Origin of the sequence: Pseudomonas sp. GW531-T4, assembly GCF_017349615.1 — a bacterium.
Lineage (GTDB): Bacteria > Pseudomonadota > Gammaproteobacteria > Pseudomonadales > Pseudomonadaceae > Aquipseudomonas > Aquipseudomonas chlororaphis_I.
Genome location: NZ_JACMZT010000028.1, coordinates 1 through 57,671, shown reverse-complemented (window position 1 = coordinate 57,671; position 57,671 = coordinate 1). Strand labels below are relative to the sequence as shown.

47 protein-coding genes and 1 riboswitch (1 of these 48 running past the window's edge) are annotated in these 57,671 nt (G+C 63.4%); of the genes, 13 read left to right on the top strand and 34 right to left on the bottom strand.

Annotated elements, in window-relative coordinates; all coding sequences use genetic code 11:
• The 3 genes in view from J4D28_RS20990 to asd are tightly spaced (at most 43 nt apart) and all read left to right on the top strand, a layout consistent with a single transcriptional unit that may run on beyond the window.
• Positions 1-1,237, top strand: partial view of an HDOD domain-containing protein gene (locus J4D28_RS20990; RefSeq protein ID WP_009046683.1) — the 3' portion only. The gene continues 302 nt to the left of window position 1, outside the view; 1,237 of the gene's 1,539 nt are visible here — the last part of the coding sequence; its start codon lies beyond the left edge, outside the window; it ends in the stop codon at positions 1,235-1,237.
• A 43-nt stretch (positions 1,238-1,280) separates the two neighbouring features.
• Entirely contained in the window at positions 1,281-2,096 is an 816-nt protein-coding gene (rhdA, locus tag J4D28_RS20985; protein WP_103330886.1) for a thiosulfate sulfurtransferase, read from the top strand.
• Between the two features lie 16 nt (positions 2,097-2,112).
• Entirely contained in the window at positions 2,113-2,973 is an 861-nt protein-coding gene (gene asd / locus J4D28_RS20980; RefSeq protein ID WP_023970206.1) for an archaetidylserine decarboxylase, read from the top strand.
• Between the two features lie 70 nt (positions 2,974-3,043).
• Here asd and serB read toward each other — a convergent pair whose 3' ends face one another.
• Positions 3,044-4,258: a phosphoserine phosphatase SerB gene (gene serB / locus J4D28_RS20975; protein WP_009046680.1), complete on the bottom strand. Its 1,215-nt coding sequence runs from the start codon at positions 4,256-4,258 to the stop codon at positions 3,044-3,046.
• Positions 4,259-4,392: 134 nt separating this feature from the next.
• Between serB and J4D28_RS20970 the strand changes: the two genes are divergently transcribed.
• Positions 4,393-5,937 (top strand): AhpA/YtjB family protein, encoded by a 1,545-nt coding sequence (locus tag J4D28_RS20970; protein WP_041985578.1) that lies wholly within the window; start codon positions 4,393-4,395, stop codon positions 5,935-5,937.
• 224 nt (positions 5,938-6,161) lie between these two features.
• Here the strand turns inward: J4D28_RS20970 and J4D28_RS20965 are convergent, their stop codons facing one another.
• The 9 genes from J4D28_RS20965 to J4D28_RS20925 all read right to left on the bottom strand — a co-directional run bounded on the left by J4D28_RS20965 (position 6,162) and on the right by J4D28_RS20925 (position 15,475).
• Positions 6,162-6,875, bottom strand: coding sequence for a membrane integrity-associated transporter subunit PqiC (locus tag J4D28_RS20965; RefSeq protein ID WP_007921414.1), 714 nt, complete (start codon positions 6,873-6,875; stop codon positions 6,162-6,164).
• Positions 6,876-7,054: 179 nt separating this feature from the next.
• Positions 7,055-9,313 (bottom strand): DNA topoisomerase IV subunit A, encoded by a 2,259-nt coding sequence (parC, locus tag J4D28_RS20960; RefSeq protein WP_009041892.1) that lies wholly within the window; start codon positions 9,311-9,313, stop codon positions 7,055-7,057.
• Positions 9,314-9,323: 10 nt separating this feature from the next.
• Positions 9,324-9,845: a TIGR02281 family clan AA aspartic protease gene (locus tag J4D28_RS20955; RefSeq protein WP_103330888.1), complete on the bottom strand. Its 522-nt coding sequence runs from the start codon at positions 9,843-9,845 to the stop codon at positions 9,324-9,326.
• A complete protein-coding gene (locus J4D28_RS20950) occupies positions 9,842-10,825 on the bottom strand; it encodes an esterase-like activity of phytase family protein (protein ID WP_009046677.1) in 984 nt (327 codons plus the stop codon). The genes J4D28_RS20955 and J4D28_RS20950 overlap by 4 nt, the downstream gene beginning before the upstream one ends.
• Positions 10,825-12,732: a DNA topoisomerase IV subunit B gene (gene parE, locus J4D28_RS20945; RefSeq protein WP_009046676.1), complete on the bottom strand. Its 1,908-nt coding sequence runs from the start codon at positions 12,730-12,732 to the stop codon at positions 10,825-10,827. The genes J4D28_RS20950 and parE overlap by 1 nt, the downstream gene beginning before the upstream one ends.
• 42 nt (positions 12,733-12,774) lie before the next feature.
• Positions 12,775-13,383, bottom strand: a complete 609-nt coding sequence (locus J4D28_RS20940; protein ID WP_038630452.1) for a YqiA/YcfP family alpha/beta fold hydrolase — start codon at positions 13,381-13,383, stop codon at positions 12,775-12,777.
• 116 nt (positions 13,384-13,499) lie between these two features.
• On the bottom strand, positions 13,500-14,315 hold the full coding sequence (gene cpdA, locus J4D28_RS20935) for a 3',5'-cyclic-AMP phosphodiesterase (protein ID WP_103330889.1): 816 nt from the start codon (positions 14,313-14,315) through the stop codon (positions 13,500-13,502).
• Between the two features lie 99 nt (positions 14,316-14,414).
• Positions 14,415-14,867 carry a DUF1249 domain-containing protein gene (locus tag J4D28_RS20930; protein WP_007921426.1) on the bottom strand — a complete coding sequence of 151 codons (453 nt, stop codon included), beginning with the start codon at positions 14,865-14,867 and terminating at the stop codon, positions 14,415-14,417.
• A complete protein-coding gene (locus tag J4D28_RS20925) occupies positions 14,858-15,475 on the bottom strand; it encodes an NUDIX domain-containing protein (protein ID WP_009046673.1) in 618 nt (205 codons plus the stop codon). Before J4D28_RS20925 ends, J4D28_RS20930 begins: the two co-directional genes overlap by 10 nt.
• Before the next feature lie 223 nt (positions 15,476-15,698).
• Here J4D28_RS20925 and J4D28_RS20920 point away from each other — a divergent pair, with 223 nt between their 5' ends.
• Positions 15,699-16,445 (top strand): RsiV family protein, encoded by a 747-nt coding sequence (locus J4D28_RS20920; RefSeq protein ID WP_038630450.1) that lies wholly within the window; start codon positions 15,699-15,701, stop codon positions 16,443-16,445.
• Here J4D28_RS20920 and cytX read toward each other — a convergent pair.
• A complete protein-coding gene (gene cytX / locus J4D28_RS20915; RefSeq protein WP_103330913.1) occupies positions 16,414-17,703 on the bottom strand; it encodes a putative hydroxymethylpyrimidine transporter CytX in 1,290 nt (429 codons plus the stop codon). The two genes, J4D28_RS20920 and cytX, sit on opposite strands and share 32 nt — an antisense overlap.
• A gap of 102 nt (positions 17,704-17,805) precedes the next feature.
• Positions 17,806-19,695, bottom strand: a complete 1,890-nt coding sequence (gene thiC / locus J4D28_RS20910; protein ID WP_009046670.1) for a phosphomethylpyrimidine synthase ThiC — start codon at positions 19,693-19,695, stop codon at positions 17,806-17,808.
• A 175-nt stretch (positions 19,696-19,870) separates the two neighbouring features.
• Positions 19,871-19,975, bottom strand: a riboswitch (TPP riboswitch).
• A gap of 196 nt (positions 19,976-20,171) precedes the next feature.
• Here thiC and J4D28_RS20905 point away from each other — a divergent pair.
• Positions 20,172-21,611 (top strand): TolC family outer membrane protein, encoded by a 1,440-nt coding sequence (locus J4D28_RS20905; protein WP_028683744.1) that lies wholly within the window; start codon positions 20,172-20,174, stop codon positions 21,609-21,611.
• Between the two features lie 107 nt (positions 21,612-21,718).
• On the opposite strand, the gene waaA is transcribed toward J4D28_RS20905, so the two are convergent.
• On the bottom strand, positions 21,719-22,990 hold the full coding sequence (gene waaA / locus J4D28_RS20900) for a lipid IV(A) 3-deoxy-D-manno-octulosonic acid transferase (RefSeq protein ID WP_009046668.1): 1,272 nt from the start codon (positions 22,988-22,990) through the stop codon (positions 21,719-21,721).
• A gap of 23 nt (positions 22,991-23,013) precedes the next feature.
• Positions 23,014-23,898 (bottom strand): LysR family transcriptional regulator, encoded by an 885-nt coding sequence (locus J4D28_RS20895; protein WP_162096366.1) that lies wholly within the window; start codon positions 23,896-23,898, stop codon positions 23,014-23,016.
• A gap of 109 nt (positions 23,899-24,007) precedes the next feature.
• On the opposite strand from J4D28_RS20895, the gene J4D28_RS20890 reads away from it, so the two are divergent.
• The 4 genes from J4D28_RS20890 (at position 24,008) to J4D28_RS20875 (ending at position 27,448) form a co-directional block, all read left to right on the top strand.
• On the top strand, positions 24,008-24,340 hold the full coding sequence (locus J4D28_RS20890) for a multidrug efflux SMR transporter (RefSeq protein ID WP_007921448.1): 333 nt from the start codon (positions 24,008-24,010) through the stop codon (positions 24,338-24,340).
• A gap of 110 nt (positions 24,341-24,450) precedes the next feature.
• A complete protein-coding gene (locus tag J4D28_RS20885; RefSeq protein ID WP_028683745.1) occupies positions 24,451-25,626 on the top strand; it encodes an FAD-binding oxidoreductase in 1,176 nt (391 codons plus the stop codon).
• Entirely contained in the window at positions 25,623-26,435 is an 813-nt protein-coding gene (locus J4D28_RS20880) for an aldo/keto reductase (RefSeq protein WP_103330890.1), read from the top strand. Before J4D28_RS20885 ends, J4D28_RS20880 begins: the two co-directional genes overlap by 4 nt.
• A gap of 41 nt (positions 26,436-26,476) precedes the next feature.
• On the top strand, positions 26,477-27,448 hold the full coding sequence (locus J4D28_RS20875) for a hypothetical protein (RefSeq protein WP_009046664.1): 972 nt from the start codon (positions 26,477-26,479) through the stop codon (positions 27,446-27,448).
• Positions 27,449-27,502: 54 nt separating this feature from the next.
• On the opposite strand, the gene hldE is transcribed toward J4D28_RS20875, so the two are convergent.
• The 5 genes from hldE to J4D28_RS20850 form a co-directional block, all read right to left on the bottom strand.
• Positions 27,503-28,927, bottom strand: a complete 1,425-nt coding sequence (hldE, locus tag J4D28_RS20870; protein ID WP_009046663.1) for a bifunctional D-glycero-beta-D-manno-heptose-7-phosphate kinase/D-glycero-beta-D-manno-heptose 1-phosphate adenylyltransferase HldE — start codon at positions 28,925-28,927, stop codon at positions 27,503-27,505.
• A 102-nt stretch (positions 28,928-29,029) separates the two neighbouring features.
• Positions 29,030-29,641: an adenylyl-sulfate kinase gene (gene cysC, locus J4D28_RS20865; RefSeq protein WP_101281710.1), complete on the bottom strand. Its 612-nt coding sequence runs from the start codon at positions 29,639-29,641 to the stop codon at positions 29,030-29,032.
• Positions 29,634-30,338, bottom strand: a complete 705-nt coding sequence (locus J4D28_RS20860; RefSeq protein ID WP_103330892.1) for a sulfotransferase family 2 domain-containing protein — start codon at positions 30,336-30,338, stop codon at positions 29,634-29,636. Before J4D28_RS20860 ends, cysC begins: the two co-directional genes overlap by 8 nt.
• A 187-nt stretch (positions 30,339-30,525) precedes the next feature.
• Positions 30,526-32,334 carry a lipid A export permease/ATP-binding protein MsbA gene (gene msbA, locus J4D28_RS20855; protein WP_016704490.1) on the bottom strand — a complete coding sequence of 603 codons (1,809 nt, stop codon included), beginning with the start codon at positions 32,332-32,334 and terminating at the stop codon, positions 30,526-30,528.
• Positions 32,335-32,349: 15 nt separating this feature from the next.
• Positions 32,350-33,522 carry an O-antigen ligase gene (locus J4D28_RS20850; protein WP_009046659.1) on the bottom strand — a complete coding sequence of 391 codons (1,173 nt, stop codon included), beginning with the start codon at positions 33,520-33,522 and terminating at the stop codon, positions 32,350-32,352.
• A gap of 107 nt (positions 33,523-33,629) precedes the next feature.
• On the opposite strand from J4D28_RS20850, the gene J4D28_RS20845 reads away from it, so the two are divergent.
• Positions 33,630-34,235 (top strand): hypothetical protein, encoded by a 606-nt coding sequence (locus tag J4D28_RS20845; RefSeq protein WP_009046658.1) that lies wholly within the window; start codon positions 33,630-33,632, stop codon positions 34,233-34,235.
• On the opposite strand, the gene J4D28_RS20840 is transcribed toward J4D28_RS20845, so the two are convergent.
• The 15 genes from J4D28_RS20840 to glnE form a co-directional block, all read right to left on the bottom strand.
• Positions 34,221-35,324 (bottom strand): glycosyltransferase, encoded by a 1,104-nt coding sequence (locus J4D28_RS20840; protein ID WP_103330893.1) that lies wholly within the window; start codon positions 35,322-35,324, stop codon positions 34,221-34,223. The genes J4D28_RS20845 and J4D28_RS20840 overlap by 15 nt on opposite strands.
• Positions 35,325-35,372: 48 nt before the next feature.
• Complete coding sequence (locus tag J4D28_RS20835) at positions 35,373-36,134, bottom strand: hypothetical protein (RefSeq protein WP_009046656.1); 762 nt, start codon at positions 36,132-36,134, stop codon at positions 35,373-35,375.
• 54 nt (positions 36,135-36,188) lie between these two features.
• Positions 36,189-37,145, bottom strand: coding sequence for a glycosyltransferase (locus tag J4D28_RS20830; protein ID WP_038630439.1), 957 nt, complete (start codon positions 37,143-37,145; stop codon positions 36,189-36,191).
• An 84-nt stretch (positions 37,146-37,229) separates the two neighbouring features.
• The gene (locus tag J4D28_RS20825; protein ID WP_053268082.1) at positions 37,230-38,636 is read right to left on the bottom strand and encodes a PIG-L deacetylase family protein; all 1,407 of its coding nucleotides are present in this window, start codon (positions 38,634-38,636) and stop codon (positions 37,230-37,232) included.
• The gene (locus J4D28_RS20820; RefSeq protein ID WP_103330894.1) at positions 38,633-39,529 is read right to left on the bottom strand and encodes an antimicrobial resistance protein Mig-14; all 897 of its coding nucleotides are present in this window, start codon (positions 39,527-39,529) and stop codon (positions 38,633-38,635) included. The genes J4D28_RS20825 and J4D28_RS20820 overlap by 4 nt, the downstream gene beginning before the upstream one ends.
• Positions 39,529-40,659, bottom strand: coding sequence for a glycosyltransferase (locus tag J4D28_RS20815; RefSeq protein ID WP_009046652.1), 1,131 nt, complete (start codon positions 40,657-40,659; stop codon positions 39,529-39,531). Before J4D28_RS20815 ends, J4D28_RS20820 begins: the two co-directional genes overlap by 1 nt.
• Positions 40,643-42,400, bottom strand: a complete 1,758-nt coding sequence (locus J4D28_RS20810; protein ID WP_009041869.1) for a carbamoyltransferase — start codon at positions 42,398-42,400, stop codon at positions 40,643-40,645. The genes J4D28_RS20815 and J4D28_RS20810 overlap by 17 nt, the downstream gene beginning before the upstream one ends.
• Before the next feature lie 278 nt (positions 42,401-42,678).
• Positions 42,679-44,133 (bottom strand): lipopolysaccharide kinase InaA family protein, encoded by a 1,455-nt coding sequence (locus J4D28_RS20805; protein WP_009046651.1) that lies wholly within the window; start codon positions 44,131-44,133, stop codon positions 42,679-42,681.
• Positions 44,133-44,885: a lipopolysaccharide kinase InaA family protein gene (locus J4D28_RS20800; RefSeq protein ID WP_009046650.1), complete on the bottom strand. Its 753-nt coding sequence runs from the start codon at positions 44,883-44,885 to the stop codon at positions 44,133-44,135. Before J4D28_RS20800 ends, J4D28_RS20805 begins: the two co-directional genes overlap by 1 nt.
• Positions 44,882-45,616, bottom strand: coding sequence for a lipopolysaccharide kinase InaA family protein (locus J4D28_RS20795; RefSeq protein WP_009046649.1), 735 nt, complete (start codon positions 45,614-45,616; stop codon positions 44,882-44,884). The genes J4D28_RS20800 and J4D28_RS20795 overlap by 4 nt, the downstream gene beginning before the upstream one ends.
• On the bottom strand, positions 45,616-46,422 hold the full coding sequence (rfaP, locus tag J4D28_RS20790; protein WP_009046648.1) for a lipopolysaccharide core heptose(I) kinase RfaP: 807 nt from the start codon (positions 46,420-46,422) through the stop codon (positions 45,616-45,618). The genes J4D28_RS20795 and rfaP overlap by 1 nt, the downstream gene beginning before the upstream one ends.
• On the bottom strand, positions 46,422-47,543 hold the full coding sequence (locus J4D28_RS20785) for a glycosyltransferase family 4 protein (RefSeq protein ID WP_009041865.1): 1,122 nt from the start codon (positions 47,541-47,543) through the stop codon (positions 46,422-46,424). The genes rfaP and J4D28_RS20785 overlap by 1 nt, the downstream gene beginning before the upstream one ends.
• Positions 47,543-48,604, bottom strand: a complete 1,062-nt coding sequence (waaC, locus tag J4D28_RS20780; protein ID WP_028683756.1) for a lipopolysaccharide heptosyltransferase I — start codon at positions 48,602-48,604, stop codon at positions 47,543-47,545. The genes J4D28_RS20785 and waaC overlap by 1 nt, the downstream gene beginning before the upstream one ends.
• A complete protein-coding gene (gene waaF, locus J4D28_RS20775) occupies positions 48,605-49,639 on the bottom strand; it encodes a lipopolysaccharide heptosyltransferase II (protein ID WP_103330895.1) in 1,035 nt (344 codons plus the stop codon). It abuts the gene before it with no gap.
• Positions 49,640-49,779: 140 nt separating this feature from the next.
• The gene (gene glnE / locus J4D28_RS20770; RefSeq protein WP_103330896.1) at positions 49,780-52,719 is read right to left on the bottom strand and encodes a bifunctional [glutamate--ammonia ligase]-adenylyl-L-tyrosine phosphorylase/[glutamate--ammonia-ligase] adenylyltransferase; all 2,940 of its coding nucleotides are present in this window, start codon (positions 52,717-52,719) and stop codon (positions 49,780-49,782) included.
• A gap of 381 nt (positions 52,720-53,100) precedes the next feature.
• Here glnE and aceE point away from each other — a divergent pair, with 381 nt between their 5' ends.
• A complete protein-coding gene (gene aceE / locus J4D28_RS20765; RefSeq protein WP_009046644.1) occupies positions 53,101-55,746 on the top strand; it encodes a pyruvate dehydrogenase (acetyl-transferring), homodimeric type in 2,646 nt (881 codons plus the stop codon).
• Positions 55,747-55,757: 11 nt separating this feature from the next.
• Positions 55,758-57,671, top strand: a 1,914-nt coding sequence (gene aceF / locus J4D28_RS20760) for a dihydrolipoyllysine-residue acetyltransferase (protein ID WP_207246443.1), incomplete at its 3' end; no start/stop codon positions are given.

The following is a 57,671-nucleotide window of genomic DNA, read 5'->3' as shown; positions in this document are numbered from 1 at the left end:
CCGCCTGCCTGCCCAGCCCGAACAGGAGATCCCGGTCGGACTGCGCCAGTTGCAACTGATCAGCCAGCACGCGACCCAACAGGCCAACGGCTTTTTTGCCAGTCGCCTGGCCAGGCTCTGGCAGGACATTCACTGGGGCAGCCTGCTGTTTCTCTCGCCACTGTGGCCCTTGGCGCTGACCTATCCAAAACTGCTCGAAGAGTGGGAGCTGCGGGTCGTCCACAAGGCCGAACCGGCCCAGGAGGTCGAGCAGCAACTGTTCGGTGTCGGCCTGCTTCAGCTGGGCCAGGCCCTGGTGGAGATCTGGCACTTGCCGATCTGGGTACAGCAAGGCTACCGCCTGTTGATCGACGAGCAGGAGCAATTGGTCAAGGCCCTGCATATCGCCCGGGACAACGCCCACCCGCTGCACCAGCAACAATGCCTGGATGCCGATCCGGCCCTGCAGCGCTGGCTGAACCAACCGGCCAACAGTGTGTTGCTGGCCAACGCCCTGGCCCTCTCGGCGCAAGAGTCCTGGACCGGCCCGCACTGCATGCGCTGGCAATACCTGACCAGCCTGTATCTGCAGATGCCGATGGACGAGCTGCAACAACAGCTGCACCAGCAAGCCGCGCAGAGTGCCCGGCATCACCGCATGCCCGACCTGTGGCATCCGGCCGAGGCGCTGCTCTGGCCTTGGGAGGCCCGGCGCGTGCATCGCGGCGAGCTTCCAGTGCCCGCACCAACCGCCGAAGACCTGGCCAAGTGGCGCAAGCAGTGCAGCGAATTGCTGGTGGAACCCAGCCGTTTCAGCAATGCCATGCACCTGACCACCTTTGCCCGCGACGCCCTGGTGGCATGTGGCATGCGCCGGGTGATGCTGCTGATGGTCGACCGCACGCGGACCCAGTTGCGGGTGCATCAGATCGCCGGGCTGCCTGCGCCAGCCTCGAGCCTGATGCTGACGATCAGCCAGAGCAGCGTACTGCAGCGGCTGCTGGACGCCCCGGCGCAAGTACGCCTGACGCCGACCAACAACGCCCAGTTCTCCGCCCGCCTGCCCGCCAGCCTGCGCACGCTGTTTCGTGGCGAGCATCTGCTGATGCGCTCGGTGCCCAGCAATGGCCGGGTGATCATGCTGATCGTCGCCGACCAGGGCGGCCAGCCCTTCTCGGAAATCTCCGTACAGGCGTTCGGCAAGACCGCCCAATGCATCGAAAAGGCCCTGCACAGCTTTACCAACCGCAGCCGCTGACGCTTGCGCTACAATCCTCCCCTTTGTGCCCTGGAGACCTCACATGCCTGACTTCTCTGGCTTGCCGCTGGTGATCGAGCCGAGCGACCTGCTCCCTCGCCTGGACGCCCGCGAACTGATCCTGGTGGACCTGACCAGCGCCGCCCGCTATGCCGCGGGCCACATCCCCGGCGCGCGCTTCGTCGACCCTAAACGTACCCAGCTCGGTCAGGCACCGGCGCCCGGGCTGATGCCACCACAGGCGGCCCTGGAAGCCCTGTTCGGCGAACTGGGGCATAACCCGGATGCTGTCTACGTGGTCTACGACGACGAAGGCGGCGGCTGGGCCGGGCGCTTCATCTGGTTGCTGGATGTCATCGGCCACTCCCGTTACCACTACCTGGACGGCGGGCTATTGGCCTGGCTGGCGGACGGCCTGCCGGTCTCGAACGAAGTCCCGGCAGCCGTTGGCGGCCCTGTCGCCCTGACCCTGCACGACGAGCCGACCGCCACCCGTGAATACCTGCAAAGCCGGCTTGGCGCGGCCGACCTGGCGATCTGGGATGCTCGCGGCCCGCTGGAGTACTCGGGGGAGAAAGTTCTCGCCGCCAAGGGTGGGCACATTCCCGGCGCGATCAACTTCGAGTGGACGGCGGGCATGGACCAGGCGCGCAACCTGCGGATCCGCAGCGACATGCCGCAGATCCTCGAACAGCTCGGCATCAGCAAAGACAAAGAAGTGATTACCCACTGCCAGACTCACCACCGCTCTGGCTTCACCTACCTGGTGGCCAAGGCGCTCGGTTATCCGCGGGTCAAAGGCTATGCCGGTTCCTGGGGCGAATGGGGCAACCACCCTGACACGCCCGTAGAGATTTAAGGTTTAAGGACAGTTAATGAAAAAGCGTTTGTTTATCCTCAGCCAGTACCTGCTGCCTCACCACCTGCTGTCGCGCCTGGCCGGCTGCATCGCCGAGTGCCGCGTGCGCTGGTTCAAGAATGCCTTCACCGCCTGGTTCGCCAAGCGTTATCAGGTGGACATGTCGCAAGCACTGGTGGAAGACCTGACCGCCTACGAGCACTTCAACGCCTTCTTCACCCGCGCCCTGAAAGACGGCGCCCGCCCGCTGGACCAGACGCCGGGCGCGATCCTCAGCCCGGCTGACGGCGCGGTCAGCCAGCTCGGCCCGATCGAACACGGCCGGGTATTCCAGGCCAAGGGCCACAGCTTCAGCGTGCTGGAACTGCTGGGTGGCGATTCGGCCCTGGCGGCTCCGTTCATGGGCGGCGACTTCGCCACCATCTACCTGTCGCCGAAGGACTACCATCGCGTGCACATGCCGCTGGCCGGCACCCTGCGGGAAATGGTCTACGTGCCAGGGCGGATCTTCTCGGTCAACCAGACCACCGCGGAAAACGTGCCAGAGCTGTTCGCCCGCAACGAGCGCGTGGTGTGCGTTTTCGATACCGAGCGCGGCCCGATGGCCGTGGTATTGGTGGGCGCGATGATCGTGGCCTCGATCGAAACCGTCTGGGCCGGCCTGGTGACTCCGCCGAAGCGCGAACTGAAGACCGTGCGCTACGACGAAGCCGCCCGCGCACCGATCCACCTGGAAAAAGGCGCCGAATTGGGCCGCTTCAAGCTGGGCTCCACCGCGATCGTGCTGTTCGGGCCGGAGCAAGTGCAGTGGGCCGAAGAACTGGCGGCTGGCTCGCCGGTGCAGATGGGCCAGGGCATGGGTTTACCCAAGGCCTGAGCTTTGGGCATAAAAAGCCGGACATAAAAAACGCCGCAGATCGCGGCGTTTTTTTTGCTCTGGATTCGGCTCAGAGCTGGCCGTCGCGATCGCGGAAACCCAGCAGATAAAGCACGCCATCCAGGCCCAGGGTAGAAATCGCCTGCTTGGCCGACTGCTTGACCAGCGGCTTGGCGCGAAAAGCCACGCCCAGGCCGGCAATCGCCAGCATCGGCAGGTCGTTGGCGCCGTCGCCGACCGCAATGGTCTGCTCCAGGCGCAACCCTTCCTTGGCAGCCAGTTCGCGCAGCAGATCGGCTTTGCGCTGGGCATCGACAATCGGCTCGACCGCGACGCCGGTCACCTTGCCGTCGATCACTTCCAGTTCGTTGGCGAATACGTAGTCGATCCCCAGCTTGGCCTGCAATTGCTTGGCGAAGTAAGTGAAGCCACCCGAGAGAATCGCGGTCTTGTAGCCCAGGCGCTTGAGTTCGGCGAACAGGGTCTCGGCGCCTTCGGTCAGGCGCAGCGACGCGCCGATGGAGTCCAGCACCTTGATGTCCAGGCCCTGGAGCAAGGCCAGGCGTTCCTTGAAGCTGGCCCGGAAATCCAGCTCGCCGGCCATGGCCCGCTCAGTGATTTCCGCCACCCGGTCACCCACGCCGGCCGCCTTGGCCAGCTCGTCGATGACTTCCGCCTCGATCAGCGTCGAGTCCATGTCGAACACCGCCAGGCGGCGGTTACGACGGAACAGCGAGTCTTCCTGGAAGGCGATATCGACGTTCAGTTCCTGTGCGACGCTCAGGAACTCGGCACGCAACGCTTGCGGATCGGCTGCTTCGCCACGCACGGAGAACTCGATGCAACCCTTGCCCTTGTCGGCCGGGGTGTCCAGCGGCATGCGCCCGGAGAGGCGATCGATATGGTCGATATTCAAGCCGTACTTGGCGGTGATCGAACTGACGCGCTGCAACTGCTCGGCGGTGACCTTGCGGGTCAGCAAGGTAACGATATGGCGCTTCTTGCCCTGGCCGCCGACCCACTGCTGGTAATCCTCTTCGGAAACCGGCGTGAAACGGACCTGCTGGTCCAGCTCATAGGCGGTGAACAGAATGTCCTTGAGCACCGACGAGCTCTGCTCGTTGTCCGGAATTTCAACCAGGATGCCGAACGACAGAGTGTCGTGAATCACCGCCTGACCGATGTCGAGAATGTTCACACCACCCTGGGCCAGAACGCCGGTAATGGCTGCAGTGAGACCCGGACGGTCTTCACCGGTGATGTTTATCAGGACGATTTCGCGCAAGGCGCACCCCCGCAGGTGGAAAAAAACCGCATTCTACCCACTTTCAGTGACCATCGGGCACAGCCAGCGCTTTGCCGGTCTAGGGCCTGTCGCTATACTGCGCCTCAACTTCACGGACAAAAGAGCCGAGCTCAGTGAACCGGCCCACGCCAGTTAAAACCGATAACTTCTTCCTGCTGATCTTCCGTGCACTGCGTCATCGCCGTGTACCGATTGCATTGCGCATTGCCAGCCATAACGTGATCCTGGTCGCCCTGGCCCTGGTGATCTATGCCTGCGTGATGGGGCTGCAATTCAAGCAGGCCATGCACGAACAAGCCGACGCCCTGGGTCAGAGCCTGACCACCCAGACCGCGACCTCGGCCACCGAACTGTTGGTGTCCAACGACATCCTCAGCCTCAACGTGCTGCTGAACAACCTGACCAAGAACCCGCTCGTGGCCCACGCGGCGATCTACAGCGTGGACAACCGCATCCTCGCCGAAGCCGGTCAGCGCCCGAAAAGCAGCCTGCTGGGTGAAACCGAAGGCGTCTACCAGACCAAGATCACCTTCCAGGACGTGACCGCGGGCAACCTGCGCATCAGCCTGGACATGGAACAATTCCAGCAGCCGATGACCATCAGCCTGCAGAGCATGGGCATTCTCAGCGCCATCCTGCTGGCTTTGGCCCTGGCCTTGAGCTTGCGCCTGGGGCGGCACATCTCCACGCCGCTGATGCAACTGCGGGTCTGGCTGCGGGATATCGACGCGCATACCCCGGCCACCCAGCGCCAGGACGAGATCGGCGACCTGGCGCGCCAGCTGCATGCCAGCTTCGCGCCGGAGAAGGTCGAGCCGGAGCCCGAACCGGAAGCCGAGATCGACGATACCGACTACGACGACAGCGAAGACGCGGAACCGACCTTCGAGGTGCGCAACCTGCGTGACCCGAGCTTCGACAAAAGCGCTCCGGTGGCCGGCCTCAAGCCCGCACCGCGGCACGTGGTCAATGCCGAAGAGGATCTGGCCGACGATGAAGACCCGTTCGCCGATCTTCGCGATAGCTCGTCCACCGCGACCGCTGCCAAGCCGATCGTAAAACCCGCGGTACCGGCACAACCGCAGCACAGCGCGGTACTGGCCGTGCAACTGGGCGCCCAGGAGCAACTGCGCCGCCTGCCCCGCGCCCGCCTGACGGAATTGCTGGAACGTTATCGCGACTGCCTCGACCAGGCTGCCTCGCTGTACCAGAGCGAACTGCACACCCTGAACGACGGCAGCACGCTGATGCTGTTCCACAGCGAAGACAGCGGCGACGACTACCTGACCAACGCCATCTGCTGCGGCGAACTGCTGCGCGCCCTGGGCCACGCCCTGCAAATCGAAGTGGCCGACAGCGGTATCACCCTGCAACTGCAACTGGGCCTGACCCTGGGCGACGAGCTGTTCGGCCTGAGCCAGATCGACCTGCTGCTGACCGAGACCGCCCAGGATGCCCTGGCGCTGTCCCAGCACAGCCGCAACCTGCTGCTGGTCGAGCGCAAGATCAACGATGACGCCCTGATTCGTCAGCGTGCACGCATTCGTCCGATCGCCAGCCCGGAAGGCGCCTGCTGCGTCGAGCGCCTGATGGAGCCCTACCCATCGATGCTGGAGCGGCAACTGGCGCGGATGCACGAGAGCCGGGCCAAGCTGTAAGCCAGCCGCTCAACAAAAAAGCCCGCAGCGATGCGGGCTTTTTGTTGGGTGTTGATCGGGCTGACGCCATCGCGGGCAAGCCTCGCACCTATCTGCTTCGGTAGGAGCGAGGCTTGGCCGCGATAGCAATCTGCAGAACACCGCAGAGCGCCCGAGCCACCGGACAACTCTCCAGAAACGACAAAGCCCGCTGATCAGCGGGCTTTGTCCTGTAACCGCAACACTCAGAAGCGGAACACTTCCATATCCGTACGGATTGGTGTGGCCATCGGAATCTTCGGCTGCTTCTCCTGCTCGGCCGGTTTTGCCGCCGGCGCAGGCGCCGCCTTGCGTGGCACCTCGGCTACCGTCGGCTGGTTGGCCAGCGGCTTGAGGGCACCCGACAGTTGCTCGGCCAAGCGTTGCAGCAGTACACCCTGGGCCTGGACCTGGGACGCGGTGGTACCGGCATGCTGTTCCTGCAGATGAACGATACGGTTGTCGCGCACCTGCCCACGACGATCGATCAGGCGCCATTGCGCATCGAGAACCGCCGGTTGCGACGCGCCCGAATCCAGGCGAGTGATCGACAACAATACCTGCACATCCGGAGTGAAACCGGTACTCGCCGGCGCCAGTACGACGCGCTGGCTGTCCAGCTGGCCGGCGACCTGACGCAACAGCAACTGATCGATATCGGAAGACAGGCTGCCCGCCCAGCGACCGTCGGTCGAAGCCTGCAGGCTGCCGTCGTTCTGGCGTTGCAGCAAGGTTTCACGTTGCAGGTAGTCGGCAACCAGTACCGGCCCCAGCAATACAGCCATGCCAGCACTTTGTGCCGGCTGAGCCGGACTTCCGCTGTCCAGCTGATACAGCGACACCGGCTGGTGTACGCTGCAACCCGCCAGGCCAAGAACGCCAGCGAGCAAGAAAACAAGAGGAAGGCGCAGAGCAGTCATCATCCCATCCAGGTGGCGGCCACAAGGCTAGCCACAGTGTAAATACTCAAAATAACCCTGAATAACGCTCAGCCACGCCGGCGCTTGAAAGCGCATATCATCCGTGAATATGCGCCATGACTCCAGTGTTGTAGCGCCGTTCTACCGGTTAAATCGCAGATCGGACGCTCTAAGCCGCATCAATTGAGAGTTTCTACCAACAACGCATCCACTCGCTGGAAGCCTCGTGGCAGCTTGTTACCCCGGCGACCGCGTTCGCCCTTGTAGTGCTCAAGGTCATCGGCCTTGAGCGACAGGGTACGTTTTCCGGCCTGCAGCACCAGTGTCGCGCCTTCCGGCAGCACCGCGATATCGGTCACGTACTCCTCGCGGCTGGCCACCCGCTCACCCGGAATCCCGATGATCTTGTTGCCCTTGCCTTTGCCCAGCTGCGGCAAGTCGCTGATCTTGAACACCAGCAAACGCCCTTCGGTGGTCACCGAAGCCAGCCAGTTCTGTTCACGATCGCTCACCGGCCGAGGCAACAGCACCTTGGCGTTGTTCGGCAGGCTCAACAGCGCCTTGCCGGCCTTGTTCTTGGCTTGCAGATCCTCGCCCTTGACCACGAAGCCGTAACCCGCGTCGGATGCGATCACGTACAGCGCCTCGTCGTCCGGCAGCAGCACGCATTCGAAACTGGCACCAGGCGGCGGCGTCAGGCGTCCGGTCAGCGGCTCACCCTGGCCACGGGCCGATGGCAGCGTATGTGCCGCCACCGAATAACTGCGCCCGGTGGAGTCGATAAACACCGCAAACTGGTTGGAGCGCCCGATGGCCGAGGTCTTGAAGCCGTCACCGGCCTTGTAGGACAGGCCCGTGGCGTCGATATCATGCCCTTTGGCGCAACGTACCCAACCTTTTTCCGACAGAACGATGGTGACCGGCTCGGTCGGCATCAGCTCGTTTTCCGACAAGGCCTTGGCCTCGGCACGCTCAACGATCGGCGAACGACGATCGTCGCCGTAGGTTTCAGCGTCCTGCAGCAATTCGGTGCGCACCAGCTTCTTCAGCTTGGCTTCGCTGTTGAGCAGGGCTTGCAGCTTGGCCTGCTCCTTGAGCAGTTCGTCCTGCTCGGCGCGCAACTTCATCTCTTCCAGCCGCGCCAACTGACGCAGGCGGGTATCGAGGATGTAGTCAGCCTGCACTTCGCTCAGGGCGAAACGCTCGATCAGCTTGGCCCGCGGCTGATCCTCGGTACGAATGATGTGGATCACTTCATCCAGGTTGAGGTAGGCGATCAGCAAGCCGTCCAACAGGTGCAGGCGGCGCTCGACCTTGTCCAGGCGGAACTGCAGGCGGCGGCGCACCGTCAGTACGCGGAACTCCAGCCATTCCACCAGCAGGGCGCGCAGGTTCTTCAGCTGCGGCTTGCCGTCCAGGCCGATGATGTTGACGTTGACCCGGTAGCTGGATTCCAGCTCGGTGGTCGCAAACAGGTGTTGCATCAGTTCGTCGGGATCGACCCGGTTGGAGCGCGGAATGATCACGATCCGGCACGGGTGCTCATGGTCCGACTCGTCACGCAGGTCGGCGACCATCGGCAGCTTCTTGGCCTGCATCTGCGCGGCGATCTGTTCCAGCACCTTGGCGCCGGACACCTGGTGCGGCAGCGCGGTGACGATGATGTCGCCATCCTCGATGCGATAGACGGCACGCATGCGCACCGAACCGCGACCGGTTTCGTAGATTTTCAGCAGGTCCGCGCGTGGCGTGATGATTTCCGCTTCGGTCGGGTAGTCCGGGCCCTGAATATGCTCGCAGAGCTGTTCGACCGTGGCCTTGGGCTCGTCCAGCAGGCGCACGCAGGCCGTGGCGACTTCGCGCAAGTTGTGCGGCGGCACGTCAGTGGCCATGCCCACGGCGATGCCAGTGGTGCCATTGAGCAGGATATTCGGCAAACGTGCCGGCAATACCAGGGGTTCCTGCAGGGTGCCGTCGAAGTTCGGCCCCCAGTCCGCGGTGCCCTGGCCCAGCTCGCTGAGCAGGACTTCGGAGTAACGCGACAGACGCGCTTCGGTGTAACGCATGGCGGCGAAGGACTTGGGATCGTCCGGCGCACCCCAGTTACCCTGGCCGTCCACCAGCGTGTAGCGGTAGCTGAAAGGCTGCGCCATCAGCACCATGGCTTCGTAGCAGGCCGAGTCGCCGTGGGGGTGGAACTTACCCAGCACGTCACCGACCGTACGGGCGGACTTCTTGTGCTTGGAATCGGCATCCAGCCCCAGCTCACTCATGGCGTAGACAATACGCCGCTGTACCGGTTTCAGGCCGTCGCCGATATGCGGCAAAGCACGGTCCATGATCACGTACATGGAGTAGTTGAGGTAGGCATTTTCGGTGAAGTCAGCCAGCGATCGGCGTTCTACGCCATCCAGGCTGAGATCCAGGGAGTCGCTCATGCGGGCCTCATCAGTTCGTTGTCTGGCGCAGCAGCAAGGTGCCGCCGCGCTGGGTAAATTCAAGTTTTTTCAAAGCGCTCATGCCCAGCAACACCTGATCGCCGCCCAGGCCCGGCGCGACCAGCGCACGGACATCCCGCAGGACGATATCGCCCAGTTGCAGGCGGTCGAGGCGGGTTCGATAACCCTCGCTACGACCGTTGGCGGTACTCAGGGTCACCGGTGCGCCCTTCTCCAGGCCAAGACGCTCGGCCAGCCCGGACGGGATCGACACATCGGTCGCTCCGGTATCGAGCATGAAATTCACCGGCTGGCCGTTGATCTGGCCGCTGGCGACGAAATGCCCCTGGCCGTTGCCGACCAGTTTCACTTCGATGTAACCCTCATGTTGTTGCGAAGTGACGACAGCATTGGGGTTCTCCTGACGCTGTTCCCACTCGCCGAAAAACCGTGTCGCCAGGAACAGCCCGGCGCCCCAGGCCAGCACCAGCAGCAGGCGCCCGGCACGTTTACCCGGTGGCCGCTGGCTCACGGCTTGGCACTCCAACCGCCCTCGGGCGCGGCGAAGCGCCAGATGATCGGGCGTTTTTCACCGTCGGCACGGGCACCGGTGTTGTTATCCACACCGATCCAGGCGCCATCGGCATCCACCACCAGCGCCTCGGTCAGGCCATAGTCCTGTGGATAACGCCGGTTTTCCTGCAACGCCTCGGCGGCAAACGACCAACAACGCTCGACCTTGGCCGTCGACGCATCACGACGACAGACCTGAAACGCATTGCGCTCGAGGGTGAACAACTTGCCCTCGAACAGCGACAGGTCGGCGAAATCCCGGGACACCGCCTTGGCCTTGGGCATCTGCGGCGGCTGCATTTCCAGCCCGGCCTCGCTGAGCAGCACACAGCCGCCATCGCAGTCCCAGACACTCTGCTGGCGCTTGATCAACAGCAGCCCGCGGCGCTCGCGCTCGGCAGCCAGCCAGATCTTGTCGCCGGCCGGGTTGACCGCCAGGCCCTCGAACAGGGCATTGAAGTGCAGCAACATACCGCTGGCCCGCGCCTCGCGCACCATGATCGGTGAAATCTTCAGCCAGGCGGCCGACCCCGTCGGCGCCAGCTGCAATACCGCCGCGTGGGATTCGCTGACCACATACTTGTTGCCGGCGCTGTCGCAGGTGATGCCCTCGAAATCCAGGTCGCCGCCGCGCACGAACGAAGCGACCCAGGTGCGCGAACTCAAGCCCCAGGGCAAACCGCTGTCCGGCACCGGCGGTACGTCGATGCGCACGGTCTCGGCCTGCCAGACTCGATCGCTGGTATCGAGCCGATAGATCTGGTCATCGTCGCGGTCGGAGACCGTCCACAGCTCCTTGCCGCACAACGCCAGCCCCGACAGGTTGCCGCCACGCATACCGTCCACCGGATGCTCGGCCAGCAGCCTCAACTCGGGCAAGGGGTCGGCCATCGCCGAGGTTGCCAATAGCAGTAACGCCAGGGCAAAGCCTCTGCGCATCAGGCCAGAACCTCGGCCAGGTTGCCCTTGGACTCCAGCCAGCTCTTGCGATCGCCGGCGCGTTTCTTCGCCAGCAGCATGTCCATCATTTCCGAAGTCGCGGCGAAGTCATCACCGAGGGTCAATTGCACCAGGCGCCGGGTGTTCGGGTCCATGGTGGTTTCGCGCAGTTGCGGTGGGTTCATTTCACCCAGGCCCTTGAATCGGGTGACTTGCGGCTTGCCACGCTTCTTCTCGGCCACCAGGCGATCGAGGATGCCATCGCGCTCGGCTTCGTCGAGGGCGTAGTAGATTTCCTTGCCCAGGTCGATGCGGTACAGCGGCGGCATCGCCACGTAGACGTGGCCGGCATCCACCAGCGGACGGAAATGCTGGACGAACAGCGCGCAGAGCAGTGTCGCGATGTGCAAGCCGTCGGAGTCGGCGTCGGCGAGGATGCAGATCTTGCCGTAGCGCAGCTGGCTCATGTCCTCGGCGCCCGGGTCGACCCCGATGGCCACGGCGATGTTGTGCACTTCCTGGCTGGCCAGGACTTCGCTGCCATCGACTTCCCAGGTGTTGAGAATCTTGCCGCGCAGCGGCAGGATCGCCTGGAACTCCTTGTCCCGCGCCTGCTTGGCCGAACCACCGGCGGAATCACCTTCCACCAGGAACAGCTCGGAACGCATCGGGTCCTGGCCGGCGCAGTCCGCCAGCTTGCCAGGCAGCGCCGGGCCCTGGGTGATGCGCTTGCGCTCGACCTTCTTGCTGGCCTTGAGGCGACGGCCGGCGTTGCTGATGGCCAGCTCCGCCAGTTGCATGCCCAGCTCAGGGTTGGCATTGAGCCACAGGCTGAATGCGTCCTTGACCACACCCGAAACGAAGGCGGCCGCCTCGCGGGATGACAGGCGCTCCTTGGTCTGGCCGGAGAACTGCGCGTCCTGCATCTTCATCGACAGCACGAAGGCGATGCGTTCCCAGACATCTTCCGGCGCCAGCTTCAGGCCGCGCGGCAGCAGGTTGCGGAATTCGCAGAACTCGCGCATGGCGTCCAGCAGGCCCTGGCGCAAACCGTTGACGTGGGTACCGCCCTGGGCGGTCGGGATCAGGTTGACATAGCTTTCCTGCACACTGTCGCCGCCTTCCGGCAACCACAGCAGGGCCCAGTCCACCGCTTCCTTGTTACCCGCCAGGCTGCCGCAGAAGGGCTCGGTCGGCAGGCGCTCGAATTCGCTGACTGCATCCACGAGGTAGGAGCGCAGGCCGTCTTCGTAATGCCACTCGACCTTCTCGCCGGTGCCTTTGTCTTCGAAGCTGACCAGCAGCCCCGGGCACAACACGGCCTTAGCCTTGAGCACATGCTTGAGGCGGCTGACGGAGAACTTCGGCGAATCGAAGTATTTCGGATCCGGAGCGAAGTACACGCTGGTCCCGGTATTGCGCTTGCCGACGCTGCCGACCACTTCCAGCTCGGTGGCCTTGAAGCCGTCGGCGAAGGTCATCTGGTATTCGTTACCGTCACGCTTGACCCGCACCCGCACCTGGGTCGACAGGGCGTTGACCACGGAAATACCCACCCCGTGCAGACCGCCGGAGAACTGGTAGTTCTTGTTGGAAAACTTGCCGCCCGCATGGAGCTTGGTGAGGATCAGCTCGACGCCAGACACACCCTCTTCCGGGTGGATGTCCACCGGCATGCCGCGTCCGTCATCGGACACTTCCAGGGAGTGGTCGGCATGCAGGATGACCTGGATCGACTTCGCGTGCCCCGCCAGGGCTTCGTCGACGCTGTTGTCGATGACTTCCTGGGCGAGGTGGTTCGGCCGGGTGGTATCGGTGTACATGCCCGGGCGTTTGCGCACCGGGTCGAGGCCCGAGAGGACTTCGATGGCGTCTGCGTTATAAGAGCTAGCGCTGGGAGTGGCCATGGGGTCTCGTCGTTAGTCGTTCAATGAAATAGAAGCGAGGTTTCACAGCGAGGTGAAATCGATCGCCTGGTACTGATCCGGGCCGATGCCGGCAAAATTCAACAACGCCGGCAATTGTCCGGCAAAACCCTGGAAACTATGGTCGCCGCCGGCCTGGATGCGCAAGGCACAGGCTCGGTAATACAGCTGGGCGCTGCGATAGTCCAGCGTCTCGTCACCTGTCTGCAGCCAGACCTGGAACCGCTGCGGGTCCTGGGGCGCCGGCACTTCCAGCTCGGCCAGGGCCGTCACGTGGTCGTGGGTCAGTTCCCAGGTTTCCCCGGTATAGAGGTTGGTCTGCGTGCCCAGAAAGCCGTCGAACATCCGGTGCGGACTGACCGCGGGGTTGATCAGCAGGGCTTTCAGGCCGTGGCGCTCGGCAAGGTGAGTCGCATAGTAGCCGCCGAGAGAGCTGCCGACCAGCAGCGGCCGTCCGAGTTCGGCAATCGCCTGCTCCAACTGGCCAATGGCCTCGCGCGGATGATGATGCAAGGCTGGCACGCGCAGCTGTTCGCCGCGGCCGATCGCCTCCATGACAGCGGTCAGCTGGCTGGCTTTCTTCGACGCCGGCGCGCTGTTGAAGCCGTGGATATACAGGATCGAACCGGACATGCGCACTCCCTTTGCATCGTGCAAAAAGGCGCAGTTTACAGGGTGTATCGCCGCTTGACTTGTGTTCAGGTGTATCCCTTTGTCCTGCCGCCTCGGACGGCGGCTCCGGGGCGGAATCAGTAGCCGTCGCTACCGTAATCGACCTGGAAATCGAAGCCGGTGACCCGCTCGACACCGGTTTCCAGGCGCCCATCGGGCAGCAGGCGCAGCCAGCGATAGCCCGGCGCGGTTTCGCCGACCTTGAAATCCTCGCTGCCCGGCTCGAACTGAATGCAGGTCGAGGGCGATGCCAGCAGGCGTAGCGATCCCTGCTGACGGTCGATTTCCTGATGCACATGGCCCCAGAGCACCGCGCGCGCCTGCGGAAAACGCTCCAGCACGGCGAACAGCGCGTGCGGATTGCGCAGCCCGATGGGCTCCATCCAGGCACAACCGATGGAGACCGGGTGATGGTGCAGGCACACCAGGTGATGACGCTCGGGGGCTTCGCTCAGGGCGCTGGCGAGCAACTGCAACTGTTCGTCCTGCAGGTAACCCGGTACCGAACCCGGTACGGCCGAGTCGAGCAGGGTGATCCGCCAGTTGCCGATGTCCACCACCGGCGCCAGCAACGAACTCTCGGTCGCCGCCTGCGCCATGAGTTGCGGCTCGTCGTGGTTGCCGGGAATCCAGCGCGCCGGCGCCGGAATCTGCCGGGTCATGTCACGAAACAGCTGATAGGACTCCAGCGTACCGTCCTGGGACAGGTCGCCCGTGGCCAGCATCAGGTCGATCCGCGGTTGCTGCGCCAGCACCAGTTCGATCACCCGCTGCAGGCTGTCGCGGGTATTCATGCCCAGCAGCGTGCCGTCCGCTTCGGCGAACAGATGGCTGTCGGACAACTGCACCAGCAACACGGGATCGTCGGTGGTCAGAGTGGATACGCTCGGCAAGGCGGCCTCCCAGGGCGTGTCACGGGAAGTGAGGAATGGGGGCAATTATGCTGGGGGAAATTCAAAAGAGGAAACCGGCGAACCGGACGCAGTTCACATCTACCGCACGGCCTCGAACTCATGACCGCAAGCCAGGCAGTGGCTCAGCCATTCGCCGAGAAACACATTGAGCTGGGCCTTCTCGTCCGGCTGGTGCATGAAGGCGTTCGGATACGGATAGATGCCACGAAAGCGCCGGGCGTGCTCGGCACTGATGACCTCGGCCATGCGCGCGTCGTGGTAGACCTGCACTTCCAGCTGCGGCACCGGCAGCCAGGGCAGGCTGTGTTCCTGGCGCACCTGCAAGGTGGTGGTGTAAGGACAGGCCAGCAGCACCTCCAGCGCCAGCACGCCGAGCATCTGGTCGCCCTGGGTCACCGCGATCCGCCGCGCCACCGGCTGGTTGCGCATGTCGGGCAACAGGCGCATCAGCCGGGCATAGTTGGCCTCGCAGGACGCTTGCAGCCCCACGAGATCGACCCGGTAGCGATCGCGCACTTTGTTTACGACCATAACCCCCTCACTTCAACGCGGTTCAAAGCCAGCCATTGCAAGGCAATAATGCTCGCCGCGTTGGAAATCCGCCCATCCCTTACCGCCTGCAGTGCGTCTTCGAAAGCCCAGACCGACACGCGGATATCCTCCGCCTCTTCCACCAGCCCGTGCAGGCCACCGGCACCGCTGCTGTCGCAACGCCCCAGGTACAGATGCACGAACTCGGTACTGCCCCCCGGCGACGGGAAATACTGGGTCATCGGCCACAGCGCGGAGAATGTCAGTCCAGCTTCCTCCTGCGCTTCGCGGTGAGCAACTTCTTCCGGCTGCTCGTCCTTGTCGATCAGACCGGCGACCAGTTCGATCAACCAGGGGGTCGCGGTTTTCCCCATGGCGCCGACGCGAAACTGCTCGACCAAGACCACTTCATCGCGTTGCGGATCGTACGGCAGGACGCAGACAGCATCGTGACGCACAAAGATTTCACGACTGATCTCGCGCCCCATGCCACCGGCAAACAGCTCGTGGCGCAGGTGCACACGATCGAGCTGATAAAAACCCTGGAAGCATTTCTCGCGCCGAACGATATCGACAGTGGTCGGCGTGGTGTTGGCAAAGTCCGTCATAGCAATCCTCGTTTCCTGCGGCCAGATCCGAGGCTCCCCCTCGACATCGCGCCATCCTAACGCGCCGGTGACCGATGATGCAGCCCCTTTGCCATCAGCGGGATAGACGGCAAGGGGGCAAACCTAATCTAATTGCCTCTATTGAGCTTAGTGGCGAACTGATTGCCCCGCAGGCAGTCGAAGCCGGTAACTTTTGCCTACCTCTGGTTTATCAAGGACGCACATGTCGCTTCTTAAAATCGCCTCCGTGGCTTGCCTGGCCCTGACCCTGGGCGCCTGCCAAAGCCTGTTCCAACCCAGCTATCAAAAGCCCCTGCAAAGCACCAGCGACAAGTCGGAACAGATCAAGCCCGGCTGCAGCAATCAGGATTGCCCGCTGGTGAACATCGACACCGTGCACTTCGCCGACGAGCCGCAGCTGGATGCGCTGATTGAAAAGCGCCTGCTGCAGATGACCCGCACCACTGCGGACCAGGCCGTGCCAGCGACACTGAGCGCCTATCAGGAGAAGTTCCTGCGCGAGGCCGACAGCCGCAACAGCATGTACCTGCAAGCCAAGGTACGCGAACAGCATGACGGCCTGGTGATCATCGAACTGGCCAGCTACCTGGACACCGGCGGCGCCCACGGCACGCCCGGCCGCGGCTTCATCAACTACTCGCGCGAGCTGCACAAGGAACTGACCCTGTCCGACATGCTGCGCCCGGGCCAGGAAGCCGCGTTCTGGAAGGCCGCCCAGGTGGCCCACAACAGCTGGCTGATCAGCACCAAGCTGGATCAGGAGCCAGAGTTCATCAAGAGCTGGCCGTTCCAGAAAACCCCGAACGTGGCGCTGACCTACGGCGGCGTGATCCTCAAGTACAACGTGTCGGTGATCGCGCCTTACGCGCTGGGCCACATCGAACTGAAGATCCCTTACAACCGCCTGAACGGCATTCTCAAGCCCGAGCTGTTTCCTGGCCGTAGCTGAAGGCCCGCCCCAGCAGCCCTTGCAGCAGCCCTGCCAGCATCAGTGACGGCAGGGTTGCGCCAACGTCCGGATAGAGGTTGGCCAGCAGGTGGTAGGTGCTGACCCCACCCAGCCAGGCCAGCAACGCCGGCCAGCGCAAACCTACCGACGACACCTGGGCACTGCGCTTGCGCAGGATGAAGTGATCCACCAGCACCACGCCGAACAGCGGCGCGAACACCGAGCCAATCAGCAGCAGGAAGTTCTGATACTGGGCCAACGGCGCCAGGCAGGCGATCAGGGTGCAGAGCACACCAATGGCCAGGGCCAGGTGCTCGACTTTCAGGCGCAGCAGAATGCCGCTGGAGACCGCGGCCGAATGGATATCGGCAAAGGCGTTTTCCGACTCGTCCAGCAGGATCAGCAACAGAGGAATCCCCAGGCCCGCGCCGGCCAAAGCCAGCAGCAGCGCATTGACTTCGCCGCTCGGCGCAAAGGCCAGGGTGTAGGCCACGCCCAGGCTCATCAGCCACAGGTTGCCGATAAAGAACCCCAGCGCCGTACCGCCAAACACATTGCGCGCACGCTTGCCGAACCTTGAGTAGTCGGCGATCAGCGGCAGCCACGACAACGGCATGGCGATCGCGATATCGAAACCCACGCCGAGCGGCATGGAGCCGTCGCCGGCCTGGGCCCAGAGCGCGGCCAGATCGGCCTTGGCGAACAGGTTCCAGGTCAGCCACAGGCAGGCCGCCAACAGCAGCCAGATGCCCCATTTGCGCAGGACCTTGCGCACGAAAGTCAGCGGCCCGCTGACCGCGAGCACGGTCGCCAGCGCGCCGAAAAACAGAGTCCAGAGCAAAGGGCTGGCCAGCAGGCTGCCTTCGCTGAACGCACGAGTACCCAACAAGCTGGCGGCATCGCGCATGACGATGATCTCGAACGAGCACCAGCCCACCAGTTGCAACAGGTTGAGCAACGCCGGCAGGCTCGCGCCGCGGGTACCGAGGCTGAGCTTGAGCGCCGCCATGGACGACAGGCCGGTATCGCTGCCGATCACCCCGACCGCCGCGAGCAGCAAGACGCCGACCGTCGTGCCGAGAAAGATCGCCAGCAAGGCACCGGACAGGCCCAGGCCAGGCGCGAGCAGCGCGCCGGTCTGCAACACCATCAGGCCGATGCCGAGGGAAAACCACAGGGAAAACAGATCGCGCGCGCCGAATACACGCCTGTCGGCGGGGACCGCAGTGTCTGGTGAATAAGTGTTCAAGACGGTTATCTCGGGGGGAGGGAAAGGGGCGCTAGCTGCAAGCCTCAAGCTGCAAGAAAAAGCAGGACCGCTGTGCCTTTAACTTACAGCTTGAAGCTTGCAACTTGTCGCTTAAACCTTCTTGTACAACTGGCTACCTTCCTGCTTGAAGCGCTCGGCCTGCTCCGCCAGGCCCTTGGCGACCTCCACGTCCACCGCCTCGATGCGCTGGTTGGCCGCGTACTCGCGGACCTCCTGGGTGATCTTCATCGAGCAGAACTTCGGCCCGCACATGGAGCAGAAGTGCGCGACCTTGGCCGAATCCTTGGGCAGGGTCTCGTCGTGGTAGGCGCGTGCGGTGTCCGGGTCGAGGCCGAGGTTGAACTGGTCTTCCCAGCGGAACTCGAAGCGCGCCTTGGACAGTGCGTTGTCACGGATCTGCGCGCCCGGGTGACCCTTGGCAAGGTCGGCGGCATGCGCGGCGATCTTGTAGGTGATGATCCCGGTCTTCACGTCATCCTTGTTCGGCAGGCCCAGGTGCTCCTTCGGCGTCACGTAGCAGAGCATGGCGCAGCCGAACCAGCCGATCATCGCCGCGCCGATACCGGAGGTGATGTGGTCGTAGCCCGGCGCGATGTCGGTGGTCAGCGGGCCGAGGGTGTAGAACGGCGCCTCGTCGCAGCATTCCAGCTGCTTGTCCATGTTCTCTTTGATCAGTTGCATCGGCACGTGGCCCGGACCTTCGATCATGCACTGCACGTCATGCTTCCAGGCGATCTTGGTCAGCTCGCCGAGGGTCTCCAGTTCGCCGAACTGCGCTTCGTCGTTGGCGTCGGCGATCGAGCCCGGACGCAGGCCGTCGCCCAGCGAGAAGCTGACGTCGTAGGCCTTCATGATTTCGCAGATTTCGTCGAAGTGGGTGTAGAGGAAGTTTTCCTTGTGGTGCGCCAGGCACCATTTGGCCATGATCGAACCGCCGCGGGAGACGATGCCGGTCACGCGCTTGGCGGTCAGCGGCACATAACGCAGCAGCACACCGGCGTGGATGGTGAAGTAGTCGACGCCCTGCTCCGCCTGCTCGATCAGGGTGTCGCGGAACAGCTCCCAGGTCAGGTCTTCGGCCACGCCGTTGACCTTCTCCAGCGCCTGGTAGATCGGCACGGTACCGATCGGCACCGGCGAGTTGCGGATGATCCACTCGCGGGTTTCGTGGATGTGCTTGCCGGTGGACAGGTCCATGACGGTGTCCGAACCCCAGCGGATGCCCCAGGTCAGCTTCGCCACTTCTTCTTCGATGGACGAACCCAGGGCGCTGTTGCCGATGTTGCCGTTGATCTTCACCAGGAAGTTGCGGCCGATGATCATCGGTTCCAGTTCGACGTGGTTGATGTTGGCCGGAATGATCGCGCGACCGCGGGCGATTTCCTCACGGACGAACTCGGGGGTGATTTCTTTCGGGATGCTGGCGCCGAAGCTGTGGCCGGCGTGCTGCTGATCGAGCAGACCCGCGGCGCGAGCCTCTTGCAGCTTCATGTTTTCGCGGATGGCGACGTATTCCATCTCGGCGGTGATGATGCCCTTGCGCGCATAGTGCATCTGGCTGACGTTGGCCCCGGCCTTGGCCCGGCGCGGGTTGTTGACGTGGGCGAAGCGCAGCTTGGTCAGCTCGGGGTCGGCGAGGCGCTGCTGGCCGAAGTTGGAGCTCAGGCCGGACAGGCGCTCGGTGTCGCCACGGTCGTCGATCCAGGCCGAGCGTACATCGCCCAGGCCTTTGCGCACGTCGATCACCACGTTGGGGTCGGTGTACGGGCCGGAGGTGTCATAGACGGTGACCGGCGCGTTGATCTCACCGCCGAAGTCGGTCGGGGTCACGTCGAGGCTGATCTCACGCATCGGCACGCGGATGTCCGGGCGCGAACCCTGGACATAGATTTTTTGCGAGCGGGTAAAGGGCTGAACCGACTGCTCATCGACCTTGGCCGATTCACTCAGGTGCGTAGCGTTTTTTAATTTTGTCGTCATCACAGGCTCTCCAGACAGCATCCAGGCAGTGGATTTTTGTCGGAGCGAACCTGTAACGAACGGACGCAGCCATAGCTGGAGCCAGGGGCGAAAACCAGCTGGTGCAGTGCTTGGTGCTCGAGGGGTGTTCGATTGTCGAACAACATCCCGGACGAAGCACAAGAGGACTCGCCGGGTGACGAGAAATCTTGTTCCCTACGCAGGCGCTAACCTGATCAGGTTCAACGGGATCCGGATTATCCGATCTCAGCCTCATAGCAAGGCACCCCGACAAGAACCCGGCCAGTCTAGACAAAGCCGGCACAGAACGCCAACACCACGGCAAGCAGCGTGATGAATGGCGTAAATGCAGGATTGTTGCCCTGCGCAGGCGCATCTACACTCGGTGGGTTGCGTCGAACCTTGACGCTGCACAGGCCGAGACTTAGCCTTGGCGCCAGAATTATCCTCGTAATATCAACTCTAGGGATCGCCGAATGCTGCGCAAACTCTCACTGGCCATCGCCGTGTCTTGTGCGTCCAATGGAATGGCCTGGGCAGCAGAAGCGCCCTTGACCACTAAAACCGACCTGGTCAGCGTCTACCAGGAAGCCGTGGACAACAACGCCGACCTCGCCGCCGCCCGCGCCGATTACGACGCACGCAAAGAAGTGGTGCCACAGGCTCGCGCCGGTTTGCTGCCCAACCTCTCGGCCGGTGCCGACCTGAACAACACCCGGACCAAGTTCGACGAACCCTCGATGACCGCCACCCGCAGCGGCACCGTGTACCAGGCGACCCTGGCCCAGCCGATTTTCCGCGCCGACCGCTGGTTCCAGCTGCAAGCGGCCAAGGACGTCAACGAGCAAGCCGCGCTGGAGCTCTCGGCCACCGAACAGAACCTGATCCTGCAAAGCGCTGAGAGTTATTTCTCGGTGCTGCGCGCCCAGGACAACCTGGCCTCGACCAAGGCCGAGGAAGCCGCCTTCAAGCGTCAGTTGGACCAGTCCAACGAGCGTTTCGACGTCGGCCTGTCGGACAAGACCGACGTCCTGCAATCCCAGGCCAGCTACGACACCGCGCGGGCCAACCGGATCCTCGCCCAGCGCCAGGTGGATGACGCGTTCGAAGCCCTGATCACCCTGACCAACCGTCAGTACAACTCGATCCAGGGCATCGTCCACAGCCTACCGGTGCTGGCGCCGACCCCGAATGACGCCAAGGCCTGGGTCGATACCGCGGCCAAGCAGAACCTCAACCTGCTGGCCAGCAACTACGCGGTCAGCGCCGCCGAGGAAACCCTCAAGCAGCGCAAGGCCGGCCACGCCCCGACCCTCGACGCGGTGGCGCAGTACAAGAAAGGCGACAACGACGCCCTCGGCTTCAGCAACCCGGCCCCACTGGGCCAGCGTTACGGCAGTGACGTCGAACAACGCAGCATCGGCCTGCAACTGAGCATTCCGATCTACAGCGGCGGCCTGACCAGCTCCCAGGTCCGCGAGTCCTACTCGCGCCTGAACCAGAGCGAACAGCGCCGTGAGGCCCTGCGCCGCCAGGTGGTGGAGAACACCCGCAACCTGCACCGCGCGGTGAACACCGATGTCGAGCAGGTCCAGGCCCGGCGCCAGTCGATCATCTCCAACCAGAGCGCCGTGGAAGCCACGGAAATCGGTTATCAGGTCGGTACGCGCAATATCGTCGACGTGCTCGATGCCCAGCGCCAGCTGTACACCTCGGTGCGCAACTACAACAACAGCCGCTACGACTACATCCTCGACAACCTGCGCCTCAAGCAAGCCGCCGGCACCCTCAACCCGGGCGACCTGCAGGACCTGTCGCGCTACCTGAAAGCCGACTACAACCCGGACCGCGACTTCCTGCCGCCGGACCTGGCCAAGGCCGCGGCGGAACAGCTCAAGGCCCGGCCGGGTCAATAAGCCTGTAGCCTCATAGCTGTAGGGCAAACAAAAAAGCCACCGCCATTCAATTGAATGGCGGTGGCTTTTTTACGACCGTTCCGGTCGATCGCAGCCTGCGGCAGCGGCTACAGCAAACGGCCCAGGCCGTCGAGCAGGCGCTGCAGGGCGCCCTGATTGCTGCGCATCACCCGCAGCCCGGCATCGGCCATCTTCTGCGCATCCCGGGGCAACTCGAACAGGCGCTGCACCGCCACCGCCAGGCCATGGGCATCGTCCACTTCCTGCAGGGCGCCCGCCTCGCGCAGCATTGTCGCGATCTCCAGGAAGTTGAACAGGTGCGGCCCGCTCAGCACCGGCTTGGCCAGGGCCGCCGGCTCCAGCAGGTTGTGGCCGCCATTGGGCACCAGGCTGCCGCCGACAAAAGCGCTGTCCGCCAGGGCATAGAGAAACAGCAGCTCACCCATGGTGTCGCCCAGCAGTACCGAGGTGCTGGCGCTGACCGGCTCGGCGCTGGAGCGGCGAATAGTCGCGAAGCCCTGCTGCCGGCATAGCTCGAACACCGAATTGAACCGCTCCGGATGACGCGGCACCAGGATCAGCAAGGCATCCGGGTGGCTGGCCAGCAGTTGGCGATGGGCATCCAGCACCACGGCGTCTTCGCCTTCATGGGTACTGGCGGCGATCCACACCGGGCGTTCGCTGGCTTGCCATTGCTGGCGCAGCTCGCTGGCGCGCTCCAGCAGTTGCGGGTCGATGCTCAGGTCGAATTTGATCGAACCCGTCACCTCGACTGTTTCCGGCCGCGCCCCCAGCTGGCGAAAACGCTCGGCCTCGGCTTCGGTCTGCACCGCGAACAGGCTCATTTGCGCGAGCATCGGCGCGGTCAGTTTGTTGAATCGGCCATAACCTCGGGCCGAACGCTCCGACAACCGCCCGTTGGCCAGCGCCACGGGAATCCCGCGCTTGGCGCACTGGTGAATGTGATTGGGCCACAACTCGGTTTCCATGATCACCGCCAGCTTCGGCCGGACCCGATCGAGAAAACGCGCGGCGGCGCAAGGCAGGTCGTAAGGCAGGTAGCAGTGCTGGATGCGTGGCTCGTTGGCGAACAGCGCCTGGATACGCTCCGAACCGGTGGGGGTCATGCAGGTGACCGTGATCGGCAGCTGTGGATAACGCGCCAGCAAGGCACGGATCATCGGCGCGGCGGCAATGCTTTCGCCCACCGACACCGCGTGCACCCAGATCCCGCCCGGCTGCATCGCCGGCAGCCCCCAGGAAAAACGTTCGCCAACCCGCCTGGCATAAGCCGGCGCCTTGCGCGCCCGCAGCCACAGACGAATCGCCACCAATGGCAGCCCCAGGTAAAACAGCGCGGTGTAGAGAGTTCTATTCATGGCGGCGGAGTTTATCGGCTTTTTCAGCCAATCGCCCGCAAGTGCACGGCAAAACGCTCCGCCAGCCAATGCGCCGCCGGCCCCAAGGGTTCATCGCGACGCCAGACCAGTTCCACCACCAGCGCCGGCGGGGTCCACTCGCTGGCCAACTCGACCATCTGGTTCTGGTAGGCCGGGTACTGCACCACATGCCTTGGCAGCCAGGCCCAGCCCAGGCCGCGCATCAGCAATTCGGCCATCGCATAGAAGCTGTCGGCGCGCCAGACTTGCGGGCTGAGCTGCTCGCCACTGGGGTAAGTGCTCAACTGCGGGGAAATCAGCAACTGCCGATGACGCCCCAGTTGCTGACGATCCACCTGTTTCTCGCCGGCCAGCGGATGCCCGACCGCGCACACCGTGACCATCTCGACGCTGCCCAGGGCCCGCCGTTCGAGGGCCTCGGACATCTGTTCATGGTGGAACAGCAAACCGAGGTCGGCCCGACGCTCCAGCAGTTTGCGCGCCACGTCACCCTGGGCGCTGCTGGCCAGCTGGACCTCAAGACTGGGGAAGCGCTCGGACAACGCCTCAAGGCTATCGAGCACCGGCTGGAAAGGCATCGCCTCGTCCAACGCCAGCCGCAAGCGCGCCTCCTCCCCCCGCATCAACGCCAGCGCCCGTCCGTTCAAGCGTTCGCACTGGCGCAGCACTTCCCGCGCCTCCGCGAGCAAGGCACGCCCCGCCTCGGTGAGTTTGGGCTGGCGACCGCTGCTGCGCTCGAACAAGAGCACGCCGAGATCGGCCTCGAGCAGCGCAATCGCGCTGCTGACCGCCGATTGCGCCTTGTGTTGGTCACGGGCCACCGCGGAAAACGAACGCTGCTCGGCGACGCTGACGAACAGCCGCATCTGCTCCAGATTCCACTGCACATTCATGAGCCAACCCATCTTCAAAACAGATAGGTAATGACTTTACCCCATCTGCACAATCTCTAGAATGCCGACCTCATCAAGCAAGCCCAAACACGAGGACTCTCCCATGAACGCTTACACCTACCTGGCCATCGCCATCTGCGCCGAAGTGATCGCCACTGTTTCGATGAAAGCGGTCAAAGGCCTGAGCACTCCCCTGCCGCTGCTGCTGATCATCGTCGGTTACGGCGTGGCCTTCTGGATGCTGACCCTGGTGGTGCGCACCGTGCCGGTGGGCGTGGCTTACGCAGTCTGGGCCGGCATGGGCATTGTCATGGTCAGCGTGGCTGCGCTGTTTCTCTACGGGCAGAAGCTGGATATCCCGGCGATGCTCGGCATGGCCCTGATCGTCCTGGGCGTGGTGGTGATCCAGCTGTTTTCGAAGACTGCCGGGCATTAAAAAAAGCAGCGGCAAGCGGCAAGCTTCAAGCGGCAAGAGAGCGTCATGCTTGCAGCTTGAAGCTTGAGGCTTGAAACTTGCGCCTTCGATTTGTTCTCCGAGGTCGCTGCATGCCATCCGTTATTTCCACCGACGTGCTGATTGTCGGCGCCGGAGTCGCCGGCCTCTGGCTGAACGCCCGCCTGCGTCGCCAGGGCTTTTCCACTGTGCTGGTGGAGAGCGCCAGCCTCGGCGGCGGACAAAGCGTCAAGTCTCAGGGAATCATTCACGGCGGCGCCAAATACGCCCTGCACGGTGCCCTGACCGGCGCCTCGGAAGCCATCGCCGACATGCCGCGCCGCTGGCGCGAGGCCCTGGCCGGCAACGGCGAGCTGGACCTGTCCGGCGTGCGCCTGCTGTCCGAAGCCCACTATCTGTGGTCCCCCGGCACCCTGGCCGGCAACCTCACCAGCTTTTTCGCCAGCAAGGCGGTGCGTGGCCGCGTCGATCAGGTCAAGGGCGACCAGTTGCCGCCGGCCCTGCAGGACCGTCGTTTCAAGGGCAAGGTCTATCGCCTGGCCGAGCTGGTGGTGGACGTGCCGAGCCTGATCGGGCGCCTGGCCGAACTGGGCGGCGATAGCCTGCTGGCCGGGCAGAAGATCGAACCGGTGTTGGAGAACGGGCAATTGCTGGGCCTGCGGGTCGACGAGCGGGAAATCCGCGCGCAACGCATCGTCCTCAGCGCCGGCGCCGGCAATGCCGAGCTGCTGAGCAGCCTCGGCCTGAGCCAGCCGGCCATGCAACGCCGGCCGCTGCACATGGTGATCGTCAAGGGCCCGAGCCTGAAACCGCTGTACGCCCACTGCCTGGGCGGCGGGCCAAAACCGCGCATCACCGTGACCACCCACCCGGCGGCCGACGGCCAATGGGTCTGGTACCTCGGCGGCGATATCGCCGAAGCCGAAGGCGTTGCGCGCGAGCCCGCGGCGCAGATTGCCGCTGCCCAGAAAGAACTTGGCAACCTGTTGCCATGGGTCGACCTCAGCCAGGCGCAATGGGCCACCCTGCGAGTGGATCGGGCCGAACCCGCACAATCGGGCCTGACTCGCCCGGACAACGCCTTCCTCGCCGAGCAGGACCGCCTGCTGGTCGGCTGGCCGACCAAGCTGGCCCTGGCCCCGGATTTCGCCGACCGGGTGTTCGCCGCCCTCGAGCGCGACGGCATCAAGCCAGGCCCCGCAACCCCGTTGCCGGAGCTGCCGAAACCCGCCATCGCCCAACCGGCCTGGGAGCAACTGCTGCCATGAGCCAAGCGACCCTGCACGACCTGCATCGCCCCTTCGGCAACACCGGGCTGCTGGTCTCCCCACTGGGCCTGGGCACCGTGAAACTCGGGCGCGACCAAGGGGTGAAATACCCCAGCGGCTTCCAGATTCCGGATGACAGCGAAGCCCGCATGCTGCTCAATCTGACCCGCGACCTGGGCATCAACCTGATCGATACCGCGCCAGCCTATGGCCGTAGCGAAGAACGCCTGGGCCCGCTGTTGCGCGGGCAACGCCAGGACTGGGTGATTGTCAGCAAGGTCGGCGAAGAGTTCGAAAACGGCCTGTCGCGCCACGACTTCAGTGCCGCGCATACCCGCCTGTCGGTGGAGCGCAGCCTGCAGCGTCTGGAAACCGACTTCATCGACCTGGTGCTGGTGCATTCCGACGGCAATGATCTGCACATCCTCGAGCAGTGCGAGGTGTATCAGACGCTGGCCGAGCTCAAGCAGGAAGGCAAGATCCGTGGCTTCGGCTTCTCCGGGAAAACCGTCGAAGGGGGCCTCAAGGCCCTGGAACAAGGCGACTGCGCCATGGTCACCTACAATCTGAACGAACAGAACGAGAGAGCCGTCATCGATTACGCCGCCGCCCACGGCAAGGGCATTCTGGTGAAAAAAGCCCTAGCCAGTGGCCATGTGTGCCTGAGCCCGGGGGTCGACCCGGTTCGCGCCAGCTTCGAACTGCTGTTCGATCAACCGGGCGTCGCCAGTGCTATTGTCGGGACCATCAATCCGCTGCACCTGGCCCATAATGTCGCCACTGTCGCGCAGGTGTTGCGCAAAAACTGATGCCGCCCACGCGGCCGACCCCGACGCAAGAAGGAGCCGACATGCCGCGTACGCTCATAAGAAAGAACCCCAGCAACTTCAAGACCCTGCCGCTGTTCGTCGAAGCGACGCCCGAAGGCCTCAGCTACCAGAGCGTCGGCATGCCGCTAAACTTTGCGCAGACCCTGCAGCGGCGGCGTCCGGTCACGGTGGCCGACGCCGAACGCTTCGCCCTGGAGCTGGCCAACCTCGGCGTCTCGGTCCGCCTGACCCTGCATTGGCAGAACCGCGACTATTGGGTGCTGGTCCGCCAGCGCCGACAGGACCGCGGCGATGTGGTGCTCAAGCTGATTTCCGGCTACGTCCCGGCCCATGAACTGAATCTGCCGCTGCATACCGCCATCCAGGAAATCGCCGAGGAATGCCTGCTGGAAACCCCGGAAGGCTGGCTCAGCGGACGCTTCAACGATACCTGGCTGCCAGCGCCCTACTCGGCGGCCCTGCATTATCGCGAAGCCCTGCCCTTTCGCCTGACGCCGCTGTCGGGCGCGGCACGCCCGGTACGTTGCGCCAACCTGCATCTGCTGGAACGGCCGCGAGCTTATGTGCATCTGCCCACCGCGTCGCTGCAGCTGATTTATGACCTGCGCCTGGACGTGCCGAAAGAAGCCAAGTCCCTGAGCCTGTTCCATGTCGACGAACGCCTGGAGGGCGATCAACTGGTGGCGCGCCTGGATCGCAAGCGCCCGGACCTGTACCTGATGCCGCTCAAGGACGGGCAGCCGTGCGCCGAGCTCTATACGTTGAAGAAGGATCAGTTGCACCCGGCGAGTACCCGCGGCCTGTACCTGGCCGAAAGCTTCGCCCAGCAGCAGGGCTGGCTGGTGCGTGACGAGCGGATTCGCTGGAAAGACTGGCTGAAGCAGCAGGGATTGAGCGCGCCGGAGAAGGACTCCAAGCTCCAGCGCCTTACCGGCAAGGCACGGCAGATATTGCGCAAGATCGTCCCGGCCAAGGCCAGCCGGCAACGTTGATTGCCAATCCGCCCACTCCAACTTTCGCAGGAGTCGGCGGGTTGGTAGCAAGCCTTATTCGGTCTTGCGGATCTTCTCGACTATGGCCGTGGTGGAACTGTTCTCCACCAGCCCCAGCACCTTCACCGTGCCGCCATAAGCCTTGACGATATCGGCGCCGACCACCTGGTCGACCGAGTAATCCCCGCCTTTGACCAGCACATCCGGCTTGACCTGGGCCAGCAGGTTTTCCGGCGTGCCCTCGGGAAAGCTGATGACCCAATCCACCGCGCCCAGGCCGGCCAGTACCGCCATGCGCCGGTCGACGCTGTTGATCGGACGGCCAGGGCCTTTCAGGCGGCTGACCGAGGCATCGTCGTTGATCGCCACGATCAGGCGATCGCCTTGGGCCCGCGCCTGTTCGAGGTAGGTCACATGCCCGGCATGGAGGATATCGAAGCAGCCGTTGGTGAAGACGATCTTCTCTTTGTGCGCACGCGCATCGTCGATCGCCAGCAGCAGCTGGTCGAGGCTCAGCACACCACGCTCGGAACCTTCTTCACGCTGGATCGCGCGACGCAGTTCCGGTGCGCTGATGGCCGCGGTACCCAGCTTGCCGACCACGATGCCGGCAGCCAGGTTGGCCAGGGCCACCGCGTGCGGCAGCTCTTCGCCCGCCGCGATTGCCGCCGCCAGGGTGGAAATCACCGTATCGCCGGCACCGGTCACATCGAACACTTCACGGGCCCGGGCTGGCAGGTGCAGCGCCGGGTGATCGGGACGCAGCAGGGTCATGCCGTGCTCGCCTCGGGTCACCAGCAAGGCACCCAGCTCCAGGTCGTGCATCAGCTTCGCGCCTTTGCTGACCAGGTCGTGCTCGTCGACGCAACCGCCGACTATGGTTTCGAACTCGCTGAGGTTCGGGGTGATCAGGCTGGCGCCGCGGTAAATCGAAAAGTCCTTGCCTTTCGGGTCCGCCAATACCGGGATGCCACGGGCACGCGCGGCCTGGATCAACGCCTGATGGTTCTTCAGGGCACCCTTGCCGTAGTCGGACAACACCAGCACCTTGATGCCGTCCAGCAACTGGTCGACTTCAGCGCCCAATGCCAGGGCGTCGGTGGCGAAAGGTTCTTCGAAATCGATACGCAGCAATTGCTGGTGCCGACTCATGACCCGCAGCTTGACGATGGTCGGCTGATGGGCAATGCGCTGGAACAAGGCGCGGACGCCCGCCCCTTCAAGACTGTTGGAGAGACTGTCGGCAGCCTCGTCGTCACCGGTGACGCCGACCAGCGAGGCCGGTGCGCCGAGCGCGGCAATGTTCAAGGCAACGTTCGCGGCACCGCCCGGGCGGTCCTCGATTTGCTCGACCTTGACCACCGGTACCGGCGCCTCAGGGGAAATCCGTGAGGTACCACCATGCCAGTAACGGTCGAGCATGACATCGCCGACCACCAAGACAGGGGCTTGATCGAATCGCGGCATGGACAACTTCATGGAGCAACCCACATACAAAATGAACAGGGGCGCGATATTAACACAGGGTGAACGCTGCCTAGTTCTACCGCTGCACGAGTATTCGCGATCGCCGCAAACTGTTCATTTATTGAGCAAAAGCGCCATGAGCCGGTCTGTCGCACAGGCCAGCCCGACCGTTTCGGTATCGATCTCGCAGTCGGGATAAAGCGGCGCTTCGTAGGGGCTGTCGAGCCCGGTGAAGTCCTGGATACGCCCTTCACTCGCCGCCTGATACAGGCCCTTGGGGTCGCGTTGGGCACAGACAGCGAAGGATGTACTCACGTACACCTCGAGAAATTCGTCTGCCGCGAACAAGGCCCGGGCAGCGGCGCGCTCCGCGCGAAACGGTGAAATTGCCGAGACGATCACGATCAGCCCCGCCTCCACCATCAACCTCGCCACCTCGGCCAGGCGCCGGATGTTTTCCTTGCGTGCCTCGGCGCCCATGCCCAGGTCACGACACAGGCCGCCACGCACGTTATCGCCATCAAGGACAAAGGCGTGCAGGCCCTGCCCGTTCAGGCGCAGTTCCAGCAGGTTGGCCAGGGTCGACTTGCCGGCGCCGGACAAACCGGTCAGCCAGATGCAACACGGATGCTGCTGCTTGAGCGCCGCCCGCTCGGCAGCGGTCAGGGACAGGCTGCAGGGGCGGATATCCGGTCGCGGGCAATGTGCCGGCAGGGGTTCATTCATAGCCGAGCATCTCGTAGTCGCGCTGGTAGGCTCGACGCACCAGCCGCCGGGTGCGCACCGAGCAGAAGTCCCGGACAGGCTTCTGGTGCCGTTGCCACGATTCATTGAGGTGCGGCAGGGATCTGCTCCCCCCCAGGTGCTCGCTGAGCAACTGATAGTCGCGCTGCAGGTGTTCCTGATAACCGATGAAGTCCATATTCAGGCGCCCCATGGAATCCACCAGGAAGTCGGTCTGCGGGGCGAAGTGCAGTTGCTTGTGGATATTTTCCGGGTGCAGCCAGCGTCCGACAAAATCGTCGAAATCACGATAGTGGCTGACCAGCCGCTGGGCGGCCTGGTCGCGGCGACTGAGTTCGTTGCCACGCAGGAAGGCATAGGCCGAGTAGGCTCGTTCCAGGGGATCGCGGACCACGGCGAACTTGAAGCTGCCGGCGAACTGCTGGGGAAACTGTTGCTCGTACCAGTACAGAGGCAGGTGGCCTGGCGTCCAGCCGTCGAACAATGCCGAACACAGGCTGCTCCCCGCGCACTTGGGCACATGGATGAACACACAACCGTGCTGGCGGAACGGCTCTGGAAAACGGACGTTGGCGGACATGGCCTTGTTCACCACCTGCCGGTCCACCACAGACAGGCGCCCAAGCAAGAAGGCCCGTTGCGACTTGGGCAATAACTTCCACAGATAACGTTGCAGCATTCCAGTACCCGCGCGACGGGGTTGGCCCCCTCGATTCAGTCGACGATTGAGGCTGGAACCATAACAAGCACGAGACGCGGAATTATTTAGGCTTGGTCAAGACTGTAAGGGGCGGGATACAAAGACCGGCCGGCGCATTGCACGCCGGGGTCGTTCCAGGATGGGCAGTGCCCACCCTGAAGCTCGGTCAGGCAATGCCTTCGGACGCAGGCTCGTCCAGGCCCATGGCATGCAGGCGCGAGTAGTAGCCGTTCTGCGCCAGCAGGTCGACATGGGTGCCGCGCTCGACGATCCGCCCCTGGTCCATGACCAGAATCAGGTCGGCCTTCTCGATGGTCGACAGGCGGTGTGCGATCACCAGGGTGGTGCGCCCCTTCATCACCTTGTCCAGGGCCGCCTGGATATGCCGCTCGGACTCGGTATCCAGGGCCGAGGTGGCTTCGTCGAGAATCAGCAACGGCGCATTTTTCAACAGGGCCCGGGCAATTGCCAGACGCTGGCGCTGACCGCCGGAGAGCAGCACGCCGTTCTCGCCGACCTGGGTGTCCAGGCCTTCGGGCAGCTGCGAAATGAAATCCATGGCATAGGCATCCGCCGCCGCCTTCTCGATATCTTCCCGCGGCGCCCCGGCCAGATCGCCATAAGCAATGTTGGCGGCCACGCTGTCGTTGAACAGGGTCACATGCTGGGTCACCTGGGCCACATGCCGGCGCAGGTTGCGCAGACGGTAATCCTCGATCTCCACGTCATCGAGGAGAATCTGCCCCGTTTCGTGGTGATAGAAGCGCGGAATCAGGCTGGCCAGGGTCGACTTGCCGCTGCCGGAGCGGCCGACCAGCGCGATCATCTGCCCGGGAGCCGCGGAGAAACTGATGTCCTTCAGCACTTCACGGTCGGTGCCCGGATAGGTGAAGCTCAGGTTGCGCACGTCCAGGCGACCCTCGATGCGCTCACGCTCGACCTGGCCCCGATCGACCTCAGGCTCGACGTCCAGCTGTTCGAAGATGCTTTCCGCGCCCGCCACGCCTTTCTGGATGGTCGAACTGACTTCCGAGAGCTGGCGAATCGGCTTGGGCAGCAGGCCCGCCGCGGTGATGTAGGCCACCAGGTCGCCCGCGGTGGCATCGCCACGCAGGAACAGCACCAGGAACATCAGCACCGCCATGGCGGAGTAGATCACCAACTGCAGCATCGGCGTGTAGACCGCACCGGTCTTGGTCATGCGCAGCTGCTTGTCGGTGTTGCTCTGGCTGGCGTCGACGAAACGCTGCTGCTCGTAGCTTTCGCCACCGAAGCTGCGAACCACGCGATAGCCTTGAATGGTCTCGGAGGCCACGTGGGTCACATCGCCCATCGCCACCTGGATCTTCTTGCTCTGCTTGCGGAATTTCTTGCTGGTGCTGCCGACCATGACCGCAATCAACGGCAGGATCGCCAGCATCACCAGGGTCAGCTTCCAGTTCATCCACAACAGGTAGACGAACAGGAACACCACCGTCAGGCCTTCACGAATCACCACCTTGATGGCGTCGGTGGCGGCACCGGTGACCATGGTGACGTTAAAGGTGATGCGGGAAATCAGATGCCCGGAGTTGTGGGTGTCGAAATAGCGGTTCGGCAGGACCAGCAGCTTGTTGAACAGCTCGACCCGCAGGTCATGCACCAACCCCAGGGAAACCTTCGCCAGGTAGTAGTTGCCGAGGAAGGAGCCGAGCCCCTGCCAGGCCGCGATCAGGATGATCAGCAGCGGTACCGCCATCAATAGCTGCAAGTCGCGCAGATAGGGAACGTTGGGGAAGAGCACCGCTTCGGGATTGCTCAAGCCGTCGACGAAATATTTGAGAATGCCCGCCAGCATCGGCTGGGTGGAGGCAAATATCACGAAGCCCACGATACTCAGCAGGAAAATGCCAATGTAGGGTTTTACATACCCCAACAGCCGAAAATAGATTTTCAGGCTGGAGTCCTGTTCCGCTTTACGCGGTGCGTCACTCATCGTCGAGCTCACTGTTTAGGAGGAACGCGGGATTTTATCACAGCCTGTGTGACTGCCCCGCGCCCAGACCAAAACAGTAGCCAGACCGATCGGCAGCCAACTGATGAACCATTCGGCGCGAGGGGTTCCGGTCAGGCTGGCGGCATCGAACTGCATGGCCAGGAAGGAGAACAGCCAGATGCCGATGACGCCCCGGCCATAGAGCGTTTCACGGGCGCGCCAGGCTTCGCGCAGCGCTGCAAACCAGGCCACGACCCAGAGCAAGAGCCCAGGAATCCCCAGTTCGATGGCAATGTGGCTGAACAGGTTATGGGCATGATCGAAAGCCTGCCCTTCGGCATGCACGCTATAGCCTGAACCCAGGCCGAGGCCTGTCCATGGATGTTCGGCGATCATCTGCAGGCTGGCCATCAGGATCTGCGGGCGAAAGGAAACGCCACGCGCCAGGACCAAAGGCTCGAGAAACCAGAACGCCGACATTGCCAGCAACAATGCTGCCGCCGCGAAAATTCGGCTGAGTCGGTCACGGCACCAGATCGGCATCGCCAGCACGGTCAGGAACAGGGCCAGGGCAGCACCGCGGCTCTGGCAGAGCACGACAAACCCACCGAGCACCGCCAACGCCACCAGCCACACTGCTTGAAGGGCGCGAGTACGCGGCACCCAGTGCAGCAGCCAGATGGCGGCCAGGCCGATGACATAACCACCCAGGATCGGATGCGCCAGCTCACCCAATCCCACAAGGCGTGCCCACCAGACATTTCCGTTGATCCAGTAGAACTGGATGATGGCCATCAGCGCCGTCACCGCCAGCCCCAGTCCGCCCCACTGCATGACGCGAATCACCCGCTCAGTCCGGGCATTGGCGAAAACCGGGAAGAACAGCAGGAACACTACGATGTACAGCAGGCGCTTGGCCTCACGCGATGGGTCCGCCGCCTGCGTCCATAGCAGGCTGACCAGCCCCCATACCGCCAACCCCAGCAACGCCAGGCCAAGCCAGCGTTGGGCATGCCACCATTCAACCAGGCGTTGACGCGCGGGCCAGGCCAGAATCATCGCCGGCAACCACAAAAAGGCCACCAGCCCCTGTTGGTAGAGCTTGTTGGTGGGCGCCAGTGCGATGGCCAGCAAAAACCATAGCAACCCGATTGTCATCCATACTTGCGCCCAACGTGTGGCCTGCATCTACTCGCTCCTAAATGGTTCACCAACCAACCCGGCATGGTTAAAACAGCAACTTTTCGGCATCATTGCCCGCCACTGTGCCCGCCACTTCGACAAGGCTTCCTACGATGCAATGCTCCCGGCTTCCCCAAGCCACTTTGAATCAGATGATTGAAGGCGCCAGAATTCTGGAGGCCGACAGTTACGGCCCGAAAGTCTACCTGCTGCAGGATGGGAATATTCTGAAACTGTTTCGGCGCAAGCGTCTTTTTTCATCCGCCCTGTTTCGGCCCTATTCGAGGCGCTTCATCGACAACGCCGCGCGCCTGGAACAACTCGGCGTTCCCACGCTGCAGGTTCTGGACTTCTACCGCCTGGAACAACCCGGCATGACCGCGGTGCTCTACCGACCGCTGCCAGGCGAAACCCTGCGTCAGGTCGCCAGCAAGGAAGGCTTCGACTGGCAACAGACCTTGCCGGCCCTGGTCGAGCTGATTCGCAGCCTGCACAACTCGGGGATCTACTTTCGCTCGCTGCACCTGGGCAACATCGTCATCACCCCGGATAACCGCTTCGGCCTGATCGATGTGGCCGACATGCGTTTTTTCCGCGGACCATTGCCGCGCCATCTGGTCAAACGCAACCTGCAACATTTCGCCCGTTATATTGCCCGGGAGAAGCTGAACGGGAGCTTTCCGATACAAGCGCTGGAACAGGCCCTACTTTCGGCATGACAACAGGGAGGTAGCGGCCTGGCTGAAGCGCTGCCAGGCCAGGTCGGGGGCCAGAGCAGCGTACTGATCCGCCGCGATGCTCTGGACGGGCAGGCCGAGGGCCTGAAAAATGGCCTCCTGCCAGGCGTCGATATCATTCACCGGCGCATAACGCCCGGTTTCAGCCAACTGCTCACGGAACACTGGCAAATCGCTGGTCAATACCGGCACACCGGACATCACTGCTTCCTGCAGGATCAACCCCAGGCCCTCGTCCAGCGACGGGATGGCCACCCAGTCGAATGCCTTGTAAAGCATCGCCGCATGCTTCAGATGTCCAGGCAGCGAAACCCTGTCCTGCAGGCCCAGCTGGTTGATGCGGGCCTCGAGCGCTGTGCGATTCGAGCCCTCGCCGATAATCACCAGACGCATCTCCGGCCGGCTCGCCAAGGCCTTGGCGAAAGCCTCCAGCAGGCAAGCAAAACCTTTATCGTCCACCAGACGGCCGACCGCGCCGAATACCGGAACATCGTCCACGGGCAGGCCGAGGGTGGCCCGGGCCTCGGCACGCGGCAGCAGCCTTGCATTGAACTCCTGCGGGTCGAACGCGCTGCGCAAGGCCGTCACTGGCATCTGCAAATCGTATTCGAGGGAAGACGCCAGGGTCTGCGAAACGGCCGCGAGCGTCAGCTGCGAGGCGGGGAACTGCCGGAACAGCTGCTGATCCTTGCGGTGCAAGCGCGTGGAGCCGTGGATCACCACCACCGCACGCATGTGCGGCAATGACTTGAGGACCGGCAACAAGGTACGCGCCACCCCCAGGCCATCGAGCAACAGCACCTGGGCATCAGTCTCCTGCAGAGCCTTGCGAAAGCGGGCCCGCAGCCAGGGTTTGAGCAAGCGCCAGAAATGCTTGCCCTTCAGGCGCACCGACGACAGGTTCCACTCCCAGCATTCCCCCACTTCGGCAACGCATCCGGTGGACGAGCCTTGCAGCAGCCAGGTCTTGACCACAGTGCCTGGCTCGGCCTGAGAGAGGATCTGCTGGTGAACCTTGTGAACGGAGGCAAATGCACTGCCGCCTGCCCACATGACGTTGAGAATGCTCATTGGGCACATAGCCCTTTCGCGGTATTCGGAAAAGTGAAACCGGTAGAACTAATTGATAAACCAGCCAATACCGACTCCAACCAACAGGACTAAAACAAGCTTGATTTGCTCGCGACGACTGCGCCGAGCCTTACGCTGCCGCTCGGCGGCAGTCTCCACATGCAGACCGAAGCCTGTATGCAGCACCGCGTCGCCTTCCAGGCTGACAGCCGTCAGGTTCAGCTCAGCATAGCGCTTGGACAGCGCTTTCTCGCCTCCGTGCCCGGCGAAAGGCGCGCACAGTCGATACTCTGCCATCCGGCGCAAGCCCGGGTTCAGGGAGAAACTCTGCCACTCGGGTTTATCGGAGATCAGCGGATAACAAGGCACACCACCGATCAACTCGCGGGCGCCCAAGTGGATGTAGGGACTATGGACTCGCAGGTCGTGGGCATAACTGCGCAACCAGACCTGCAGGATGTCCGGGCGCTGTTCGAGAATCGCTTTCGAATCCTCGACAAAACCCGGGCGATAGAACTCCCAATCGTCTTCGCAATGGAAGATATAGGGGGTCTTGACCTGCTCGTAGGCCAGGTCGATCGACGCCAATTGCCCGAGCTTCGGCCGGTTGACGAAGAAGGTACAGTGATCTTTCCAATGGGCGGGCACCGCCGTGCGCACCCGCTCGTCGCCAGCATCTTCGGTGATGAAGACTTCGCGGATCGGCGCGCTGTTGAAGCGATCGAAACTCTCCAGCGTGAGCTTGAGCAGGTCCAGACGACCGCAACTGGTGACCACCAGGGTGATGTCACTCTCTTGACTAAACTGCACTTGATTCTCACCTACGACAAAGTGCGATCACTATTAAGGGCTCAGTGATCGCTGTCAAACACCCAGCTTCGAGCGTACGCGCTCGATAAGGCTCAAGGGTGCACGAGGCCGCAATGCGGGCTGGAGTTCCTCGACAATACGCTGCCCGATACGGGCGAAGCTGAACTGAGAGACCGCCAGATCGCGGCCGTTTCGCGCGATGCTCTGCGCCAGGGCCGGATCGGCGCGCAGCATGGCGAGTTTTTCCTGCAATTGCGGGATGTTCTGATAAAAGACCACGTTGTGCAGGTCCTGCAAGCCCAGCGCGCGGTTTTCCGCCTCGCCCTGGTCGAATGCCAGCAACACACAGCCACAGGCCATGGCCTCGAAATTCTTGATCATGTATTCGCCCATGCCGACGTCGGCACTGACGAAAAAGCGGATACGGTTGAGGGTGTCGCAATACTCTTCGCCCGACTTGGTCCGCGTCACCACCAGGGGCTCGACCTGACCAAGTTCGTCGAGCAGCGCCTTGCGCCCGCTGTAGGCCACGCTGTTGGTGCTGCCGACGAATGCCAGTTCGATATCCCGCTCGCGGCCCTGATCCTGCAGCAGGGTCTGGTCGTAGCCCTTGGGCACGAATACCGCGTCGAAACCTTCCTGGCGCAAGCGCTCGCTGACCATGAACCCCGAGCTGATCACCCGTGCCCACGGCAGGCGGCGGTAGTGCGCGCTGAACTTGCCGGTGTACTTGCAAGGGATGTAGTTCTGGTAGGCGTCGTGCTCGAGGATCACCAGATTGGGAATGCTGCGGATGAAACTCGCCTGGCGGATTTCCTGCTTGAAACGCAGGAAGAACACGATACGGTCGTAGCGCGATACTTCCACCTCACGGCGGAAATAGCCACGCAGGTTGCGCTGCTCGTCGCTGCTCAACCACCGCAGGTCGCATTCGCAATGAGCGGCAACGCCTTCGTACAGGCGGTCCAGAATGGCCCGCTGTTCTTTCTGCACCAGAAATAGAACCTTCATCATCTTCCTTGCAGCCGTGAGCAACCGGACAAAAGAGCGAAACTACCCTGGCCGACAGGCAAAAGGGTGTCATGCAATATCAATTTACAAACGCCAGAACAGCTCATGCCGGCGTACCGCCTTGCGGAAAAACTCGTTCTCGCCATAAGGCGAAGCGGCGCGGCCGGCCAACACACGCTGCAGGACCCGGCGCAGGCGGCGCTTGAACGGCGCCCGCGGCTGCAGGTCATGCATCATGCCCAGGGCCATCGCCTTGTCGCGTTGCTGCTCGACCGATAGCGGCAAGCAGCAGGGCCTGAGCTCCTGGGTCGGGTCGAACACCGGTGGCAGGGCAATGCCCGCCCCCGAATCGCCCATCGGCCAACGGTCGTTGTCATGCAAGTGATTGGCGTAACCGAGCAAGGTGGTCGGCTGCCACTCCAGCCCCTGCAACGCTTCCAATACCGCCTGCTGGGCGCAGAGGTGGTCCGGGTGCGGGTCGAGTGTCGGATGCGGCAGCACGATCACCTCGGGGCGCGCCTTGAGCAACAACGCCCGCAGGTCGGCCAAGAGGTTGTTCCAGGTCGGCGCGCCATCGGCATCCGCTGGCAGCGGGAACGAATTGAACTGGCGGAACAGGCGGATATCCGACAGCTCGGCCTCGCGGGACGCCACAGGGCGATTCGGCGCTGCCTGCATGGCCGGCAGTTGCAGGCAGAAGTACCCCAGCTGCACACAGCGCGCCTCGGCAACCCCGGCCCAACGCGGCACCGCGATGCTGTCCCAGGCCCGCAGCCGGCCCTTGATCCGCGCCGCATCGGCACCGTTCATGCCCATCTGCCGGTAATGCTCGGCCTCGATCTCGCCCGCGGTCAGCGTGACGATCCAGGTTTCGTCGGCCTGGCTGTACAGACCGAAGGCGGCCAGTTCTGCATCGTCGGCATGGGGGGCGATGACCATCACCCGCTGGTGGCGATAGTCCGGCTCGCGGAACACCGACAACAGCGGCTCGCCGTGCACCCGGCAGAAACGCCCGCGCAGTTGCAGCTTGCCGCTGGCCAGAGGCCGTGCCAGCCCGCTGAGGTTGAGATAACGCAAGCCGTTCACGCCGCGCTCGAATGTCTGCCGATCCTGCCCCGCCAAAGAGACGCAAGGGTCGAAAAAGCGCCCCAGCCAGGTGCTGCTGACCTTTACCGCGAGGATCAGGGTTTCATCCCCCGCCAGGTCGATCGCCTGGTCCAGCACCAGGCGCTCCTTGTCCAGGTGGACCTTGGGCTGCTCGGTGCCGAACGGAAAGCTGTACTGATAATCGTCCCGGGGCGAATAAAACAGGTGGTCGGCGAACCAGGCCTCATGGGCCACCCAGGCCAGCACCGCGAGCAGCAGCGGCAACCACCAGGCCACCAGCACACCGACGGCCACCAGTACCAGCAGGCCAATCAGCAGAGCGAGGCGCTTCTGCCGGCGATGGCGTTTGAGCAACTGTTGCTTGCGACTCGGTGGCTGATTCATACCGTGAACACCGGAACGGGGTTGCACCAGCGATCCTTGTACTCGCGATCGGCGCGACCGAAGGAAAAACGCAGCGGCTTGTCGATGGCCCGCGCCTGTTCCCAGGCACTTTGCGTATTGAGGAAACTCAACACGCTGCCAGGGCTGAACTCGCGGGTTTCAGGATCGACGCCACCGTTGATGTATTCGACGCTGATCCACTCCGGCGCTTCGACCCGGTACACCAGTTGAATGGCGATCGGCGCATCGTTGAGAAAAATCACCGAGCCGATCAGCAGCTCGCGCAGCAACTCGATGACTTCGGCCATGCGCTCGGCACCGGTGGCCGGGAACCCCCAGCGCCGCTGGAACAGATCGCAGTAGATGGCCGCCAGCTCCTGGCTGGAGAACTCGCCGACCGGACGCACCATGCCGCCCGCCTCTTCCAGCAGGCGCAGCTCGCGGCGCTGGTTGTAGCGAAACTTCTTCGACAGCTCTTCAGGCGTGCGAGCCATGGCCAGTTGTTCGGCCTGGAGCTTGAGGGTGCTGAAGCGGCCCTGGTTCAAGGCCGACAGGTAACGGCCGCGATGACGCAGCGGGGCCTGGGCCTCAGGCGCGGCCGGCAGGATCAGCTCGGCGTTGCCCAGGTCGAACAGGCCTTTCTTGCCGCGACGCTTGAGCACGTCCTTGGACAGCGCCAGGTCGCGCCCCCAGGTCGGGATCGCCGCCCGCAGTTCGCCGGCTTGTTCCCAGGCCAGGTAGCGGACCGGAATGCCCGCCAGGTTAGCCAGGCGCTCCACCACCAAAGGATGGGTGGCGACACTGCCGCCAAAACGCTGCCAGGCAGCGGCATAAGTCGAGGCGTCGACGACCGACCAGCCACGCTCGCGCCAGCCTTGGAATCGATTGAGCATCAGGGCCTCGCGGTCAGATCGGTAACTTGCGGCAGACGCCAGAAGGCGTCGCGAACAGCGCGGTCGGAGAATCGCTCGCGCAGGCGCTCGAACATCAGCTCGGCACACAGCAGGCGCTGGTTCTCATCCATCCCGGCCAGGTGTTGCAGGCCCTGGGCCATATGCTCGGCATCGCCCAGCGGAAACAGGATGCCGACGCCTTCGACCACTTCCTTGGCCCCGCCACAGGCCGTCGCCAGCAGCGGCACGCCGGCGGCCATGGCCTCCAGCAGCACCATGCCGAAGGGCTCGTGGTCGGAGCTCAGGGCGAAGGCATCGAAAGCGCGGAAGAAACGCCGGGCTTCTGTGACCTGGCCGAGGAACAGCACGCGGTCGGCGATGCCCAGCTCACGAGAAAGGTCCTTGAGGTTCTGCTCCAGGCGCCCGCTGCCGAGAATCGCCAGCTGGCTTTCCCGAGGCAGCCCCGGCAAGGCCGCGGCAAATCCGCGCAGCAGGGTGGCCTGATCCTTGTCCGGATGCAGACGCCCGACATTGCCGACGATCCAGGCGGAAGACGACAGCCCCAGCTCCCGGCGCGCTTCGGCCTTCGGTAGCTGGGTCGCTTGCAAGGCTTCGACGTCGATCCGGTTGTACAGCGTCTGGATCCGCGCCGCCGGCCACTGCGGCAGGCAGCCGCGCATGTCGTCGCGCACCGCATCGGACACACCGAGCAGGCTCAGGCGCTTGCGGAACAGGTTGGCGAACAGGCGGCGACTGCCGCGCTGGTAATCGCCAAACGCATGATGCACACCGATCACCGGCAACGCGGTGCCCAGCAATGCGATGTAGATCGGTTTGAAGCGGTGGGCGATGCAGAAGCTGAAGTTGCGCGACGCGGCGATCTTGCGCAGGTCGCGTATAGCCCCCAGCTTCAGGCCACGGATGGCCTTGGAGCTGTATTCCATGAACAGCACTTCGTCGCTGGCGCAGCCATCGGCCACCTCGGCATCGGCGACCCCGGTGAGGAACACCGTGGTCACGCGATAGCCGCTGCCCGCGAACAGGCTGGCATATTGCCGGGCACAGTCCAGGAACGGCCCGTCATAGCCGTGGCAGAACTGCAGGACGTGGCGCTCAGCCGAGCGTGTCATAAGGATCCACGCCGTCTTTGACCACCAGGATGTCTTCCATGATCAGGTACTGCAGATCGGAGCCGAAGAACATGTTCAGGGCGTCGGTCGGCGAGCAGATCATCGGCTCGCCACGGCGGTTGAGCGAGGTGTTCAGCGACACGCCGTTGCCGGTCAGGACTTCCAGGGCCTTCATCATGTCGTAGTAGCGCGGGTTGTATTCGCGCTTGAGCACCTGGGCCCGGGAAGTGCCGTCTTCGTGGACCACTTCCGGCACGCGGGTCTTCCACTCTTCCGCCACTTCGAAGGTGAAGGTCATGAACGGTGCGGGGTGATCGACCTTGATCATCTGCGGACCGACGGTGTCGAGCATCGACGGGCAGAAAGGCCTCCAGCGCTCGCGGAACTTGATCTGCTCGTTGATCCGGTCGGCCACGCCGGTAGCGCTCGGGCAACCGATGATCGAACGACCGCCCAGGGCACGCGGACCGAACTCCATGCGGCCCTGGAACCAGGCCACCGGGTTGCCGTCGACCATGATCTTGGCGATACGCTCGGGGGTGTTGTCGATCTGGCGCCAGGCCGGCTTGTTCGGGTGACGGGCACAGGCGGCGATCACGTCTTCGTTGCTGTAGGACGGGCCGAGATAGACGTGTTCCATCTTCTCCACCGGCACGCCGCGCGCGTGGGAAACATAGGCCGCGGCACCGACCGCGGTACCGGCATCGCCGGACGCCGGTTGCACGAACAGCTCTTTGACTTCCGGACGGGCGATGATCTTCTGGTTCAGCTTGACGTTCAGCGCACAGCCGCCGGCGAAGGCCAGCTTGCCGGTTTCCTTGAGGATGTCGCCCAGGTAGTGGTCGATCATCTGCAGCGCCAGCTTCTCGAACAGCGCCTGCATGCTGGCCGCGTAGTGGATGTACGGCTCGTCGGCGATGTCGCCTTCGCGCTTCGGACCCAGCCACTCGATCAGCTTCGGCGAGAAGTAGAAACCCTTGCCCTTCTCTTTATAGCGGCGCAGGCCGATGACGTTGGCGTAATCGGTGTTGATCACCAGTTCGCCGTTTTCAAAGCTGGCCAGGCGGGAGAAGTCGTACTTGCTGGCATCGCCGTACGGCGCCATGCCCATGACCTTGAACTCGCCGTCGAGCATCTCGAAGCCGAGGAACTCGGTGATCGCGCCATACAGGCCGCCCAGGGAGTCCGGATCGTAGAATTCCTTGATCTTGTGGATCTTGCCGTTTTCGCCGTAGCCGAAGAAGGTCGTGGCGTACTCGCCCTTGCCGTCGATCCCGAGGATCGCGGTTTTCTCCTTGAAGCCGGAGCAGTGGTAGGCGCTGGAAGCGTGGGCCAGGTGGTGCTCGACCGGCTCGATCTTGATCTTCTTCGGATCGAAGCCCAGTTGCTCGAGGCACCAGACGATCTTGTTGCGATAACGCTTGTAGCGACGGTTGCCCATCAGGATCGCGTCGAGGGCGCGGTCCGGGGCGTACCAGTAACGCTTGGCGTAGTGCCAGCGGGCCTTGCCGAACAGGCTGATCGGCGCGAACGGAATCGCTACCACGTCAACGTCGGAAGGCTTGATGCCGGCCTGTTCCAGACAGAACTTCGCCGATTCGTAGGGCATGCGGTTCTTTGCATGTTTATCGCGTACGAAGCGCTCTTCTTCGGCAGCCGCCACCAGCTTGCCGTCGATGTACAGCGCTGCGGAAGGATCATGGCTAAGGGCGCCGGACAGGCCAAGAATCGTCAATGCCACAGGGGTCTAGCCTCTTAAGTCTGCATGCAGGCGACGTGCGCCTGGAATTAATGTGCTCCCCGCCAGGGGCGAGAAACAGCTAAAGGGCGGGATTATAGCGTAAACCTGCCGCGGGATGATCCCTGACGTTTCAGCGCCGGGCGCTGGCGCCAAATATGGCTTGCGAGGGATCTGTAGCCGCTGCCGCAGGCGGCGATAAGGCTCGAAGAGCCTTTCTGCGATCTCCAGAGCGCGACCGCTTCGCGCTCGATCGCAGCCTGCGGCAGCGGCTACAGGCCTTAGCCTACGGACGATTCGGCGGTTTTAGGCAGGCGCTGGTCGATGACCTGATACAGCGCGCTGCTCTGCGGCCAGTTGCGCATGAAGCGCGCCCGGTCGCGGGCGTAGGCCGGGGCGAAGCTGCCGAGACTGTGATGCTGGCACATGGAGTCCAGGTCGATCAGCGCCCAGCGATCCTCTTGCCAGAACAGGTTGTGCCCCTTGAAGTCGCCATGGCTGATGCGTTCGCGAATCAACTCGGCAAACAGCCGGTCCAGCGCCTGCAACTCGGCCTCTGGAGCTGCGCCGCTATCGATATAGGGCGCGAAGCGCTCGATGATGTCCGGCCCGGCCAGGTATTCGGTCACCAGATAGGCCCGGCTGCGCAGCCAGAGGAAACGCTTCTCCAGCAAGGCCAGCGGCTTGGGCGTGGCAATGCCGAGGAATGCCAGGCGATTGCCTTCCTGCCACGAATGCCAGGCCCGGCTGGGGCGCCAGAAGCGTTTGAGCCAATGGGCAAAACCCTTGATGTTGTAGCGCTTGACCACCAGGGTGCGGCCCGCCACTTCGACCCGGCCGACGCTGGCGGCGCCACCGGTCTTGTACAGGTGCCCCCGGTCCAGCAGCGCGTCTGCCTGTTCCAGCACCGGCAGCATCGCTGCTTCTTCCTCGCGCCGAATCGCCCGCAAGGCGAAGGGACCGCGCAGCACGCTGAACAGGGTGCACTCGCGACCGATCTTGTTGAGAAAATCCTTCAAGCGCCAGCTGCGCACCTTGTCCACCTGCTTCTGCAAGGCTTCCAGCGGCAAGGCATGCTCGGCATTGTTCAGCAGGTAATGCACCAGCAGCTCTTCGGTGAAGGGCTCCAGGCTCTTGGGCAACTGGGCGAAAAACACCCCGAGGTTTTCCAGGACCTTCTGCCGGGACAGCGGTTTGCCTGCCTGTTCCACGCAGATCCCGGCACCGTCGATCAGGTACAGCTTGCCCTGATGACGCAGCAGGTTGTCCAGATGCAGGTCTTCCTGCCACAGGCCCTTGCTGTGCAATTCGGCGATGGCGGCCAGGGCTTCGGCGAGTACCGCCTGCTGCTCATCGGCCAGCGCCGGCAACGATTCCACCTGTTTCCAGGCATCGCCCAGGCTCTCGGAACCTTCCAGGAACTCGAACAACAGCCAGCCGCCCTCGCCTTCCTTCAGGCCGTCGGCCAGCAGCAGCGGCGTGGTCATGCCCTGTTCTTCAAGCAGGCGCACGCCCTGCAGCTCACGCTGGAAATGCCGCGCCGCCTTGGCGCCCACCAGCAACTTGGCCAGCACCGGACGCCCGCGCCAGACACCGGCGCCGACATAACGCTGCCCTGGCAGCACCCGCAGCAGACTGAACAACTGCAGCGTCGCAGGTCCAGCAGCGTCGGCCAGCTCCAGGCTCAACGGCAGGCTTGGCGCACGGCCGGCCTGCTTGAGTTCGGACAGGCGCATCAGCGAGTCTCCTTATGGCTGCGGCGTGCACTCAGGCGGTTCAGCCAGGCATCGACCAGCGAGCTGTCCTGCGGCTGATCCAGGTAGGTCGCGAGCAAGGCACGCACATCGCCCTCACTCCAGACTGGGGCGCGACGCAACAGCGGCTCCAGGTCCTTGACCCGATCACGCTGGCCGAATAACAGCGGACGGGTCTTTTCCAGGTCGATCAATTGCGCCTGGTAACCGTCGCCGGTGGCCCGCAGAAAAATATGCTTGGGATAAAAACAGCCGTGCACCTGACGCACCGCATGCAGCTGGCGCGCCAGCAGGCCGCAGGCCCGCAGGATCGCCACGTGCTGGTCCGGGCTGAGCTGCGCCCACTGTTGCAGCAGCGAGTCCAGGTCGTTCCAGCCATCCAGCGCCCGGGTCAGCAGGATCGCCCGGGTTTCGCCTGCCACCTTGCGCTCGCCAAAGAAGGCCGCCTGCAAAGCCGGAATACCCAACTGCTGGTAGCGGCTGATATTGCGAAATTCGCGGGCGAAACTCGGCTCGCCGAACGGCCGGTGCAGGGTCCGCGTCAGGTAGTTGCTCTGGCGCTTGAGGTAGTAGCCGTGGCCTTCCAGGTCGAGGCGATACACGCTGCTCCAGCCCCCACCGTCGGTATTGGGCTCGTCCACCGCCTCAAGCTGCTTGGCCCACAACGCGTCGAAGCTGTCGAGGCCGTGGCGCTCCAGCAACGCACGGTCCTGAGCCGCCAGGAAATCGGTCATTCGCGTCCCTCGAAAAATCTCAGCACATGCCGGATACGGCACTTGTCCGCGGCATTCAGCCGGGTGCGCTGGCGGTACTGCAAATAGAAGCGCAGGCGCTGGGTGGCGGACAAATGATACTTGGCCACCTTGTCCAGGCACGCCAGGTCCTTGGTGATCCGGTACTTGAGCCAGAAACCGCGCCAGAAATCGCCATTGGGGCAATCGATCAGGTACAGCCGGGCATCGTCGTCGATCAGCAGGTTGCGCCACTTCAAGTCGTTATGGGTGAAGCGGTGCTCATGCATGATCCGCGTGTAGCGTGCCAGCTGCTGGCTGACCCGGTCCACCCAGGCCCGATCGGCCAGTAGCGGGTCGTTGCGCTCGGCCAGGACCGACAGGTCTTCGGTGCGTGGCAGCTCGCGGGTGATCATCGCCCCCCGGTCGTAGGCCAGGCCACGACGTTCCAGGCCCCAGGCCACCACCTCCGCCGTGGGAATGCCCCACTTGGCGAAACGCTTGAGGTTCTGCCACTCGGACTTGACCCGCGGCTTGCCCAGATAGCGCCGCAGATTCTTGCCGGCGCCGGTGTAGCGCTTGACGTAATAGTTGATGCCGTTGCGCTCGACACGGATGACCTCCGACAACGGGTCGCGGGTCAGGTGTTCGCCCTTGAGGGCAAAGACCGCATCCAGACTGCCGAAGTCCTGCGCCAGCTCCCGATACCCAGGTTCAAGGTTCCAACCCGCCATCAGAGCGCATCTCCGTACCGCTGCTTGCGTGCGTACAGCTTGTTGGCCTTGCCCTCCAGCCAGGTCAGCAGCGCCGCCTCGTCGCTCAGGATCTGCCGCAGCGGCTGCTGGAAGTAACCCTTGAGGAAACGCAGCTTGTCGCGCCGGGTCAGGCCGATGTCCAGGGCCGAGAAATACAGCGCCGCCAGGTCCTTGTCGCGCCAGCGCCGGGTGATTGCCGGACGGGTCTGGGCGCGGTGCAAGTCGATCACCGAGAGCTTGAAGTCATCGGGCGTCACCGGCTTGTCGGTGTGCAGCAGGAAGTGGCAGATGTAGCAGTCGCGATGGTTGACCCCGGCGCGGTGCATCATGCCGGTCATGCGCGCCACTTCGGCGATCAGCGCGCGCTTGAGCCTGGGCTGCGGCGGCTGCTTGACCCAGTCGATGCTGAAGTCTTCGAGGCTGATGGTCGGCGCCAGCTCTTCGGTCACGATGAACGAATGCTGGTTGGCCGGGTTGCTGCCGCGCTCGCCATAGGCCACGGCGGTCATGGTCGGCACGCCGGCTTCCTGCAGGCGCTGGATAGCCTGCCATTCCTGGCCCGCGCCGAGCACCGGCAGCTTGGCGGTGAGCAGGTTCTTGAAGATCTCGCCCCAACCGATACCGCGGTGAATCTTTACGAAGAACCCTTCGCCGGCCACCTCGGTACGCAAGGTACGGCGGGCTTCGAGTTCACGGTAGACCTGGCCGTCCAGACGCTCGACTTCGGCGAACGCATCGCGTCCGGCCCAAAGGGTCTTGAACGGTTCGGCAAGAATCAACTTCATCAGTGTTGCTCCGCCAGAATCACATCCGCAGCGTGCTGCGGCATGCTATAGAGGTCGGCCGTCTCGGCGAACGCCAGGCCGTTACGGCTCCAGGTCGCGCGTGCAGCGTCGTCGGTCAACATGGTGTTCAGGTATTGATTGAGCTGTCCCTGCTCCAATGGCTCGTCCAGCACCAGGCCACTGTCGGCCTCGGCGATGTAATGGGCATAACCGCAGACCGCGCTGACCAGCACCGGCAAGCCGGCCACCAGCGCTTCCAGCAGCACAGTACCGGTGTTTTCGTTGTACGCCGGATGGATCAACAGGTCGGCGCCCAACAGGAAACGCGGGATATCACTGCGCCCCTTGAGGAACTGCACATGCTCGCCCAGGCCCAATGCGGCGCTCTGCAATTGGAATACTTTGGGGTCGTCCTGGCCAATTACAAATAGCCGGGTGCGTTTCTTCAGCTCCGGCGGCAAGGCGGCCACAGCCTTGAGGCTGCGATCCACGCCCTTGGTCTTGAACCCGGAGCCGATCTGCACCAGCAGCAAGTCATCGTCTTTCAGGGCGAACTCGCGACGGAATTCGGCGCGGATCTCCGCCGCGTTGGCCGGCGCGCGACGGTCCTGGGCGATGCCTGGCGGCAGCAGGTGGAAACGTTCCACCGGGGTGTCGTAATGCTTGATGAACAGCGGCTGCTGGACCTCGGAAATCATCAGCACTTCAGTCTTCGCGTCCCGGGCGAACACCGCCCGCTCGTATTCGGCGAAGTGCCGGTAGCGGCCCCAACGGCGGTACAGCGAATGACGCAGGTTCTGCGCCTTGTCTTCGAAGCAGCCGTCGGCGGCGTAATACACATCCAGCCCGGGCATCTTGTTGAAGCCGATCAGGCGGTCCACCGGACGCTTGGCCAGGTCGGCCTCCATCCAGGCACTGAGTTTCTCGTTACGCCGATGGTTGAAGAACGCCTTGACCGGCGCCACCAGCACTTCGAAACCTGGCGGTACATCGCCTTCCCAGATCAGCGTGTAGACACGGATCTGGTGCCCGCGCTTCTGGCACTCCAGGGCGATGCGCATGAAATCCCGCTGCAGGCCGCCGAACGGGAAGTATTTATAAAGGACAAAAGCCAATTGCATCAGCGCAGCTCCTCAGCCAGTAACAACCTGCTCAGCCGGCTGGCGACACGCTCAGGATTCAGACGCGTGAAGCACAACGGCCACTCGCGTTTCAGGTCGAACCGCCGCTGATCTTCAGCCGTCGGTTGATAGGTGCATTTTTTCTGCAGGCACGGCGCGCAAGGGAAGTCGCTGGCCATATGGATCTGCGCCTTGCCATAGGCGCCGGTCAGGCCCGGGTTGGTCGGGCCGAACAGGGAAATGGTCGGCACATCCAGCGCCGCTGCGAGATGGCCAAGCCCGGTATCCACCGCGACGCAGGCCTGGGCTTGCGCCAGCACCTTGGCGACACCCGCCAGGTTCAGCTTCGGCAGCACAGTGGCGTTGCCCAAGCCCTTGGCAATACGCTCGGCCCGGGCCTTTTCCGCCGGGTTGCCCCACGGCAGCTTGACCTCGACGCCCAGTTGGCCCATGCGTTCGGCCAGCTCGCGCCAGTAGGCTTCCGGCCAGTGCTTGGTGTCCCAGGTGGTGCCGTGCAGGAACACCACGAACGGCTTGGGCCGCGGCAGTTCCACCAGCTTCTCGACGTTCAGGCCGTAATCGCCCAGGCCCTGGGGCAAGTCATAACCCAGGGCCACGGCGAACAGCTGGCGCACACGCTCTACGGCATGCTGGCCGCGGGCGACGGCCAGGCGCCGCGAATAGAAACGCGCCGCCAGGGGCTCGCGGGCCGAGTGCTTGTCCAGGCCGGCCACCGGCGCCTTGACGTAGCGCGTCAGCCAGGCGCTTTTCAGCAAGCCCTGGGCGTCGATCACCAAGTCGTATTGAGTCGCACGCACGCTCTGCTTGAAGCGCCGCCACTCGCCACTCTTGATGGTTTGCCAGATGTTCTTGCGCCAGCGGCGAATCGCCACCGGGATCACTTTATCCACAGCCGGGTGCCAGGTCGGGATTTCCGCAAACCCCTCTTCCACCACCCAGTCGAACTTGATCCCGGGGATCGCCCGCGCCGCATCGGTCAGCGCCGGCAGCGCATGGATCACGTCACCCAGGGAGGAAGTCTTGATCAACAGTACCCGCACTTACCGAACCTCGACCGCGGTGCCCTGCAACCGCTGCAAGGCCTGGTCCACCGAGTCTGGCAGCAGCTGGCGCAGGCAGTTGTAATGGCCAAAGCGGCAGGTGCGATCGAAGCACGGACTGCACTCGATGCCCAGGCGCACGACTTCGACCTGGTCGGCCAGCGGCGGGGTGAAACCCGGCGACGTCGAGCCATACACCGCCACCAGCGGGCGATTCAGCGCCGCCGCCACGTGCATCAGCCCGGAGTCGTTGGACACCACGGAATCGGCGCAGGACAGCAGGTCGATGGCCTCGGCCAGGGAGGTGCCGCCGCAGAGGTTGACCGATTCTTCGCGCAGCCCCGGAATCAGCCGGGCGCGAATATCTTCGCCAACCACGTGATCGTTCTTCGAACCGAACAGCCAGACCTGCCAGCCCTCGCGGATCTTCAGCTCGGCGACCTTGGCGTAATGCTCGGACGGCCAGCGCTTGGCCTCGCCGAACTCGGCTCCCGGACACAGCGCCAGCACCGGGCGGTCCAGGGTCAGGCCGAACTTGGCCAGCGCCGCTTCGCGGCTGGCCGGGTCGATCTGCAGGTCGGGACGCGGATACGGCTTGGGCAGCTCGGCGCCCGGCTCGTAAGCCAGCGCCATGAAGCGCTCGATCATCAGCGGATAACGTTCTTTGTCCAGCGTGCGCACGTCGTTGAGCAGGCCGTAGCGGAACTCGCCGCGCCAGCCGGTACGTTGCGCGATGCCGGCAAAGAACGGCACCAGCGCCGACTTCAACGAGTTGGGCAGCAGGATGGCCTGGTCGTACTGGCCGGCCAGGGATTTGCCGATGCGCCGGCGGGTCGCCAGTTCCAGCACGCCGTGGCCGAGCGGGAAGCTCAAGGCCTGCCGCACTTGCGGCATGCGCTCCAGGATCGGCCGGCTCCACTCGGGGGCCAGCACGTCGATCTCGCACTGAGGATGGCGTTGTTTCAGGCACTGGAAGAGTGTCTGCGCCATCACCATGTCACCGACCCAACTGGGCCCAACAATCAGAATATTCATGTGGTTTCCAAAAACGAACCGGGGAGGCTTACGCCTCCCCGCCTCGAGAATCCAGCCCTGCGGCATTCACCGCCAGCTCATTGTGGACGAGCCGCAACAGGGCTCGCCGGATACATTTGTGGCAACGCAGCGCACGCTGCCTAGCTTAGCCCCAGCTCGCGCCAAATCCGCAATACCTCCCGTCGCTCGCTGGCGAACTGGTCGCCGGCGATGACCCCGGCCTCGTTCTGCAAGGCCTGGCGGTGAGCCGCGGAACGGTAGGCCTTGTAGACCTCGCGCAGCAGACTGGCGTCGGTCGCGGGCATCAGCCCGACTTCCTCCAGACCTTCCAGAATGCGGATATTGTCGGTGTAGCGCAGCAATGACGGGTGCTCTTGCGACCACGCCAGGGCCGCGTATTGCACCATAAATTCGATGTCGACGATACCTCCGGCGTCCTGCTTGAGGTCGAACGGCGCCGTGGCCTCGAAGGCATTTGCCGCGGTTCCGGCGGCCGTCGCCTTGGTCCCCAGGTTGTCGCGCATCTTGGCCCGCATCTCGCTGACCTCCTGCTGCAACTTGGGCAGGTCACGGGCACGCCCCAGCACCGCAGCCCGCACTTTCTCGAAGGCCTGGCCGACATCCTGGCTACCTACCAATACCCGGGCGCGCACCAGCGCCTGATGCTCCCAGGTCCAGGCTTCGTTCTCCTGATAACGGGCGAACGCCCCCAGCGAACTCACCAGCAAGCCCGACGCCCCGGACGGCCGCAGGCGCATGTCCACTTCGTACAGCTGGCCGGAGTTGGTCTGGGTGGTCAGCAGGTGAATGATCCGCTGGCCCAGGCGGGTGAAGAACTGCGCGCCGTCGATCGGTTTCGGGCCATCGGTTTCCGCCTGCGGATCGCCGTCATGGATGAACACCAGGTCCAGGTCGGAACCATGCCCGAGTTCCAGGCCGCCGACTTTCCCATAACCGACAATAATGAAGCCGGGATCGCACAAGGTGCCATCGGTGCGCTGCGGAGCGCCGTATTTGGCCACCGTCTGGCGCCAGGCCAGGGCCAGCACCTGCTCGAGGATCGCCTCGGCCAGCCAGGTCAGGTAATCGCTGACTTTCATCAACGGCAGGCTGCCGGCGATTTCCGAAGCCGCCACTCGCAGACGGTGGGCCAGCTTGAAGTGACGCAGCGCCTCCATCTGCTGTTCCAGATCGTCCTCGGGGATGCGCGTCAGGCGCTCGCGCAACTCGGCGGCCAGTTCCGGCGCCAATGGCGGCTTGAACAGACGGCCCTCGTTAAGCAACTCATCGAGCAGCAGCGGGAAGCGGGTGATCTGCTCGGCGATCCACGGGCTGGCGGCACACAGGGTCAACAAGCGGCGCAAGGCCCCAGGGTTCTCGGTGAGCAGCACCAGGTAGGCGGAACGCCGCGCCACCGCCTCGACCAGCGGCAGCACGCGCTCCAGCACCAGGTCCGGATCAGCATGTTCCACCGCCTGGGCCAAAAGGCGCGGAATAAAGGCATCGAGGCGCTCTCGCCCCAAACGCTGCATGGCTCGCAATTGCGGGCTGCCACGCAGGCCGGCCAGCGCCCTGAGCGCCTTGGGTGCGTCATTGAAACCGCCTTCCTGCAACTGCCGACAAGCCGCTTCTTCGTCCTGGGCTTCTTCCCACAGCGGCAGCCATTCGCCGCCGACCACCACTTCGCACTCGTTGCCTTCGTCTTCATCCGGGTCGGCGATCACCTGGCGGAAATGCCACTCCACCCGACCGCGCCAATACATCAGGCGCTCATGGAACGCCGCCCAATCGGCAAACCCCAGCATGAAGGCAATGCGCGCCTGATCCTGTGGATTGTCCGGCAGCATCTGCGTCTGCCGGTCGGCGATCGCCTGGATCGCGTGCTCGGTGTAACGCAGGAATTCGTAACCTTCACGCAGCTCGGCGATCACCGCGAGCGGCAGGTAACCCTGCCCCTCCAGGGTGGTCAGCACCTTTAATAGAGGACGCTGTTGCAGGCTCAGGTCGCGCCCGCCGTGAATCAGCTGGAAAGCCTGGGCGATGAACTCGACTTCGCGGATCCCGCCGGAACCCAGCTTGATATTGTCGGCCATGCCCTTGCGCCGCACTTCCTGCTGGATCAGCTGCTTCATGGTGCGCAGCGCTTCGATCGCCGAGAAATCCAGGTAACGCCGATAGACAAAAGGCCGCAGCATATCGAGCAACTGCGCGCCGGCAACCTGGTCGCCCGCCACCACCCGCGCCTTGATCATCGCGTAGCGTTCCCAGTCGCGGCCCTGATCCTGGTAGTACTGCTCCAGCGCATTGAAACTCAGCACCAGGGCGCCCGCCGAACCATAGGGCCGCAGGCGCATGTCGACGCGGAACACGAAACCGTCGACGGTCATCGGGTCCAGCGCCTTGATCAGGCGCTGCCCCAGGCGGATGAAAAATTCCTGGTTATCCAGCGCACGCTTCACGCCCACGGTTTCCCCGCCTTCGGGGTAGGCGAAGATCAGGTCGATGTCGGACGACAGGTTCAGCTCGACGGCGCCCAGCTTGCCCATGCCGAGGATGACCATCTGCTGCGGCTCGCCGCTGCGTCGGCCGGTGGGAACACCGAACTGCTCGCAGTGGCGCTGGTACAACCATTGATAGGCCTGGTCGATGCAGGCGTCGGCCATGTCCGACAGGTCGCGGCAGGTCTGCACCAGATCCGCCTGGCGCGTCAGGTCGCGCCAGATGATCCGCACCTGATGACGATTGCGCTGACGCCGCAGCACCCGCCCCAGTTCGTCTTCACTGGTGGCCTGCTGCACCGCTGCGGCGATCTGCGCGCACAGCTCGCCCGGGCCGAAGCCGCGGTCGAGTTCGCCGCCGTGCACCAGCTCCAGCAACATCAAAGGGTCACGAAGGCTCTGTTCAATGAAGAAGTCGCTGGCGGCGCTCACCCGGGCAAACTCGGCCCAGCGTTCGGGGGGCCAGGCGGCGAGCCCATGATCGTCGTCCAGGGTCGCCACGGCGCTACGGAACGACTGCTCCGCACGGCTGACAAAAGGCAGGAGAATCGCTGGGAGTTCGGCAAGCGCGGGCAGGCTCATGGGCTATCCTTGATCGGCGTAGAAAGGGGCGGTCGGGGCAAATTCTGCGGGCGCGGCCCTTGAAGGACTGTCGAACAAAAGTTAGAAATAGCTGAAATTTTTATTATTTTGGCAGCCAGCATCAAATTCTTACCCATTGGTATTGGAAATCGACCAACAGTAACGATTATTCTCACAACACAGCAGGAGGCCACAAGCCAATCTTCTGTAGTTTTACTACTCGTCTATACATTCGAAAGGCTGAAATGGCCGACGATTTGTAGTAAAACTACACGCCGCCGTATCAACCTCCGGCAATCCAAGAATTTTATCGTCTGCCCACAAGGCCAGTCGCAAACTCAGGCAACCGATTCTGGAAGCCTTTCCGCCCTGGAGCAAGCCATGCAAGACCTCGATCCCGTCGAAACCCAGGAATGGCTGGACGCCCTGGAATCGGTTCTCGACAAAGAAGGCGAAGACCGTGCTCACTATCTGATGACCCGCATGGGCGAACTCGCGACCCGCAGCGGCTCGCAACTGCCCTACGCCATCACCACGCCGTACCGCAACACGATTCCCGTCACCCACGAAGCACGCATGCCTGGCGACCTGTTCATGGAACGCCGCATTCGCTCGCTGGTACGTTGGAACGCGTTGGCCATGGTCATGCGTACGAACCTGAAAGATTCTGACCTGGGCGGTCACATCTCCAGCTTCGCCTCCAGTGCGACTCTGTATGACATCGGCTTCAACTACTTCTTCCAGGCGCCAACCGAAGAACATGGCGGCGACCTGATCTACTTCCAGGGCCACGCCTCCCCTGGCGTCTACGCTCGCGCTTTCATGGAAGGCCGCATCAGCGAAGACCAGATGAACAACTTCCGCCAGGAAGTGGACGGCAACGGCCTGTCCTCCTACCCGCACCCATGGCTGATGCCTGACTTCTGGCAGTTCCCGACCGTATCCATGGGTCTGGGTCCGATCCAGGCGATCTACCAGGCGCGCTTCATGAAGTACCTGGAAGCCCGCGGCTTCATCCAGCCAGGCAAGCAGAAAGTCTGGTGCTTCATGGGCGACGGCGAGTGCGACGAGCCGGAATCCCTGGGCGCAATCTCCCTGGCCGGCCGCGAGAAGCTGGACAACCTGATCTTCGTCATCAACTGCAACCTGCAGCGCCTCGACGGCCCGGTTCGCGGCAACGGCAAGATCATCCAGGAACTCGAAGGCGTGTTCCGTGGCGCCCAGTGGAATGTGAACAAAGTCATCTGGGGCCGTTTCTGGGACCCACTGCTGGCCAAGGACACCCACGGCATCCTGCAACGCCGCATGGACGAAGTCATCGACGGCGAGTACCAGAACTACAAGGCCAAAGACGGCGCCTTCGTGCGTGAGCACTTCTTCAACACGCCTGAACTCAAGGCAATGGTCGAAGACCTGTCCGACGAGGAAATCTGGAAACTCAACCGTGGCGGCCACGACCCGTACAAGGTCTATGCGGCCTACCACGAAGCGGTCAACCACAAAGAGCAACCGACCGTCATCCTGGCCAAGACCATCAAGGGTTATGGCACCGGCGCCGGCGAAGCGAAGAACACCGCGCACAACACCAAGAAAGTCGATGTCGACAGCCTGAAGTTGTTCCGCGACCGCTTCGACATTCCGGTCAAGGACGAAGAAATCGAAAACCTGCCGTTCTTCCGACCGGAAGAAGGCAGTGCCGAAGCCCGTTACCTGAGCGAGCGTCGTGCCGCACTGGGCGGTTTCGTGCCTCAGCGCCGTGCCAAGAGCTTCAACATTCCGACCCCGCCACTGGAAACCCTCAAGGCTATCCTCGACGGTTCGGGCGACCGCGAAATCTCCACCACCATGGCCTTCGTGCGGATCCTCGCGCAACTGGTCAAGGACAAGGAAATCGGCCAGCGCATCGTCCCGATCATCCCGGACGAAGCCCGTACCTTCGGTATGGAAGGCATGTTCCGTCAGTTGGGCATCTACTCGTCCGTCGGCCAGCTCTACGAGCCAGTCGATAAAGACCAGGTGATGTTCTACCGCGAAGACAAGAAGGGCCAGATCCTCGAGGAAGGCATCAACGAAGCGGGCGCCATGAGCTCCTTCATCGCGGCCGGTACTTCGTACTCCAGCCACAACCAGCCGATGCTGCCGTTCTACATCTTCTATTCGATGTTCGGCTTCCAGCGTATCGGCGACCTGGCCTGGGCCGCTGGCGACAGCCGTACCCGCGGCTTCCTGATCGGCGGTACCGCCGGCCGTACCACCCTCAACGGTGAAGGCCTGCAGCACGAAGACGGTCACAGCCACATGCTGGCGGGCACCATCCCGAACTGCCGTACCTTCGATCCGACCTATGGCTACGAGCTGGCGGTGATCATCCAGGACGGCATGAAGAAGATGACCGAAGAGCAACAGGACGTCTTCTACTACATCACCGTGATGAACGAGTCCTACCAGCAGCCAGCCATGCCGGCCGGTGTCGAGCAAGGCATCATCAAGGGCATGTACCTGCTCGAGGAAGACACCCGCGAAGCAGCGCACCACGTACAGCTGATGGGCTCCGGCACCATCCTGCGCGAAGTCCGTGAAGCGGCGAAGATCCTGCGTGAAGAATTCAACGTGGGCGCGGACGTGTGGAGCGTTACCAGCTTCAACGAACTGCGTCGCGATGGCCTGGCAGTCGAGCGCAGCAACCGTCTGCACCCGGGCCAGAAGCCTAAGCTGAGCTATGTCGAAGAGTGCCTGAGCGGCCGTAAAGGTCCGGTCATCGCCTCTACCGACTACATGAAGCTGTTCGCCGAACAGATTCGTCAGTGGGTCCCGTCCAAGGAATTCAAAGTCCTGGGCACCGACGGTTTCGGCCGCAGTGACAGCCGCAAGAAGCTGCGTCACTTCTTCGAAGTCGACCGTCATTTCGTGGTGTTGGCAGCCCTGGAAGCCTTGGCTGACCGTGGTGACATCGAACCTAAGGTCGTGGCCGAGGCCATCACCAAGTTCGGCATCAACCCGGAAAAACGCAACCCACTGGACTGCTGAGGAGATTTTTTGTGAGCGAACTCATTCGCGTACCTGACATCGGCAGCGGTGAAGGTGAAGTAATCGAACTGTTTGTGAAGGTCGGCGACCGTATCGAAGCCGACCAGAGCATCATGACGCTGGAATCGGACAAGGCCAGCATGGAAGTTCCGGCGCCCAAAGCCGGCGTCATCAAGAGCCTGAAAGTGAAGCTGGGCGATCGCCTGAAAGAAGGCGACGAGTTGCTGGAACTGGAAGTCGAGGGTGCCGCTGCCGCGGCGCCAGCGGCCGCCGCTCCGGCTGCCAAGGCCGAGGAAAAACCAGCTGTAGCGCCGGCTCCTGCCGCCCCTGCCGCTGCACCTGCCGCCGCTTCGACCCAGCAGGTCCACGTGCCGGATATCGGTTCGTCGGGCAAGGCCCAGATCATCGAGATCCAGGTCAAGGTCGGCGACACCGTCGAGGCCGACCAGTCGCTGATCACCCTCGAATCCGACAAGGCCAGCATGGAAATCCCATCGCCAGCCGCGGGCGTGGTCGAGAGCATCAGCGTCAAGCTCAACGATGAAGTTGGCACCGGCGACCTGATCCTGGCCCTGAAAGTGGCCGGCGCCGCCCCTGCCGCCGCTGCGCCTGCCCAGGCCGCCGCTCCGGCCGCTGCTGCTCCGGCACCGGCTGCTGCCGCACCTGCCGCCCCGGTAGCCGACAGCGTCCAGGACATCCACGTTCCGGACATCGGCTCGGCCGGCAAGGCCAAGATCATCGAAGTCCTGGTCAAGGCTGGCGACAGCGTTGAAGCCGACCAGTCGCTGATCACCCTCGAGTCCGACAAGGCCAGCATGGAAATTCCATCGCCAGCCGCCGGCATCGTGGAAAGCGTTGCGATCAAGCTGGACGACGAAGTCGGCACCGGCGACCTGATCCTCAAGCTGAAGGTCAAAGGCGCTGCCCCAGCGGCCGCCCCGGCGCCTGCCGCAGCCCCGGCTGCCGCCAAGCCTGAAGCCGCCCCTGCGGCCGCAGCAGCGGCACCTGCTGCAGCGCCAGCTGCCGCCCCGACCCAACCGGGCGCGAAAGTTCATGCCGGCCCTGCCGTGCGCCAGCTGGCGCGCGAGTTCGGCGTCGAGCTGAGCGCGGTGAGCCCGAGCGGCCCGCACGGTCGCATCCTGAAGGAAGACGTGCAGGTTTACGTCAAGGCCATGATGCAGAAGGCCAAGGAAGCTCCGGCAGCTGCCGGCGCAACCGGTGGCGCCGGCATCCCGCCGATTCCAGTGGTGGACTTCAGCCGCTTCGGCGAGATCGAAGAAGTGCCGATGACCCGCCTGATGCAGGCTGGCGCATCGAACCTGCATCGCAGCTGGCTGAACGTGCCTCACGTCACCCAGTTCGACTCGGCCGACATCACCGAGCTGGAAGCCTTCCGGATCGCCCAGAAAGCCGTCGCAGAGAAGGCCGGCGTCAAGCTGACCATCCTGCCGCTGCTGCTGAAATCCTGCGCGCACCTGCTCAAGGAACTGCCGGACTTCAACAGCTCGCTGGCGCCTAGCGGCAAAGCGATCATCCGCAAGAAGTACGTGAACATCGGCTTCGCGGTCGACACCCCGGATGGCCTGCTGGTACCGGTGATCAAGAACGTCGATCAGAAGAGCCTGCTGCAACTGGCTGCCGAAGCCGCTTCCCTGGCTGAAAAAGCCCGGACCAAGAAGCTCTCGGCGGACGACATGCAGGGCGCCTGCTTCACTATCTCCAGCCTCGGTCACATTGGCGGCACCGGCTTCACGCCGATCGTCAACGCACCGGAAGTGGCGATCCTCGGCGTTTCCAAGGCAACCATCCAGCCTGTCTGGGACGGCAAAGCCTTCCAGCCGAAGCTGATGCTGCCGCTGTCGCTGTCCTACGACCACCGTGTGATCAACGGTGCCGCTGCTGCACGCTTCACCAAGCGTCTGAGC

Excerpts from the sequence above, each read along its gene's own strand:
- rhdA (WP_103330886.1), top strand. The coding sequence starts at position 1,281 with ATGCCTGACTTCTCTGGCTTGCCGCTGGTGATCGAGCCGAGCGACCTG.
- asd (WP_023970206.1), top strand. The coding sequence starts at position 2,113 with ATGAAAAAGCGTTTGTTTATCCTCAGCCAGTACCTGCTGCCTCACCAC.
- J4D28_RS20965 (WP_007921414.1), bottom strand. The coding sequence starts at position 6,875 with ATGACTGCTCTGCGCCTTCCTCTTGTTTTCTTGCTCGCTGGCGTTCTT.
- parC (WP_009041892.1), bottom strand. The coding sequence starts at position 9,313 with ATGAGCGACTCCCTGGATCTCAGCCTGGATGGCGTAGAACGCCGATCG.
- J4D28_RS20950 (WP_009046677.1), bottom strand. The coding sequence starts at position 10,825 with ATGCGCAGAGGCTTTGCCCTGGCGTTACTGCTATTGGCAACCTCGGCG.
- parE (WP_009046676.1), bottom strand. The coding sequence starts at position 12,732 with ATGGCCACTCCCAGCGCTAGCTCTTATAACGCAGACGCCATCGAAGTC.
- J4D28_RS20940 (WP_038630452.1), bottom strand. The coding sequence starts at position 13,383 with ATGTCCGGTTCGATCCTGTATATCCACGGCTTCAACAGCGCGCCGGCG.
- J4D28_RS20930 (WP_007921426.1), bottom strand. The coding sequence starts at position 14,867 with ATGGTCGTAAACAAAGTGCGCGATCGCTACCGGGTCGATCTCGTGGGG.
- J4D28_RS20925 (WP_009046673.1), bottom strand. The coding sequence starts at position 15,475 with ATGACGGACTTTGCCAACACCACGCCGACCACTGTCGATATCGTTCGG.
- J4D28_RS20920 (WP_038630450.1), top strand. The coding sequence starts at position 15,699 with ATGTCGCTTCTTAAAATCGCCTCCGTGGCTTGCCTGGCCCTGACCCTG.
- thiC (WP_009046670.1), bottom strand. The coding sequence starts at position 19,695 with ATGACGACAAAATTAAAAAACGCTACGCACCTGAGTGAATCGGCCAAG.
- J4D28_RS20905 (WP_028683744.1), top strand. The coding sequence starts at position 20,172 with ATGCTGCGCAAACTCTCACTGGCCATCGCCGTGTCTTGTGCGTCCAAT.
- waaA (WP_009046668.1), bottom strand. The coding sequence starts at position 22,990 with ATGAATAGAACTCTCTACACCGCGCTGTTTTACCTGGGGCTGCCATTG.
- J4D28_RS20890 (WP_007921448.1), top strand. The coding sequence starts at position 24,008 with ATGAACGCTTACACCTACCTGGCCATCGCCATCTGCGCCGAAGTGATC.
- J4D28_RS20885 (WP_028683745.1), top strand. The coding sequence starts at position 24,451 with ATGCCATCCGTTATTTCCACCGACGTGCTGATTGTCGGCGCCGGAGTC.
- J4D28_RS20880 (WP_103330890.1), top strand. The coding sequence starts at position 25,623 with ATGAGCCAAGCGACCCTGCACGACCTGCATCGCCCCTTCGGCAACACC.
- J4D28_RS20875 (WP_009046664.1), top strand. The coding sequence starts at position 26,477 with ATGCCGCGTACGCTCATAAGAAAGAACCCCAGCAACTTCAAGACCCTG.
- hldE (WP_009046663.1), bottom strand. The coding sequence starts at position 28,927 with ATGAAGTTGTCCATGCCGCGATTCGATCAAGCCCCTGTCTTGGTGGTC.
- cysC (WP_101281710.1), bottom strand. The coding sequence starts at position 29,641 with ATGAATGAACCCCTGCCGGCACATTGCCCGCGACCGGATATCCGCCCC.
- J4D28_RS20860 (WP_103330892.1), bottom strand. The coding sequence starts at position 30,338 with ATGCTGCAACGTTATCTGTGGAAGTTATTGCCCAAGTCGCAACGGGCC.
- msbA (WP_016704490.1), bottom strand. The coding sequence starts at position 32,334 with ATGAGTGACGCACCGCGTAAAGCGGAACAGGACTCCAGCCTGAAAATC.
- J4D28_RS20850 (WP_009046659.1), bottom strand. The coding sequence starts at position 33,522 with ATGCAGGCCACACGTTGGGCGCAAGTATGGATGACAATCGGGTTGCTA.
- J4D28_RS20845 (WP_009046658.1), top strand. The coding sequence starts at position 33,630 with ATGCAATGCTCCCGGCTTCCCCAAGCCACTTTGAATCAGATGATTGAA.
- J4D28_RS20840 (WP_103330893.1), bottom strand. The coding sequence starts at position 35,324 with ATGAGCATTCTCAACGTCATGTGGGCAGGCGGCAGTGCATTTGCCTCC.
- J4D28_RS20830 (WP_038630439.1), bottom strand. The coding sequence starts at position 37,145 with ATGAAGGTTCTATTTCTGGTGCAGAAAGAACAGCGGGCCATTCTGGAC.
- J4D28_RS20825 (WP_053268082.1), bottom strand. The coding sequence starts at position 38,636 with ATGAATCAGCCACCGAGTCGCAAGCAACAGTTGCTCAAACGCCATCGC.
- J4D28_RS20820 (WP_103330894.1), bottom strand. The coding sequence starts at position 39,529 with ATGCTCAATCGATTCCAAGGCTGGCGCGAGCGTGGCTGGTCGGTCGTC.
- J4D28_RS20815 (WP_009046652.1), bottom strand. The coding sequence starts at position 40,659 with ATGACACGCTCGGCTGAGCGCCACGTCCTGCAGTTCTGCCACGGCTAT.
- J4D28_RS20805 (WP_009046651.1), bottom strand. The coding sequence starts at position 44,133 with ATGCGCCTGTCCGAACTCAAGCAGGCCGGCCGTGCGCCAAGCCTGCCG.
- J4D28_RS20800 (WP_009046650.1), bottom strand. The coding sequence starts at position 44,885 with ATGACCGATTTCCTGGCGGCTCAGGACCGTGCGTTGCTGGAGCGCCAC.
- J4D28_RS20795 (WP_009046649.1), bottom strand. The coding sequence starts at position 45,616 with ATGGCGGGTTGGAACCTTGAACCTGGGTATCGGGAGCTGGCGCAGGAC.
- rfaP (WP_009046648.1), bottom strand. The coding sequence starts at position 46,422 with ATGAAGTTGATTCTTGCCGAACCGTTCAAGACCCTTTGGGCCGGACGC.
- J4D28_RS20785 (WP_009041865.1), bottom strand. The coding sequence starts at position 47,543 with ATGCAATTGGCTTTTGTCCTTTATAAATACTTCCCGTTCGGCGGCCTG.
- waaF (WP_103330895.1), bottom strand. The coding sequence starts at position 49,639 with ATGAATATTCTGATTGTTGGGCCCAGTTGGGTCGGTGACATGGTGATG.
- glnE (WP_103330896.1), bottom strand. The coding sequence starts at position 52,719 with ATGAGCCTGCCCGCGCTTGCCGAACTCCCAGCGATTCTCCTGCCTTTT.
- aceE (WP_009046644.1), top strand. The coding sequence starts at position 53,101 with ATGCAAGACCTCGATCCCGTCGAAACCCAGGAATGGCTGGACGCCCTG.